The 57,671-nt window shown below is 45.7% G+C and carries 47 protein-coding genes, 6 rRNA genes and 1 riboswitch (1 of these 54 running past the window's edge); of the genes, 49 read left to right on the forward strand and 4 right to left on the reverse strand.

The window, feature by feature from the left end:
* The 6 genes from dnaA (at position 1) to gyrB (ending at position 6,329) form a co-directional block, all read left to right on the forward strand.
* Positions 1-1,347, forward strand: a complete 1,347-nt coding sequence (gene dnaA / locus NYE72_RS00005) for a chromosomal replication initiator protein DnaA (RefSeq protein ID WP_036677741.1) — start codon at positions 1-3, stop codon at positions 1,345-1,347.
* Positions 1,348-1,544: 197 nt separating this feature from the next.
* Positions 1,545-2,687, forward strand: coding sequence for a DNA polymerase III subunit beta (gene dnaN / locus NYE72_RS00010; RefSeq protein ID WP_036677739.1), 1,143 nt, complete (start codon positions 1,545-1,547; stop codon positions 2,685-2,687).
* A 48-nt stretch (positions 2,688-2,735) separates the two neighbouring features.
* A complete protein-coding gene (gene yaaA / locus NYE72_RS00015) occupies positions 2,736-2,963 on the forward strand; it encodes a S4 domain-containing protein YaaA (protein WP_036677736.1) in 228 nt (75 codons plus the stop codon).
* Between the two features lie 23 nt (positions 2,964-2,986).
* Positions 2,987-4,105, forward strand: a complete 1,119-nt coding sequence (gene recF / locus NYE72_RS00020) for a DNA replication/repair protein RecF (RefSeq protein WP_036677733.1) — start codon at positions 2,987-2,989, stop codon at positions 4,103-4,105.
* 17 nt (positions 4,106-4,122) lie between these two features.
* Positions 4,123-4,371, forward strand: coding sequence for an extracellular matrix/biofilm biosynthesis regulator RemA family protein (locus NYE72_RS00025; protein WP_036677731.1), 249 nt, complete (start codon positions 4,123-4,125; stop codon positions 4,369-4,371).
* A 47-nt stretch (positions 4,372-4,418) separates the two neighbouring features.
* Positions 4,419-6,329: a DNA topoisomerase (ATP-hydrolyzing) subunit B gene (gene gyrB, locus NYE72_RS00030; RefSeq protein ID WP_036677726.1), complete on the forward strand. Its 1,911-nt coding sequence runs from the start codon at positions 4,419-4,421 to the stop codon at positions 6,327-6,329.
* 80 nt (positions 6,330-6,409) lie between these two features.
* On the opposite strand, the gene NYE72_RS00035 is transcribed toward gyrB, so the two are convergent.
* The gene (locus tag NYE72_RS00035; RefSeq protein ID WP_076282221.1) at positions 6,410-7,285 is read right to left on the reverse strand and encodes a YheC/YheD family protein; all 876 of its coding nucleotides are present in this window, start codon (positions 7,283-7,285) and stop codon (positions 6,410-6,412) included.
* A 356-nt stretch (positions 7,286-7,641) separates the two neighbouring features.
* Between NYE72_RS00035 and gyrA the strand changes: the two genes are divergently transcribed.
* From gyrA to NYE72_RS00115, 16 genes are all read left to right on the forward strand, one after another.
* On the forward strand, positions 7,642-10,206 hold the full coding sequence (gyrA, locus tag NYE72_RS00040; protein ID WP_036677722.1) for a DNA gyrase subunit A: 2,565 nt from the start codon (positions 7,642-7,644) through the stop codon (positions 10,204-10,206).
* 256 nt (positions 10,207-10,462) lie between these two features.
* Positions 10,463-11,560, forward strand: coding sequence for an HD-GYP domain-containing protein (locus tag NYE72_RS00045; RefSeq protein ID WP_038567989.1), 1,098 nt, complete (start codon positions 10,463-10,465; stop codon positions 11,558-11,560).
* Positions 11,561-11,940: 380 nt separating this feature from the next.
* A 16S ribosomal RNA gene (locus tag NYE72_RS00050) occupies positions 11,941-13,498 on the forward strand.
* Positions 13,499-13,730: 232 nt separating this feature from the next.
* Positions 13,731-16,657 (forward strand): 23S ribosomal RNA (locus NYE72_RS00055).
* Between the two features lie 129 nt (positions 16,658-16,786).
* A 5S ribosomal RNA gene (gene rrf, locus NYE72_RS00060) occupies positions 16,787-16,903 on the forward strand.
* The 16S, 23S and 5S rRNA genes sit together here, the layout of an rRNA operon.
* A 154-nt stretch (positions 16,904-17,057) precedes the next feature.
* The gene (locus NYE72_RS00065) at positions 17,058-18,674 is read left to right on the forward strand and encodes an ABC transporter substrate-binding protein (RefSeq protein WP_076101044.1); all 1,617 of its coding nucleotides are present in this window, start codon (positions 17,058-17,060) and stop codon (positions 18,672-18,674) included.
* The gene (locus NYE72_RS00070) at positions 18,671-19,660 is read left to right on the forward strand and encodes an ABC transporter permease (RefSeq protein ID WP_063829812.1); all 990 of its coding nucleotides are present in this window, start codon (positions 18,671-18,673) and stop codon (positions 19,658-19,660) included. Before NYE72_RS00065 ends, NYE72_RS00070 begins: the two co-directional genes overlap by 4 nt.
* A complete protein-coding gene (locus NYE72_RS00075) occupies positions 19,657-20,523 on the forward strand; it encodes an ABC transporter permease (protein ID WP_094903843.1) in 867 nt (288 codons plus the stop codon). The genes NYE72_RS00070 and NYE72_RS00075 overlap by 4 nt, the downstream gene beginning before the upstream one ends.
* Positions 20,523-21,287 carry an ABC transporter ATP-binding protein gene (locus NYE72_RS00080; protein ID WP_076101046.1) on the forward strand — a complete coding sequence of 255 codons (765 nt, stop codon included), beginning with the start codon at positions 20,523-20,525 and terminating at the stop codon, positions 21,285-21,287. Before NYE72_RS00075 ends, NYE72_RS00080 begins: the two co-directional genes overlap by 1 nt.
* Positions 21,278-22,027 carry an ATP-binding cassette domain-containing protein gene (locus NYE72_RS00085; RefSeq protein ID WP_076101048.1) on the forward strand — a complete coding sequence of 250 codons (750 nt, stop codon included), beginning with the start codon at positions 21,278-21,280 and terminating at the stop codon, positions 22,025-22,027. Before NYE72_RS00080 ends, NYE72_RS00085 begins: the two co-directional genes overlap by 10 nt.
* 21 nt (positions 22,028-22,048) lie before the next feature.
* Positions 22,049-23,107, forward strand: a complete 1,059-nt coding sequence (locus tag NYE72_RS00090; protein WP_076101049.1) for an aminotransferase class V-fold PLP-dependent enzyme — start codon at positions 22,049-22,051, stop codon at positions 23,105-23,107.
* Positions 23,108-23,109: 2 nt separating this feature from the next.
* Entirely contained in the window at positions 23,110-24,261 is a 1,152-nt protein-coding gene (locus NYE72_RS00095; RefSeq protein WP_076101051.1) for an amidohydrolase family protein, read from the forward strand.
* 425 nt (positions 24,262-24,686) lie between these two features.
* Positions 24,687-26,244: ribosomal RNA gene (locus tag NYE72_RS00100) — 16S ribosomal RNA — on the forward strand.
* Positions 26,245-26,476: 232 nt separating this feature from the next.
* Positions 26,477-29,403: ribosomal RNA gene (locus NYE72_RS00105) — 23S ribosomal RNA — on the forward strand.
* Between the two features lie 129 nt (positions 29,404-29,532).
* Positions 29,533-29,649 (forward strand): 5S ribosomal RNA (gene rrf, locus NYE72_RS00110).
* A 258-nt stretch (positions 29,650-29,907) separates the two neighbouring features.
* Positions 29,908-30,321, forward strand: a complete 414-nt coding sequence (locus NYE72_RS00115) for a hypothetical protein (protein ID WP_076099906.1) — start codon at positions 29,908-29,910, stop codon at positions 30,319-30,321.
* A gap of 60 nt (positions 30,322-30,381) precedes the next feature.
* On the opposite strand, the gene NYE72_RS00120 is transcribed toward NYE72_RS00115, so the two are convergent.
* Positions 30,382-30,906, reverse strand: a complete 525-nt coding sequence (locus tag NYE72_RS00120) for a hypothetical protein (RefSeq protein ID WP_036678854.1) — start codon at positions 30,904-30,906, stop codon at positions 30,382-30,384.
* Between the two features lie 209 nt (positions 30,907-31,115).
* Here NYE72_RS00120 and NYE72_RS00125 point away from each other — a divergent pair, with 209 nt between their 5' ends.
* The 10 genes from NYE72_RS00125 to rsmI all read left to right on the forward strand — a co-directional run bounded on the left by NYE72_RS00125 (position 31,116) and on the right by rsmI (position 38,764).
* A complete protein-coding gene (locus NYE72_RS00125) occupies positions 31,116-31,301 on the forward strand; it encodes a sigma factor G inhibitor Gin (RefSeq protein WP_036678851.1) in 186 nt (61 codons plus the stop codon).
* Positions 31,302-31,513: 212 nt separating this feature from the next.
* On the forward strand, positions 31,514-33,052 hold the full coding sequence (locus NYE72_RS00130) for an aminotransferase class I/II-fold pyridoxal phosphate-dependent enzyme (RefSeq protein ID WP_339211054.1): 1,539 nt from the start codon (positions 31,514-31,516) through the stop codon (positions 33,050-33,052).
* Entirely contained in the window at positions 33,053-33,694 is a 642-nt protein-coding gene (gene tmk / locus NYE72_RS00135) for a dTMP kinase (protein ID WP_076099910.1), read from the forward strand.
* Positions 33,695-33,820: 126 nt separating this feature from the next.
* Positions 33,821-34,150, forward strand: coding sequence for a cyclic-di-AMP receptor (locus NYE72_RS00140; protein WP_036678844.1), 330 nt, complete (start codon positions 33,821-33,823; stop codon positions 34,148-34,150).
* A 51-nt stretch (positions 34,151-34,201) separates the two neighbouring features.
* Positions 34,202-34,645, forward strand: a complete 444-nt coding sequence (locus NYE72_RS00145; protein WP_036678842.1) for a YaaR family protein — start codon at positions 34,202-34,204, stop codon at positions 34,643-34,645.
* A gap of 17 nt (positions 34,646-34,662) precedes the next feature.
* Positions 34,663-35,637 carry a DNA polymerase III subunit delta' gene (gene holB / locus NYE72_RS00150; RefSeq protein ID WP_076099912.1) on the forward strand — a complete coding sequence of 325 codons (975 nt, stop codon included), beginning with the start codon at positions 34,663-34,665 and terminating at the stop codon, positions 35,635-35,637.
* A gap of 139 nt (positions 35,638-35,776) precedes the next feature.
* Positions 35,777-36,577, forward strand: a complete 801-nt coding sequence (locus NYE72_RS00155) for a stage 0 sporulation family protein (RefSeq protein WP_036678838.1) — start codon at positions 35,777-35,779, stop codon at positions 36,575-36,577.
* Positions 36,578-36,607: 30 nt separating this feature from the next.
* The gene (gene yabA, locus NYE72_RS00160; RefSeq protein ID WP_036678835.1) at positions 36,608-36,973 is read left to right on the forward strand and encodes a DNA replication initiation control protein YabA; all 366 of its coding nucleotides are present in this window, start codon (positions 36,608-36,610) and stop codon (positions 36,971-36,973) included.
* Positions 36,974-37,082: 109 nt separating this feature from the next.
* The gene (locus tag NYE72_RS00165) at positions 37,083-37,856 is read left to right on the forward strand and encodes a tRNA1(Val) (adenine(37)-N6)-methyltransferase (RefSeq protein ID WP_339211056.1); all 774 of its coding nucleotides are present in this window, start codon (positions 37,083-37,085) and stop codon (positions 37,854-37,856) included.
* The gene (rsmI, locus tag NYE72_RS00170) at positions 37,853-38,764 is read left to right on the forward strand and encodes a 16S rRNA (cytidine(1402)-2'-O)-methyltransferase (protein WP_038568004.1); all 912 of its coding nucleotides are present in this window, start codon (positions 37,853-37,855) and stop codon (positions 38,762-38,764) included. Before NYE72_RS00165 ends, rsmI begins: the two co-directional genes overlap by 4 nt.
* A gap of 405 nt (positions 38,765-39,169) precedes the next feature.
* Here rsmI and NYE72_RS00175 read toward each other — a convergent pair whose 3' ends face one another.
* On the reverse strand, positions 39,170-39,424 hold the full coding sequence (locus tag NYE72_RS00175) for an AbrB/MazE/SpoVT family DNA-binding domain-containing protein (protein WP_036678829.1): 255 nt from the start codon (positions 39,422-39,424) through the stop codon (positions 39,170-39,172).
* Between the two features lie 295 nt (positions 39,425-39,719).
* Here NYE72_RS00175 and NYE72_RS00180 point away from each other — a divergent pair, with 295 nt between their 5' ends.
* The 13 genes from NYE72_RS00180 to NYE72_RS00240 all read left to right on the forward strand — a co-directional run bounded on the left by NYE72_RS00180 (position 39,720) and on the right by NYE72_RS00240 (position 52,362).
* Positions 39,720-41,003 carry an HD domain-containing protein gene (locus tag NYE72_RS00180; protein ID WP_038568006.1) on the forward strand — a complete coding sequence of 428 codons (1,284 nt, stop codon included), beginning with the start codon at positions 39,720-39,722 and terminating at the stop codon, positions 41,001-41,003.
* Between the two features lie 51 nt (positions 41,004-41,054).
* A complete protein-coding gene (locus tag NYE72_RS00185) occupies positions 41,055-41,825 on the forward strand; it encodes a TatD family hydrolase (protein WP_036678823.1) in 771 nt (256 codons plus the stop codon).
* 198 nt (positions 41,826-42,023) lie between these two features.
* Positions 42,024-42,253, forward strand: a riboswitch (cyclic di-AMP (ydaO/yuaA leader).
* Positions 42,254-42,538: 285 nt separating this feature from the next.
* Positions 42,539-43,705 (forward strand): 3D domain-containing protein, encoded by a 1,167-nt coding sequence (locus NYE72_RS00190; protein ID WP_036678820.1) that lies wholly within the window; start codon positions 42,539-42,541, stop codon positions 43,703-43,705.
* 175 nt (positions 43,706-43,880) lie between these two features.
* Positions 43,881-44,432: a ribonuclease M5 gene (gene rnmV / locus NYE72_RS00195; protein WP_036678817.1), complete on the forward strand. Its 552-nt coding sequence runs from the start codon at positions 43,881-43,883 to the stop codon at positions 44,430-44,432.
* Positions 44,429-45,313 (forward strand): 16S rRNA (adenine(1518)-N(6)/adenine(1519)-N(6))-dimethyltransferase RsmA, encoded by an 885-nt coding sequence (gene rsmA, locus NYE72_RS00200; RefSeq protein WP_036678815.1) that lies wholly within the window; start codon positions 44,429-44,431, stop codon positions 45,311-45,313. The genes rnmV and rsmA overlap by 4 nt, the downstream gene beginning before the upstream one ends.
* 165 nt (positions 45,314-45,478) lie before the next feature.
* Positions 45,479-46,381, forward strand: coding sequence for a sporulation peptidase YabG (gene yabG, locus NYE72_RS00205; RefSeq protein ID WP_036678813.1), 903 nt, complete (start codon positions 45,479-45,481; stop codon positions 46,379-46,381).
* A 276-nt stretch (positions 46,382-46,657) separates the two neighbouring features.
* Positions 46,658-46,933, forward strand: coding sequence for a Veg family protein (locus tag NYE72_RS00210; RefSeq protein ID WP_019914493.1), 276 nt, complete (start codon positions 46,658-46,660; stop codon positions 46,931-46,933).
* 143 nt (positions 46,934-47,076) lie between these two features.
* Positions 47,077-47,253 carry a small, acid-soluble spore protein, alpha/beta type gene (locus NYE72_RS00215; protein WP_036678812.1) on the forward strand — a complete coding sequence of 59 codons (177 nt, stop codon included), beginning with the start codon at positions 47,077-47,079 and terminating at the stop codon, positions 47,251-47,253.
* A 140-nt stretch (positions 47,254-47,393) separates the two neighbouring features.
* Complete coding sequence (ispE, locus tag NYE72_RS00220) at positions 47,394-48,248, forward strand: 4-(cytidine 5'-diphospho)-2-C-methyl-D-erythritol kinase (RefSeq protein ID WP_036678809.1); 855 nt, start codon at positions 47,394-47,396, stop codon at positions 48,246-48,248.
* Between the two features lie 75 nt (positions 48,249-48,323).
* Entirely contained in the window at positions 48,324-49,151 is an 828-nt protein-coding gene (gene purR / locus NYE72_RS00225; protein ID WP_036678807.1) for a pur operon repressor, read from the forward strand.
* Between the two features lie 209 nt (positions 49,152-49,360).
* Positions 49,361-49,648: a septation regulator SpoVG gene (gene spoVG, locus NYE72_RS00230; protein WP_020425826.1), complete on the forward strand. Its 288-nt coding sequence runs from the start codon at positions 49,361-49,363 to the stop codon at positions 49,646-49,648.
* A 272-nt stretch (positions 49,649-49,920) separates the two neighbouring features.
* Positions 49,921-51,321, forward strand: a complete 1,401-nt coding sequence (glmU, locus tag NYE72_RS00235) for a bifunctional UDP-N-acetylglucosamine diphosphorylase/glucosamine-1-phosphate N-acetyltransferase GlmU (protein ID WP_036678799.1) — start codon at positions 49,921-49,923, stop codon at positions 51,319-51,321.
* An 87-nt stretch (positions 51,322-51,408) separates the two neighbouring features.
* Positions 51,409-52,362, forward strand: coding sequence for a ribose-phosphate diphosphokinase (locus NYE72_RS00240; RefSeq protein WP_036678796.1), 954 nt, complete (start codon positions 51,409-51,411; stop codon positions 52,360-52,362).
* Positions 52,363-52,450: 88 nt separating this feature from the next.
* Here NYE72_RS00240 and NYE72_RS00245 read toward each other — a convergent pair whose 3' ends face one another.
* Complete coding sequence (locus NYE72_RS00245; RefSeq protein ID WP_036678792.1) at positions 52,451-52,651, reverse strand: hypothetical protein; 201 nt, start codon at positions 52,649-52,651, stop codon at positions 52,451-52,453.
* A gap of 125 nt (positions 52,652-52,776) precedes the next feature.
* Between NYE72_RS00245 and pth the strand changes: the two genes are divergently transcribed.
* The 4 genes from pth to NYE72_RS00265 form a co-directional block, all read left to right on the forward strand.
* A complete protein-coding gene (pth, locus tag NYE72_RS00250) occupies positions 52,777-53,337 on the forward strand; it encodes an aminoacyl-tRNA hydrolase (protein ID WP_036678864.1) in 561 nt (186 codons plus the stop codon).
* A gap of 84 nt (positions 53,338-53,421) precedes the next feature.
* Positions 53,422-53,652, forward strand: coding sequence for an anti-sigma-F factor Fin family protein (locus NYE72_RS00255; RefSeq protein WP_036678789.1), 231 nt, complete (start codon positions 53,422-53,424; stop codon positions 53,650-53,652).
* A 131-nt stretch (positions 53,653-53,783) separates the two neighbouring features.
* Entirely contained in the window at positions 53,784-57,308 is a 3,525-nt protein-coding gene (gene mfd / locus NYE72_RS00260) for a transcription-repair coupling factor (RefSeq protein ID WP_038568019.1), read from the forward strand.
* Positions 57,295-57,671 carry the start of a peptidylprolyl isomerase gene (locus NYE72_RS00265; protein ID WP_339211057.1) on the forward strand. 664 nt of this gene lie beyond the right edge of the window, so the window shows 377 of its 1,041 coding nt (coding positions 1-377); its start codon is at positions 57,295-57,297; its stop codon lies off the right edge, out of view. The genes mfd and NYE72_RS00265 overlap by 14 nt, the downstream gene beginning before the upstream one ends.

A 57,671-nucleotide genomic window follows, 5' to 3' on the forward strand; every position in this document is an offset into this window, starting at 1 on the left:
GTGGACAGCCATACTTCCGAATTATGGCAACAAATTTTATCGATTATTCAAACCAAATTAAGCAAGCCGAGCTTTGATACCTGGTTTAAGGCTACTAAAGCGATAACCTTCAACTCCCAGGTTCTCATTATCTCGGCACCTACAACGTTTGCTGTAGAATGGCTGGAAAGTCGTTACACCAAACTGGTAGGAGCAACCGTCTACGAAGTCACAGGGAAACAAGTGGATGTAAAATTCGTGATTGAAGAAAGCAAGCCGCCTGAGCTTGTGGTTCAGCAATCCGCTCCGACTCCCGTAGTATCAAGAGAAGAAGCACAAACGCATCTGCTTAATCCAAAGTACACTTTTGACACCTTTGTAATCGGCTCTGGGAACCGCTTTGCGCATGCAGCCTCACTGGCAGTGGCCGAAGCACCAGCCAAAGCATACAATCCCTTGTTTTTATACGGTGGAGTAGGTCTGGGCAAAACCCATTTGATGCACGCAATTGGGCACTATGTCCTGGAACATAACCCAAATAACAAGGTAATTTACATCTCGTCTGAGAAATTCACGAATGAATTTATCAATTCGATCCGTGATAACCGCGGTGAAAGCTTCCGTAACAAGTATCGTAATGTTGACATTTTGCTTATCGACGACATTCAATTCCTCGCTGGAAAAGAGTCTACACAGGAGGAGTTTTTCCATACTTTCAATGCGCTCCACGAAGAACGCAAGCAAATTATCATCTCCAGCGACCGACCACCAAAGGAAATTCCCACACTGGAAGAACGGCTGCGTTCCCGGTTCGAATGGGGCTTGATTACGGATATTCAACCACCAGATCTGGAGACCCGGATTGCGATTTTACGCAAAAAGGCTAAGGCAGAGAACCTTGATATCCCTAATGAGGCCATGATGTATATTGCCAACCAGATTGACACCAATATTCGTGAGCTTGAGGGTGCATTAATCCGGGTAGTTGCTTATTCTTCGCTTACCAACCAGGATGTAACCACTCATTTGGCAGCTGAAGCGCTCAAGGATATTATTCCTTCCAGTCGTCCCAAGATGATCACCATCGCTGATATTCAGCAAAAAGTCGGAGAATACTACAATTTGCGCCTTGAAGACTTCAAAGCACGCAAAAGAACCAAGGCCGTAGCGTTTCCACGTCAAATCGCAATGTATCTATCCCGTGAACTAACGGATTATTCACTGCCTAAGATTGGTGAGGCTTTCGGAGGACGTGACCATACGACCGTCATTCATGCGCACGATAAAATTACACAGGCATTAAAGGTCGATCAGGAGTTGTACAAAGTGGTAAATAATCTTGCGGAGAAAATTAAAAATCCTTCCTAAGAGGAACAAAGAGCCTATACACAATCTATACACATGTGGGTAGGCTTAATTTTATGCTGTTTGGTGGGGTTATCCACATATTCGTCGCCCCTACTACTAATACTATTAAATAACTATAATAATTCATCATGTAAAGACGCGTAATTAACAGACTCAAATCCATCGAAATTCCCAATTTTTCAGCTAGGAGTGAAATCATGAAAATAAGCATTCTTAAAAATGAGCTCAACGAATCCATTCAACACGTATCCAAAGCTATATCCAGCAGAACAACAATCCCTATTTTGACCGGTATTAAACTGGAAGTTAGCCATCAAGGCGTCACATTAACTGCAAGTGATACCGATATTTCTATTCAATCGTTTATTCCAGCAGAGAATGACAGCCACACCATCGTGAAGATAGATCAGCCAGGAAGTGTTGTTCTTCCCGCTAAATTTTTCGTCGAGATTATTAAGAAGCTGCCCTCCAAAGAAATCCACATGGAAGTAAAAGAAGGATTCCAAACGTACATTTCTTCCGGATCCACTGAGATTCAGATGGTAGGTTTAGACCCTGAAGAATTCCCAGTGTTGCCGAGCATTGAAGAGAATGACACGATCTCTCTACCAGGTGATTTGCTGAAAAATATGATTAAACAAACAGCCTTTTCTATTTCTACCCAAGAGACAACTCCGATATTAACGGGTATACTATGGAATCTGAGCGACAATGAGTTTAAGTTTACAGCGACTGACCGTCACCGCTTGGCAACAAGAGCTGCTAAACTTGAAGGCACGGAAAATGTCAATTTCGGAAATATTGTTATTGCCGGTAAAACCCTTAATGAGCTCAGCAAAATTATCCCTGACCAAAATATGCTGGTTGATATTGTCGTTGCGGATAATCAAGTTCTCTTCAAAATCGACAAAGTACTGTTTTATTCACGGATCCTTGATGGGATTTATCCTGATACTTCTAGAATTATTCCAACAACCTACAAAACAGAACTAACTTTAGATACAAAAAAATTAAGCGAATCGATTGATCGTGCTTATTTGCTGTCCCGGGAAGAGAAAACAAATATTGTTCGTATGCAGACGCTTGATCAAGGCGGTATTGAAATTTCTTCAAGCTCATCAGAGCTGGGTAAAGTTCGCGAGGAACTTGAAGTCATTGATTTCAAAGGTGAACCTCTCAAAATATCTTTCAACTCGAAATATATGCTTGATGTATTAAAGGTCATAGAGAGTGAGCAGCTCGTTATTGCATTTACAGGGATGATGAGTCCGATCATTTTGAAACCACTTGACCAAACCAATAGCTTGTATATCATTTTGCCTTACCGTACAACAAATTAATGCCAACATTCATGAACATGTGGATAAGTGGCTGAAAGGATAAAAACCATGAAAAAAATACTTATCCACAGTGGATACATTAAGCTGGACCAATTTCTGAAACTCGCAGATTGTGTATCCACAGGTGGAATGGCCAAAGCTTTATTGCAGGAAGGTCACGTATTGGTCAACGGAGAAGTAGAGGAACGGCGCGGCAGAAAACTTTATCCGGGTGACAAAATTGAAGTGCAGGATAACGGGACCTTTGAGGTTGAAGGCGGAGGAGTAAAAGAGTAGTACGCTAGGGGAGGAACCATTTCGTGTTTGTTAAAAATATCGGTCTGCAGCATTATCGGAATTACGGGCTGCTGCGTCTGGAGAGCCTGGGCGATGTGAATCTGATTCTGGGTCAGAACGCCCAAGGCAAAACAAACCTCATGGAGGCATTGTTCGTCCTGGCGATGACCAAAAGCCACCGTACCTCTAAGGACCGCGAACTTATCTCCTTCGATGCCCCCGGAGATGCAGCTCAGATCGTTGCCGAGGTAGAACGAAAGTATGGCGATCTCAAGCTGGAGCTCACCCTATCTGCCAAAGGTAAAAAAGCCAAGATCAATGGCTTGGAGCAGCGGCGCCTTAGTGAGTTTGTTGGATCTCTGAATGTGGTCATGTTTGCACCGGAAGATTTAGAGATTGTAAAAGGGACCCCTGGTATCAGACGGCGTTTTCTTGATATGGAGATCGGCCAAGTCCAGCCTAGTTATCTATTTCACCTACAGCAGTATCAAAAAATTCTCTTGCAAAGAGGCAATCTCTTAAAGCAATTATGGGGAAAAGAGGCTGCAGGGAAAGAGCTTCTGGAAATCTGGGATGCTCAACTTGTAGAGCATGGTGTTAAAATCGTCAAAAAAAGGAAACAATTCATAAAGAAGCTGCAAATATGGGCTGAAAGCATTCACCGGGGGATTACGAACGGCGGAGAAGAACTGAAATTGCTCTATGTCCCCTCTTTCGGCGATCGGGATGAGGAAGATGAAGCTGTCTTATTAGACAATTTTATGTTAAAGTTATCACAAACGAGAGAACAAGAAATCAGGCGCGGCATGACGCTGACGGGTCCCCATCGGGATGACCTGTCCTTTTTTATCAACGGAAGGGAAGCTCAGGTCTACGGTTCTCAAGGACAGCAGCGTACCACGGCTTTATCGCTTAAGCTGGCGGAAATCGAGCTGATCCATGAGGAAATCGGAGAATATCCTGTGCTGCTTCTTGATGATGTTTTATCCGAGCTTGATCCTTACCGCCAGACCCAGCTTATTGAAACCTTTCAAAGCAAGGTACAGACATTCATTACCGCTACCGGAATTGAGGGTCTAAATGCCGATAAATTAAAGGGCGCCAGCCTATTTCATGTTCATGATGGAAAAGTTGAGTTATAAAAGAGCGGAGGACGATCATGTATATTCATTTGGGCGGGGAGAAGATCATTAGGTCTTCGGAGTTAATTGCTATATTTGATATTTCGATTGAGAAATCTTCCAAGGTATCTAAGCAATTCGTTATTCACTCTGAGCAGGATAAGAAGCTTGAGCGGATTGGCGAAGAGGAAGCAAAATCTATTGTCGTAACTAAAAATATCGTGTATTACTCCCCCATTTCCTCCTCCACTCTTAAAAAAAGAGCCAAAATTTTGCTCGAAATATAACTTGCATTTGGTAACAAAGAGATAATCAGAAAGAAGTAGGTGAAGGCATGTCAATGAATCAACCGACATATGATGAGAGCCAGATTCAGGTACTGGAAGGGCTGGAAGCGGTTCGGAAACGTCCGGGCATGTATATTGGTTCGACTAGTTCTAAAGGTCTCCATCACTTGGTATGGGAGGTCGTCGATAATAGTATCGATGAGGCACTCGCAGGTTATTGTGACCGGATTCAAGTGATTATACATGAGGATAACGCGATCACTGTTATCGATAATGGACGTGGCATACCTGTAGGTGAGAATGTAAAGCTTAAGAAGTCGACGCTTGAAGTCGTAATGACCGTGCTGCATGCAGGCGGTAAATTCGGCGGTGGCGGATATAAAGTTTCCGGTGGTTTGCATGGTGTGGGTATCTCTGTAGTAAATGCCTTGTCTGAAAAGGTCCTTGTTAAGGTCAAACGTGACGGTCATATCTACCAACAGGAATATAGACGCGGTGCACCGCAGTATGATATCAAAATTGTTGGCGATTCAGATGAGACAGGAACGACTACAACCTTTCATCCGGATCCTGAAATATTTACGGAAACCACAGTTTTTGAATATTCGACACTGCTTACTCGTATTCGGGAGCTAGCTTTTCTTAACAAAGGAATCGAGCTTTCGCTTCATGATGAGCGGACGGATGTCACCAACGTGTTCAAATACGAGGGTGGTATCGTTGAATATGTGAAATATTTGAATGAGAAAAAAGAAGCACTACATGAGGATCCGATCTACGTGGAAGGCTCACGCGATATGATCCAAGTTGAAGTGGCTCTCCAATATAACGATTCGTATACTGAGAACATCTACTCTTTTGCGAATAATATTAATACGCATGAGGGCGGAACGCATGAATCCGGCTTTAAAAGTGCGCTGACCCGTATCATCAACGATTATGCTCGTAAAGCGGGAGTACTGAAGGATAGCAATTCGAATCTGACTGGTGATGACGTGCGTGAAGGATTGACAGCCATTATTTCTGTCAAAATTCCAGATCCACAATTCGAAGGTCAAACGAAAACTAAGCTCGGAAATAGTGAAGTACGGGGTATCGTAGAATCACTGTTCGGAGAGAAATTACAAGAGTTCCTGGAAGAAAACCCAGCAGTATCACGTCGCGTTCTTGAGAAGTCACTTTCCGCTTCACGCGCACGAGAAGCTGCCCGTAAGGCACGTGAGTTAACCCGTCGGAAGAGTGCGCTTGAAGTCAGTGCTCTGCCTGGTAAACTCGCCGACTGTTCATCCAAGGATGCCTCGATCAGCGAACTATACATCGTCGAAGGTGACTCAGCGGGTGGATCGGCTAAGCAAGGCCGGGATCGCCATTTCCAAGCGATTCTACCGTTGCGTGGTAAGATCCTAAACGTTGAAAAAGCTCGGCTTGACCGTATTTTATCTAACGCCGAGATTCGCGCCATCATTACGGCTTTGGGCACAGGGATCAGCGATGACTTTGACTTATCGAAGGCTCGCTACCATAAAGTCGTTATTATGACCGATGCCGACGTCGATGGAGCCCATATTAGAACGCTATTATTAACGTTCTTCTATCGTTACATGCGGAAGCTAGTAGACGCGGGTTATATCTATATTGCACAGCCTCCTCTCTTTAAGATTGAGCGCAATAAGGTTATCCGCTACGCAGGCAGCGAGAAGGAACGCGATGATATTATCGCTTCTTTTGGAGAAAATGCTAAGGTTAACGTCCAACGTTACAAAGGTTTGGGAGAGATGAATGCAACCCAACTTTGGGACACAACGATGGACCCTGAGACCCGTATGATGCTCCAGGTTACGATTGAAGATGCGATGCTGGCAGATAGTATTTTTGATACACTTATGGGTGACAATGTTGAACCAAGACGTGACTTTATCCATGAGCATGCCAAGAACGTTAGATACCTTGATGTGTAAGAACAATATTTAATACAACCTCCGGCTTCTATTCCTAACGGAATGAGAACGCTGGAGGTTCTTTGATTTCAAGCTTCTTTTTAGGCTCTTGTAGATTGTTTATTGCGGGTCGAATAAGGGGATTTTCTTGCTTTTACACGTCCATAGGCTACGGCATAGCGATGTATTTTACGATAGATTGATTTATCAGGAAATAATTTGAATACAGCAATGGACGGAAGAGTGTTGACTTCCAGCAGCCACATATCCAGATGTTGATCCATGGCAATATCCAGACCAATCTCTTTGATTCCTGGATAGGCAGATTGAAGCTGTGTCGCGATTTGTATACCCAAAGCTTTTAAGTGATTGATCGTAACTAGGACTTCAGAGGGCGGCATATAATTTTTTAGTAGAGTACTTACGGAAAGGATACTGCCTCCACTGTGATAATTGGTGACGATTTTTTGAGGGGCAGCTACTCTTCCAAGCATTCCTGTTGTTTCCCATACTCCTGATGGAGTCTTTTGGGTAAGAACCCGAAGATCAAAAGGGCGGTCTTGATGACGCAGAAGGTCAATCCCTTTTTGAATCAAATAGGTTCGATTCTGAATTCGTTTCTGTAAGTTCTCATACAGCTCTTCTGGTGAGAAAAACACTTCCGCAGTCTTCCCATATCTTAAAATATACAAGATCTGTTCTTCGGGCTCTTCTTTATTGACGTTATCGAGGTCGGTACCGTGTTCAGCTTTCTGTTTGCTAGTGCTAAGAGTTACAGTACGCTGCTCAGCTCTCATTACACCGATACCATAACTTCCTCGATCAGGCTTAATATAGACCATTGTATATAACGCAAGCATTTCCTTAAGAGCATTGACATCGAATTTACGGGTATCAGGCACATATTGCAATAGAGAGTGATTTTGAAGGATGACTTTCGTTTTAGCCCATTTGCTTGGGACGCGTTGAATCTTCATTATCTTCCTCCTTATGAGTTTTGTGCAGGAATAGGTCCTTTGGGTTCCTTGTTGTAAAAAATGCAGTGGCAGCATAATCTTTGACAGCTGAAAATCAGGACAAGCTACCTAAACAATGGTATAATATAAGGATATGGGGTTATGCCTTATCGAACGATATTAGGATAATAAAACCGTGTTTCTTGTCTTTACAGTCTATGTAGTAAAGATATTTGCGGAAAGGGCAAATACCCTGATAAGCGCAAAAAGAAATCAATATTAGAAGATAAAAGGCTATCATGTTTAATTGTGCTACTTTTGTGAAAGTAATATAATTAAGGGTAGCGGTTTTTTAACTGAAGGAGGTCCAGCAACTCATGGCTGAACAAAATAACCCACAAGTCAAAGATCGGGACATTGGCGTGGAAATGCGTGAATCCTTTATGGATTACGCAATGAGCATCATTGTTAGCCGGGCTTTGCCAGATGTGCGGGACGGACTCAAGCCGGTTCACCGACGCATTTTGTTTGCGATGTCGGAGCTTGGAATGTCTGCGGATAAGCCTCATAAGAAATCTGCAAGAATCGTCGGTGAGGTTATCGGTAAGTACCACCCTCACGGTGACTCAGCTGTCTATGAAACAATGGTACGGATGGCTCAGGATTTCTCGATGCGCTATATGCTTGTAGACGGTCACGGGAACTTTGGTTCGATTGATGGTGATATGGCCGCGGCGATGCGGTACACAGAAGCCCGTCTTTCCAAGATTGCAGGCGAAATGCTTCGTGATTTGAACAAAGAGACAGTTGACTTCGCACCCAACTATGATGGTGAAGAGAATGAGCCGGTTGTACTGCCAGCCCGTTATCCGAATCTGCTCGTAAATGGGGTATCTGGTATTGCTGTAGGTATGGCTACTAATATTCCACCGCATAACCTTGGTGAAGTTATCGATGGTGTGCAGGCGATGATTAAGAATCCTGATATCACGCCAATGGAATTGATGGAGTTTATCCAAGGTCCGGATTTCCCTACGGCTGGATATATTTTGGGTCGTGAGGGCATTCGTCAGGCTTATCGTACGGGGCGTGGTTCAGTAACCATGCGTGCGAAGGCAACGATCGAAGAGAACAACGGCAAGGCTCGCATCATTGTGCATGAGCTTCCATATCAGGTTAACAAAGCAAGATTGGTTGAGAAAATCGCAGAATTAGTACGTGAGAAACGGATCGAAGGTATAACGGATCTTCGAGATGAGTCTGACCGTAACGGTATGCGTGTAGTTGTTGAGATGAGACGCGATGTTAATCCAAATGTAGTATTAAACAATCTATATAAACATACTTCTATGCAATCCACATTTGGGATCAACATGCTTGCCATCGTAAATAACGAGCCGAAAATTCTTAATCTGCGTGATGTGCTTTATCATTATTTGCAGCACCAGATTGAAGTTATTCGTCGTCGTACTATATTTGATCTTAAAAAAGCTGAAGCACGCGCTCATATCTTAGAAGGTTTGCGCATTGCGCTTGATCATCTGGATGAAGTGATTGCGTTAATCCGTGCTTCGCGGACAACTGATATAGCCCGCGAAGGATTAATGAGCACCTTTAGCCTCAGTTTAGAGCAGGCTCAGGCTATCCTCGATATGCGGATGCAACGTCTGACCGGTCTGGAACGGGAAAAGATCGAGAATGAATATAACGAATTGATCGTTAAAATTGCAGAGTACCGTGAAATTCTGGCTAACGAGCATCTTGTACTGGAAATCATCAGCAACGAGCTGCAGGATATCCGTGATAGATATTCTGATGAACGCCGGACAGAGATTACGGTTGGTGAAGAAAGTATCCTGGATGAAGACCTTATTCCACGTGAAGAGGTTGTTATCACTATTACACATACAGGATATATCAAACGTCTACCTGTCAGCACCTACCGCAGTCAGAAGCGTGGTGGTCGCGGAGTCATGGGGATGGACACCAAGGACCAGGATTTTGTGGAGCATCTCTTCGTGAGTAACTCTCATAACTATCTGATGTTCTTTACCGATAAGGGTAAAGTTTACCGGATTAAAGCTTATGAGATCCCAGAATTGGGCCGTACAGCCCGGGGGACGCCAATCATCAACCTGATTCAAATCGAACAAGGTGAGAAGATTAGTGCGGTAATCCAAGTGGAAGATGGCGATAGCGACAAATATTTGTTCTTTGCTACCCGCGAGGGTATCGTGAAGAAGACGCCTCTTGGGGATTATAACAACATCCGTAAAGGCGGTCTTATTGCTATTAATCTTCGTGAAGAAGATTCCCTGATCGAGGTTAAGCTGACTGATGGACAGCAAAATCTCATTATCGGTACAGCTCGCGGAATGTCGATTACGTTCTCAGAGAATGATGTGCGTTCTATGGGACGTAGCGCGACTGGCGTTAAGGGGATTACGCTTGACGGTAATGACCATGTCATTGGTATGGACTGTGTCGATAAGGAACTTGAGGTTCTGATTGTTACTACCAAGGGTTATGGTAAACGGACACCAGCCGGTGATTATCGTTCCCAGACTCGTGGCGGTAAAGGGATCAAGACCATTAATCTCACCGATAAGAATGGTCCTGTAGTGGGTCTTAAGGTCGTTAAGAAGGATGAAGACTTAATGATCATTACGACTAGCGGCACCCTGATTCGTACCAGCATGGATGGAATTTCTACTATGGGCCGTTATGCTCAAGGGGTTAAGCTGATTAACATCCGTGAGGATGACGCAGTAGCTACCCTGTGTAGAGCTGACAAGAACGAAGAGGATGAATCTGAGGAAGTGGAAGGTCTGGAAGGCTTGGAAGGGCAAGAAGGCCTGGATGGGCAAGATACAGTCGAGGAATCTGGCGATATTGATCAGCCTGAGATCCTGACTGAGGACGAAGACACTGACTTAGAATAGGTTGAATTCAAAAAAGAGCAAGGGCTTCTATTCCAGAAGTTCTTGCTCTTTTTGCTGCTTTTTGAATGACCGATGCTTCAAAAAATAAAATAAATATTTTGAAAGAATAGTTTTCACTGCACTAGTGTCTTCCATTTATCCGTACTATAATTAGCCAATAGAATCCTATAAAGTACTAATTTCTCAGAAATTATCTGTCTTATCAATGTGAGGTAATGCTGGGTGTACGGCTTATAGAAATAAAGGGGCTGAGTATATGCCAAATATATTGGTTGGAGAAGTTAAAGCAGGCTCAAAGATAATAAAGGATGTAATTACACCTTTAGGGGGGACTTTATTCACTAAGGGAAAAATATTGCTCCCTCGTGATCTAGATATTTTACAGGCTTTTTTGATTGGGCAAGTGGAAATCGAAGGTGACCAAGGTGAGGCGAGTTCGGATGGAGCCAAAACAACAGCTAAGCAAGCTTCCCCTAAAGCTGGAGCTATTATCAACGAATCGATGTTGGCCAAGACTAATTCTCCTCTACATGATGAATACGATAAACTGCTCACTCTTATTAAGAACAGCTATCGATCGGTAACGGCAGCCTCACTACCTATTTTTGAGCTGCGCAGTCAGTTAGAGACACTAATAGGTTATTTAAAGGATTATCATGTCTTGAAGTTTACACCGCGTACTTTAAAATATGAGGATTACAACTATCATAATGCTGTGTTGTCCGCGTTGACCTCCTATAAAATCGCTCAGTGGTGTGGGTACCCACAAAAGGATTGGATGCAGATTGCTTTTGCGGGATTATTACATGATATCGGCAATGCAAAAGTAGACAGCTCACTTTTACAGAAACCGGAGTCGCTTAACAATAGTGAAATAGAAGAGGTTCGCCGACACACTACATATGGTTATCAATTATTACGCAATGTTACAGCGATTAATGAAGGGGTAAGACTTGCCGCCTTGCAGCATCATGAGAAGGTTGATGGCTCTGGTTATCCATTGAAGCTTGATGGCAGTCAGATTCATTTCTACGCTAAAGTAGTCGCAGTAGCAGATATATTCCATGCTATGACCTTAGAAAGAGCCTACAGAAGAGCACAGTCTCCTTATTTGGTACTAGAGCAGATTCTGACAGAAAGCTTCGGTAAGCTTGACCCAGTGATTGTGCAGACGTTTATACAGAAGAGCACTGATCTCTTTAATGGCACTAGAATCAAATTAAGTGATGGCCGTCATGGGGAGATTATCTTCACTGATCGCGCAAACCCTACACGTCCGATGGTTAAAATTGAAGATACGATAGTTAACTTGATGTTGGAACGTGAATTGTATATTCAAGAGATCATTGCTTAGGGTGTAGTTACAAGGGAATAAGGCTGTGCTAGCCATTATATATCGCAGTATTGAGGCTTATGGCAGCACAGTCTCTCATTTATCTATTATATTTCAAAAAAACTCTTGCAATGCTTCTCTATACATGATATATTCTAAGTCCGGCCAAGAAATACACATGCCGAGCTCGAAAAAGAAATTAAAAAAAGAGCTTGACATTAAATAGCCGAACATGATATAGTATAAGAGTTGCTGCTGAGACATTAAACGGCGCCAACGAGAACTTGATCTTTGAAAACTGAACAACGAGTGAGTAGGAAATCGCGCAAGTGATATCCAAAATTAGAGAATTAATTTTCTCGTCAGATGTTTCAAAATGAGCATATCGCTCTTTTCAATACTAATTGGAGAGTTTGATCCTGGCTCAGGACGAACGCTGGCGGCGTGCCTAATACATGCAAGTCGAGCGGAGTTATTTTGAAAGCTTGCTTTCAAAATAACTTAGCGGCGGACGGGTGAGTAACACGTAGGCAACCTGCCCTTCAGACTGGGATAACTACCGGAAACGGTAGCTAATACCGGATAATTTCTTTTTTCTCCTGAGAGAAGAATGAAAGACGGAGCAATCTGTCACTGAGGGATGGGCCTGCGGCGCATTAGCTAGTTGGTGGGGTAACGGCCCACCAAGGCGACGATGCGTAGCCGACCTGAGAGGGTGAACGGCCACACTGGGACTGAGACACGGCCCAGACTCCTACGGGAGGCAGCAGTAGGGAATCTTCCGCAATGGGCGAAAGCCTGACGGAGCAACGCCGCGTGAGTGATGAAGGTTTTCGGATCGTAAAGCTCTGTTGCCAGGGAAGAACGTCCGGTAGAGTAACTGCTATCGGAGTGACGGTACCTGAGAAGAAAGCCCCGGCTAACTACGTGCCAGCAGCCGCGGTAATACGTAGGGGGCAAGCGTTGTCCGGAATTATTGGGCGTAAAGCGCGCGCAGGCGGCTATTTAAGTCTGGTGTTTAAACCTTGGGCTCAACCTGAGGTCGCACTGGAAACTGGGTGGCTTGAGTACAGAAGAGGAAAGTGGAATTCCACGTGTAGCGGTGAAATGCGTAGATATGTGGAGGAACACCAGTGGCGAAGGCGACTTTCTGGGCTGTAACTGACGCTGAGGCGCGAAAGCGTGGGGAGCAAACAGGATTAGATACCCTGGTAGTCCACGCCGTAAACGATGAGTGCTAGGTGTTAGGGGTTTCGATACCCTTGGTGCCGAAGTTAACACAGTAAGCACTCCGCCTGGGGAGTACGGTCGCAAGACTGAAACTCAAAGGAATTGACGGGGACCCGCACAAGCAGTGGAGTATGTGGTTTAATTCGAAGCAACGCGAAGAACCTTACCAGGTCTTGACATCCCTCTGAATCTGCTAGAGATAGCAGCGGCCTTCGGGACAGAGGAGACAGGTGGTGCATGGTTGTCGTCAGCTCGTGTCGTGAGATGTTGGGTTAAGTCCCGCAACGAGCGCAACCCTTAACTTTAGTTGCCAGCAGGTAATGCTGGGCACTCTAGAGTGACTGCCGGTGACAAACCGGAGGAAGGTGGGGATGACGTCAAATCATCATGCCCCTTATGACCTGGGCTACACACGTACTACAATGGCCGGTACAACGGGAAGCGAAGCCGCGAGGTGGAGCCAATCCCATCAAAGCCGGTCTCAGTTCGGATTGCAGGCTGCAACTCGCCTGCATGAAGTCGGAATTGCTAGTAATCGCGGATCAGCATGCCGCGGTGAATACGTTCCCGGGTCTTGTACACACCGCCCGTCACACCACGAGAGTTTACAACACCCGAAGTCGGTGGGGTAACCCGCAAGGGAGCCAGCCGCCGAAGGTGGGGTAGATGATTGGGGTGAAGTCGTAACAAGGTAGCCGTATCGGAAGGTGCGGCTGGATCACCTCCTTTCTATGGAGAATCGTCTTCTGCAATGAAGACATTCAAATCGGAAGCTCAGCTTCCAAAACTCAGGTTTAGGCCTGTTACTCACTCGTTGCTCAGTTTTGAGAGTTTAAGCTCTCAAGTAAGACTTGATCCTTGAAAACTGGATACCGAAACGAATTTGCGTTTTAGAACATCTTTTAGCAACTTGTGCAAACAAGTAAATGTTATTAGTGAGATTTTTCTTCGGAAGAATCAAGGTTAAGCTAATAAGAGCACACGGAGGATGCCTAGGCGCCAGGAGCCGACGAAGGACGTGGCGAACAACGAAACTGCCTCGGGGAGCTGTAAGCAAGCTTTGATCCGGGGGTGTCCGAATGGGGAAACCCAGCTGTGGTAATTCGCAGTTACTCATTTCTGAATACATAGGAAATGTAGAGGCAGACCAGGGGAACTGAAACATCTAAGTACCCTGAGGAAGAGAAAACAATAGTGATTCCGTCAGTAGCGGCGAGCGAACGCGGAACAGCCTAAACCAAGGGGCTTGCCTCTTGGGGTTGTGGGACGTCTCACATGGAGTTACAAAGGAATATGGTAGGTGAAGAGGTCTGGAAAGGCCCGCGATAGAGGTAAAAGCCCTGTAACCTAAACTGTGTTCTCTCCGAGACGGATCCCGAGTAGTGCGGGGCACGTGAAACCCCGTATGAATCCAGCAGGACCATCTGCTAAGGCTAAATACTACCTGGCGACCGATAGTGAAACAGTACCGTGAGGGAAAGGTGAAAAGCACCCCGGAAGGGGAGTGAAATAGAACCTGAAACCGTGTGCTTACAAAAAGTCAGAGCCCGATCTATGGGTGATGGCGTGCCTTTTGTAGAATGAACCGGCGAGTTACGTTTAACATGCAAGGTTAAGCCGAGAAGGTGGAGCCGCAGCGAAAGCGAGTCTGAATAGGGCGAATTAGTATGTGGACGTAGACCCGAAACCGTGTGATCTACCCCTGTCCAGGGTGAAGGTGCGGTAACACGCACTGGAGGCCCGAACCCACGTACGTTGAAAAGTGCGGGGATGAGGTGGGGGTAGCGGAGAAATTCCAATCGAACTCGGAGATAGCTGGTTCTCCCCGAAATAGCTTTAGGGCTAGCCTCGGTATAAGAGTAGTGGAGGTAGAGCACTGATTGGGTGCGGGGTCCGCAAGGATTACCAAGCTCAGTCAAACTCCGAATGCCATATACTTATTGCCGGGAGTCAGACAGTGAGTGCTAAGATCCATTGTCAAAAGGGAAACAGCCCAGACCATCAGCTAAGGTCCCCAAGTGTGTGTTAAGTGGGAAAGGATGTGGAGTTGCACAGACAACCAGGATGTTGGCTTAGAAGCAGCCACCATTGAAAGAGTGCGTAATAGCTCACTGGTCGAGTGACTCTGCGCCGAAAATGTAACGGGGCTAAACACACCACCGAAGCTATGGCTAGATACGTATGTATCTGGGGTAGGGGAGCGTTGTGTAGGGGTTGAAGGTGTACTGAAAAGAGCGCTGGACACTACACAAGTGAGAATGCCGGTATGAGTAACGAAAAGATCAGTGAGAATCTGATCCGCCGAAAGCCCAAGGTTTCCTGAGGAAGGCTCGTCCGCTCAGGGTAAGTCGGGACCTAAGGCGAGGCCGAAAGGCGTAGTCGAAGGACAACAGTTTGAAATTACTGTACCACCGTAATCCGCTATGAGCGATGGGGTGACGCAGGAGGGTAGTGACGCGGACTGATGGATGTCCGTCTAAGCAGTGAGGCTGATGTGTAGGCAAATCCGCACATCGTTAAGGCTAGGCTGTGATGGGGAGCGAAAATTATAGTAGCGAAGGTCATGATCTCACACTGCCAAGAAAAGCCTCTAGCCAGGAGAAGGTGCCCGTACCGCAAACCGACACAGGTAGGCGAGAAGAGAATTCTAAGGCGCGCGGAAGAACTCTCGTTAAGGAACTCGGCAAAATGACCCCGTAACTTCGGGAGAAGGGGTGCCCCGGTAGTGTGAATAGCACGAGGGGGCCGCAGTGAAAAGGCCCAAGCGACTGTTTAGCAAAAACACAGGTCTGTGCGAAGCCGCAAGGCGAAGTATACGGGCTGACGCCTGCCCGGTGCTGGAAGGTTAAGGGGAGTGGTTAGGGGTAACCCGAAGCTATGAACCGAAGCCCCAGTAAACGGCGGCCGTAACTATAACGGTCCTAAGGTAGCGAAATTCCTTGTCAGGTAAATTCTGACCCGCACGAATGGCGTAACGACTTGGGCGCTGTCTCAACGAGAGATCCGGTGAAATTTTAATACCTGTGAAGATGCAGGTTACCCGCGACAAGACGGAAAGACCCCATGGAGCTTTACTGCAGCTTGATATTGAATTTGGGTACGATCTGTACAGGATAGGTGGGAGCCGTAGAAATCGGAGCGCAAGCTTCGGTGGAGGCGCCGTTGGGATACCACCCTGATCGTATCTAGGTTCTAACCTAGTGCCCTTATCGGGTACGGGGACCGTGTCAGGCGGGCAGTTTGACTGGGGCGGTCGCCTCCTAAAGAGTAACGGAGGCGTTCCAAGGTTCCCTCAGAATGGTTGGAAATCATTCGCAGAGTGCAAAGGCATAAGGGAGCTTGACTGCGAGACCTACAAGTCGAGCAGGGACGAAAGTCGGACTTAGTGATCCGGTGGTACCGCATGGAAGGGCCATCGCTCAACGGATAAAAGCTACCCTGGGGATAACAGGCTTATCTCCCCCAAGAGTCCACATCGACGGGGAGGTTTGGCACCTCGATGTCGGCTCATCGCATCCTGGGGCTGAAGTAGGTCCCAAGGGTTGGGCTGTTCGCCCATTAAAGCGGTACGCGAGCTGGGTTCAGAACGTCGTGAGACAGTTCGGTCCCTATCTGTCGTGGGCGCAGGAAATTTGAGAGGAGCTGTCCTTAGTACGAGAGGACCGGGATGGACGTACCGCTGGTGCACCAGTTGTTCCGCCAGGAGCATGGCTGGGTAGCTACGTACGGACGGGATAAGCGCTGAAAGCATCTAAGCGTGAAGCCCCCCTCAAGATGAGATTTCCCAATTAGTAAGACCCCTTGAAGACGACGAGGTAGATAGGTTGGAGGTGGAAGTGCAGCAATGCATGGAGCTGACCAATACTAATCGGTCGAGGGCTTATCCTATACTTAGAATGCAGATTCGTTTCGGATTCAGTTTTCAGGCGATTAAGCCTGTAATACGCTTAGAAATTCATTCTCACTGCTGGTGATGAACCGAATTTCACGCGGCAGCGTCTGTTTCACAGACGCATGTTTGGTGGCGATAGCGGAGGGGTTCCACGCGTACCCATCCCGAACACGACCGTTAAGCCCTCCAGCGCCGATGGTACTTGGACCGAAGGGTCCTGGGAGAGTAGGACGTTGCCAAGCACGCAAGACCACTGTTGAGTAATCAACAGTGGTCTTTTTGTTATGTATATTTACTTTAGGATTGTTGCAAATTAAATTATGTTTGACAGACTACAGTGTTTAACCCATAATACAATTCATACTAAACATATAAGAATTATAGGGGGAGCAAATTATGTCATACTTTAGTGTATCTATTAAGAAACCGATTCTGTTGGGGGCAATAGCAGTTTTGCTATTGATGTTAATTGCAGGGTGCTCGGGGTCTAATAATAAGGCTGATTCAAATAAAGAGGCACAGGAAAGTGCGAGTCCGGCAACTCAAAGTCCTCAAACTGCAGAGCCTGCAACGGGAGGGACTTTCGTCTATGGACGACCTGCTTCTGTAACTTCGCTGGATTTGCATAATCAGATTACGTCCAACAATGCTTTTGCAATCGACAAAGTCTTTGAATCATTAGTCGCTTTTGACAGCGAAGGTGAAATTGTAGATTGGCTTGCTAAGTCACATACTATCAGTGAAGATGGTCTGACGTATACATTCGAGCTTCGTGATGGTTTGAAGTTTTCAAATGGTACGGATGTGACTGCAGAAGATGCTGTTTTCTCTCTTGAGCGGCACTTGAAGGTAGGCGGCCCGCTGGCAATATCTGCAAAGGTCGACACAATCAAAGCGCAAGATAACAAAACGCTTGTTATTACACTTAAAGAGCCTTATACACCATTTATCTCGGAGCTATCTAATTTCTCAAATGGTATCCTTCCTAACAATTTCGGTGGAGTATCCGAAGAAGAATTCTTCAAGAAACCAATCGGTACGGGACCTTTTGTTGTTGAAACATGGGACACTGCAGGTGATCTGACCTTCACTAAGAATACATTCTACTGGCAAGAAGGTAAACCCTATATTGATAAGCTTGTTTATAAGCTGATTGAAGATGACAGCCAAGCGATTAACCAGCTGAAGGCTGGAGAAGTTAATGCTATTGAATCTTTGGCTCTGCAAAATGCCAATGAGATTAAAGATGGGGCTGACACTAAAGTAGTTACTAACGGTAGTTGGGTGACAGAGCAATTGTTCTTTAATACGTTGGATGAACATTTTTCTGATGTGCATGTCCGTCGCGCTCTGGCGCTGGCGCTTGATCGTGAGGGCTTGACCAAGGCGCTAACCTTTGGTTATGCACAAACAGCAAACTCATTGCTGCCAACAACGATTCCTTATAACGCAAATGATACAATCAAAGCACTGAACTTTAATATCGAAGCAGCCAAGGAGGAGCTTGCAAAATCTGCCTTCCCTAATGGCTTCACTACCAAATTACTTGTAGCATCCGGTAATAGCACAAGAGCTCAAGAGGCACAAATTATTCAGGCAGCGGGTCAAACGATCGGGATTAAGATTGAGATTGAATCGATTGAACTTGCCACTTTCCGTGAACGTTTCTTCGCATATGATTTTGCGGCAATGCTGAACAGCGGTCAGGCGGATTCCCCTGAAGCGAACTCAATTATTGCTTTCCAAACTGATCCGGAAGGCTTCAGCAAATCATATTGGACGCATTATACAAATAATGAAGTTACGAAGCTTCTATATGAGGGACAAAAAACTGCGGATGGCGATGAACGTGCACAAATCTATACTAAGCTGCTGCAGACCCTTGCTGATGAAGTTCCGTATATTCCGCTTTACTATCCAGATGTTTTAAAAGGTATTCGTTCTTCAGTTGACGGTCTCGTTGTTCTACCGAACGGCAGTGCCCGTTTCGAAGATGTCCGCATCAGCCAATGATGAATCTTAAGCAGGCGTTAAATCAACCGAAAGGAAGCAAGGGTTCTTATAACTGGCTTGTGATATCTCTTATAAAAGCATTGGCAGTGATCTTCTGTGTAATGATAGCAGTCTTTTTCATCATTCGAATCGTGCCGGGAGATCCAGCAAAAATGATTTTGGGAGAATACAGCACCCCTGAGGCGCTCAAGAGTATGCATCATACTCTTGGGCTGGACCTCCCTTTATGGGAGCAATTCATCCGATTTGTGAAGACGCTGTTTACTCGAGGAGATACTGGAAACTCCATTATTATGGGTACATCAACAAGAGAGTTGATTACACAACGGGCCCCTGTTACTTTGCTGCTCATCGTGATGGCTTGTGTGTTGGCGATTTTTGTATCTCTTCTGCTCGCTACGGTAGCCGCTACGCATAAGGATAAACTGCTGGACCATTTGATACGTATTTTTCCTACAATTACTCTAGGTATGCCAATCTTTTGGGTTGGCTTACTTTTAATTTTGCTCTTTAGTGTCCGGCTTGGCTGGTTCCCTGTTGGGGGAGTAAGTGAAGGGTGGGTCGGAACCTTGCATAGTCTTGCACTTCCAGCAATCACTGTTGCTTTTTCACAGGTTCCTACGCTTGTTCGTTCATTAAGAGCGCAGATGCTTGAAGTGTTAGAATCGGATTTTGTAGTCACCCTTAAGGCTGCGGGCATACCAAACAGGGTTATTTTATTTAAACATGTGCTGCGCAACTCTGCTCTTCCTACGCTAATGCTGCTGGGTGTGAATATTTCTTATTTAATCGGAGGCACCTTGGTCGTTGAGCAGGTATTTGGAATTAAGGGAATTGGCAGCTTATTGTTCACTTCAATTTCGAAACGGGACTTTCCGGTTATTCAAGGAATAGCACTTTACTGTGCGCTATCTGTTGTGATCATCAGTCTCTTGATTGAAATCATTTCCTGGTGGCTTGATCCCAGAACGAAAGGAAAACAATGAAAACTATAAGACTAGACTCGCGATTGTATGAAGACGGTAAGATAACAAGCGGCTTAAAGCGAATATGGAATACCCCTTCACTTCTAGTGGGAATTATTATGTTTGCAGCTCTTATTCTCTTGACTGTGTTTATACCTTATATAAGTCCTTATGACCCTTCTGAGCAAAATTTGAGTGCCTTTTTACAGCCTCCGTCAGGCGAACATTGGTTGGGAACTGATCAATTAGGGCGTGATCTGTTTACCAGACTGATTTATGCAGCGAGGACTGATTTGAAAATCATGGTCTTGGCAGAAATCATTCCCTTTTGCACAGGTGTATTTCTAGGAATGCTGGCAGGATATTACGGCAAATGGATCGATACAGTTATTACGCTGTTGTCAGATACATTCATCGCCTTTCCTTTTTATCTGATCGTTATTATCGTTGCTTTTGCTAGTGGAGCAGGAGAACGGGGCATTTATATTACTTTTATCTTTGTAGGATGGATTGTCTTTGCCCGTGTCGTCAGAGGTCTTAGTGCTTCTTTTCGCAATCAGGAATGGGTGGCATCCGCTCAAACCTTAGGGCTACCTGGAGTGAAAATTATTTTACGTCATCTCCTGCCTAATGTACTTCCGCAAGCCGTGGTCGTCCTTATGACAGATATGATTGGATTGCTTGTTGCCATTGTTACGCTCGGGTATCTTGGTATCGGCATTACACCGCCAACTCCTGACTGGGGGACAATGATTTCAGATGGACAGCCCTTCATCACTACAGCTTGGTGGCTCTCGGCCGTGCCGGGATTTGCAGTGGTGTATACGGGGATAGCTTTGTCGCTCCTAGGTGATGGTTTGGCAGACATATGGAGGAAAAAATAATGTCTATACAACCCATTTTAGAAATAGAGGCGCTATCGCTGGCAGCTAAGTCAAATGACAGATTGGTCAATAATGTTAGTTTTTCGCTGGGTAAAGGGGAGAGTCTGGGATTAGTAGGTGAATCGGGATCAGGAAAATCGCTTACGCTGCGTGCAATTTTAGGCTTGCTTCCAAATGGTGTTGAACAGACTGGTGGCACCATTAAAAGTGCCGTAAGCAGTGCAATGGTATTTCAAGATCCAAGAGGTGCGCTTGATCCGCTCTGTACGGTTGTCAAACAACTGGCTGAAGTTGTGTATTACAGACAGAGAGTAAGCCGTAAGACCTCGCGGGTAATTGCACTGGAACTGCTCGAAAGGCTTGGTCTCCCCGATTCATTGAAGAAAAAGGACCGGTATCCGAGTCAGCTGTCAGGCGGTCAGTGTCAACGGGTAGTCATCGCTCTGGCACTGGCGTGCAAGCCAGGCATACTTCTCTGTGATGAACCGACAACGGCGCTGGACGTCACGGTTCAACGGCAAATTATTGAGACGATCACGAGCCTCCAGCATGAGCTCAGTTTTGCCATGGTATTTGTTACGCATAACCTAGCGATTGCAGCAAACTTGTGTTCACGGCTATGTGTAATGAAACAGGGACAGATTGTTGAGCAGGGCAATACCCTTGATATTTTGCAAAATCCGAAAGACCCTTACACACAGATGCTGATTGATTCGGTGCTTCCTTTGCCAGAGCTTGAAGGGAGTAGAGACTCATGGAATTAGCCTTGCAAATAAAAGATTTAACTGTTCATTATGGCGGCTTTACTGCACTGGATCGTATCAATCTGAATCTTGAGCAGCACACCACCCTTGGGCTTGTTGGAGAATCCGGATCAGGGAAATCTACGCTGGCGCGAGTAATTGCTGGACTGATTGCCCCAAATGAGGGGCAGATTCTGTTGGGTACCCAAGAATTAAAAAAGAAAAGAAGCCGTGAGCAGCACAAAACAATCCAGATGATATTCCAAAATCCAGATGCTTCGCTAAATCCTAAACATTCGATTAGGCAAATTCTTTCCGAGCCCTTATTGTTTCATAAAATAGTGGGGCGTACAGGTGTTGAACAAAGATGCAAAGAGCTTTTGAATCAAGTTCATTTAGAACAGAAGGTCTTAGACAAATTCCCACATGAATTTTCCGGCGGCCAGCGTCAACGGATAGCGATCGCTCGTGCATTAAGTGTTGAGCCAAACATCCTGATCGCGGATGAACCTACAAGTGCGTTGGATGTATCTGTGCAGCTTAGTGTGCTCGAACTGTTTAATACGCTGAAGGCTGAGCTTAATCTCACCATGCTTTTTATTTCTCATGATCTAGGTGTAATCAATGCAATTAGTGATACGGTAGCAGTTATGCGGCAAGGAAAGCTCGTGGAGCAGAGTCCGCGGGACCAATTCTTCATCCGTCCTAAACATGAATACAGTTATGAGCTGTTGTCAGCGGTTCCGAAAATGCCAAAATAAAGTACATCAGGAGGTTTTCTTATGAACCGAGAACATAAAGGATACGTGCCACTTTCACTGGCTGAGTACAATAAGCTAACACATTTAATTTCCAAAGTTTTGTTTACTGAGCACCCTCCAGTTATCATCCCGGCTGAGGCAATCCTTGGAATCGAGGCGGTAGCCACCGGAATAGCTGCACCTGGTCGAACCATTGTAAATATAGTAACAGGTCCCTATGGAAGTTTATTTGGAAAATGGCTTGAGCGGGGTGGAGCAACGGTTGTTGAAGTGAAGGTTCCTTTTGATGAAGTGGTCACTAGCGACCAAGTTGCTTCCGCGATTAAGGAGTTTAAACCCTGTGCCCTTTCTTTTGTTCAAGCTGAAGTGGTTACTGGAGGCTCTAATCCTGCTAAAGAAATATTTAAAATTGCAAAAGAGTTCAATCTTATTACTGTGTCGGACTCCGTATCTGCGGTTGGGGGAGAGGCCCTGCTGGTGGATGAATGGTCCGTTGATTTTGCAGTTATAGGTGCGCAAAAAGCCTTAGCTGGACCCAACGGTGTTAGTGCCGTAAGTATTTCTCCACGTGGCTGGGAATTTCTTGAGTCGAATGAAAATGCTCCACGCAATTCTATTTTATCCTTGCTGGATCTGAAACCATCACTGGGAGACGCCGCGCCACTGCGGGTTGCCCCAAACATTCCTACGCTGGAGGCTAGAGCCTTGATTCAAGCTTTGACACGAATTGAAGAAGAAGGATTGGATCAAGTAATCAAACGCCATGAGCGAGCCGCAGCAGCTGCTGTAGCTGGTATTAAATCCTTGGGGCTTGAGCCTTGGCAAAAGGACAGCAGACATTATTCTACGCTGACTACAACGGTGCGGATTTCTGGAAAGCAAGAGTTGCGGATTGAGCAGCCTATAGGCATTGTGGCTCCCGGAGACGGAGAATTATTTGGCCATCTTCTACGGATCAACCATTTTGGAACGAATGCTGAGCGGCAAAGTGTGGAGAAGGCTATATCCACGCTTGCCGAACTGTTGAAACAAGACCCTGTTCAGGCATTAGCAGCTGTTCGGCTGGCATGGGGGGAATGAAGATGATCCTTAAGCATCCAGAGCTGCAAACGTTCAATGATATTTTTATAGCAGGTATCGAAGGCAGACGTTTTGATGTCGTGATAAAGGATGGTCGTTTTTCATCCATTACTGAAGCGGAGCCCCATCAAGTGGAGTCAAATCTTGCAGGAACAGATCTGTGGCTAAGTCCGGGTATTATTGATCTTCATACGCATTTAGCTTGGACAGATTTTGACCACTCTGATCAATTGAAGCGCGATGCCAACCAAATCGAAATTATGCAGGCACAAGCTTTTGAAGCTACTCTTAGGACGGGTGTAACGACTGCCCGTGATGCAGGTGGGATTCTGCCGAGCACTGTGCAGCATCTTGTTCAGCAATATCAACATCCATTAAGAGTGCAGACCAGTAGCGATATGATTGGAGCAGCAGATGCCCGTGGTCTCAAGCATTTAGAACAACGAATGGCGGAAATCTTTGCTACAGGAGCGGGTTGGATAAAAATCATGGCCACAGGCGGGCTTGGAGCACCTACCGAGAAAGTCGTTGACCCGATCTTTTCCGAAGAAGAGCTCGCGTTCATTGTTCGTAATGCACATGCCCATGATAAGAAGGTACTGGTTCATACCTGGGGTGGAGTGACGATAGACTGGTCCATCCAGGCCGGCGTGGAATCAATAGAGCATGGGATGTTTTTAACTGAGGATCAGGCAGGAAGACTTGCTAACTCGGGGGTAGCGTTTGTGCCCACCACATCAATTTATCGTATTGCTGCAGACCCAAAAGGCGTTCTAGCGTTAAACCCGATCATTTGCGACCGAGCTGCCCGCGCTGCCGAATGTCATTCCAAGGCCATTCATTATGCAAAAAGAGAAGGCGTTCGTATTGGATTCGGTACAGATTATGCCACACCTGCACTACATGGCTATAACCTTCAAGAACTGGATACATTGATTGATTATGGCTTAACTCGGAGAGAAGCGTGGCAGGCTGCGACTAAAAGTGCTGCTGATATTCTGGGGAGCGGTAACGAGCTGGGGCAAATTGCAGAAGGTTTTATTGCAGATGCTGTTGTTTTCAAAGTGGATCCATACGAAGCGCACGATGCAGATGCCCTTCGAAACAATATCGTTGCCGTAATTACTGGAGCGAAGGAAGCGGAATTAATCTAGAATCCTCTAAGCTTCTTCTAAAAACAACTGTCATCTTCTGCAGTTGTTTTTTTACTTTCTAGATAATTAGATGATAAGTGGAGGTAGTTAGTATAATACGATAATACATAGATGATGTTTTATGCTTTTGATTTTATATAAAAAAAACTCTTGCAATGAATCTCTATACATGATATATTCTAAGTCCGGCCAAGAAATACACATGCCGAGCTCGAAAAAGAAGTTAAAAAAAGAGCTTGACATTAAATAGCCGAACATGATATAGTATAAGAGTTGCTGCTGAGACATTAAACGGCGCCAACGAGAACTTGATCTTTGAAAACTGAACAACGAGTGAGTGGGAAATCACGCAAGTGAAATCCAAAATTAGAGAATTAATTTTCTCGTCAGATGTTTCAAAATGAGCATATCGCTCTTTTCAATACTAATTGGAGAGTTTGATCCTGGCTCAGGACGAACGCTGGCGGCGTGCCTAATACATGCAAGTCGAGCGGAGTTATTTTGAAAGCTTGCTTTCAAAATAACTTAGCGGCGGACGGGTGAGTAACACGTAGGCAACCTGCCCTTCAGACTGGGATAACTACCGGAAACGGTAGCTAATACCGGATAATTTCTTTTTTCTCCTGAGAGAAGAATGAAAGACGGAGCAATCTGTCACTGAGGGATGGGCCTGCGGCGCATTAGCTAGTTGGTGGGGTAACGGCCCACCAAGGCGACGATGCGTAGCCGACCTGAGAGGGTGAACGGCCACACTGGGACTGAGACACGGCCCAGACTCCTACGGGAGGCAGCAGTAGGGAATCTTCCGCAATGGGCGAAAGCCTGACGGAGCAACGCCGCGTGAGTGATGAAGGTTTTCGGATCGTAAAGCTCTGTTGCCAGGGAAGAACGTCCGGTAGAGTAACTGCTATCGGAGTGACGGTACCTGAGAAGAAAGCCCCGGCTAACTACGTGCCAGCAGCCGCGGTAATACGTAGGGGGCAAGCGTTGTCCGGAATTATTGGGCGTAAAGCGCGCGCAGGCGGCTATTTAAGTCTGGTGTTTAAACCTTGGGCTCAACCTGAGGTCGCACTGGAAACTGGGTGGCTTGAGTACAGAAGAGGAAAGTGGAATTCCACGTGTAGCGGTGAAATGCGTAGATATGTGGAGGAACACCAGTGGCGAAGGCGACTTTCTGGGCTGTAACTGACGCTGAGGCGCGAAAGCGTGGGGAGCAAACAGGATTAGATACCCTGGTAGTCCACGCCGTAAACGATGAGTGCTAGGTGTTAGGGGTTTCGATACCCTTGGTGCCGAAGTTAACACAGTAAGCACTCCGCCTGGGGAGTACGGTCGCAAGACTGAAACTCAAAGGAATTGACGGGGACCCGCACAAGCAGTGGAGTATGTGGTTTAATTCGAAGCAACGCGAAGAACCTTACCAGGTCTTGACATCCCTCTGAATCTGCTAGAGATAGCAGCGGCCTTCGGGACAGAGGAGACAGGTGGTGCATGGTTGTCGTCAGCTCGTGTCGTGAGATGTTGGGTTAAGTCCCGCAACGAGCGCAACCCTTAACTTTAGTTGCCAGCAGGTAATGCTGGGCACTCTAGAGTGACTGCCGGTGACAAACCGGAGGAAGGTGGGGATGACGTCAAATCATCATGCCCCTTATGACCTGGGCTACACACGTACTACAATGGCCGGTACAACGGGAAGCGAAGCCGCGAGGTGGAGCCAATCCCATCAAAGCCGGTCTCAGTTCGGATTGCAGGCTGCAACTCGCCTGCATGAAGTCGGAATTGCTAGTAATCGCGGATCAGCATGCCGCGGTGAATACGTTCCCGGGTCTTGTACACACCGCCCGTCACACCACGAGAGTTTACAACACCCGAAGTCGGTGGGGTAACCCGCAAGGGAGCCAGCCGCCGAAGGTGGGGTAGATGATTGGGGTGAAGTCGTAACAAGGTAGCCGTATCGGAAGGTGCGGCTGGATCACCTCCTTTCTATGGAGAATCGTCTTCTGCAATGAAGACATTCAAATCGGAAGCTCAGCTTCCAAAACTCAGGTTTAGGCCTGTTACTCACTCGTTGCTCAGTTTTGAGAGTTTAAGCTCTCAAGTAAGACTTGATCCTTGAAAACTGGATACCGAAACGAATTTGCGTTTTAGAACATCTTTTAGCAACTTGTGCAAACAAGTAAATGTTATTAGTGAGATTTTTCTTCGGAAGAATCAAGGTTAAGCTAATAAGAGCACACGGAGGATGCCTAGGCGCCAGGAGCCGACGAAGGACGTGGCGAACAACGAAACTGCCTCGGGGAGCTGTAAGCAAGCTTTGATCCGGGGGTGTCCGAATGGGGAAACCCAGCTGTGGTAATTCGCAGTTACTCATTTCTGAATACATAGGAAATGTAGAGGCAGACCAGGGGAACTGAAACATCTAAGTACCCTGAGGAAGAGAAAACAATAGTGATTCCGTCAGTAGCGGCGAGCGAACGCGGAACAGCCTAAACCAAGGGGCTTGCCTCTTGGGGTTGTGGGACGTCTCACATGGAGTTACAAAGGAATATGGTAGGTGAAGAGGTCTGGAAAGGCCCGCGATAGAGGTAAAAGCCCTGTAACCTAAACTGTGTTCTCTCCGAGACGGATCCCGAGTAGTGCGGGGCACGTGAAACCCCGTATGAATCCAGCAGGACCATCTGCTAAGGCTAAATACTACCTGGCGACCGATAGTGAAACAGTACCGTGAGGGAAAGGTGAAAAGCACCCCGGAAGGGGAGTGAAATAGAACCTGAAACCGTGTGCTTACAAAAAGTCAGAGCCCGATCTATGGGTGATGGCGTGCCTTTTGTAGAATGAACCGGCGAGTTACGTTTAACATGCAAGGTTAAGCCGAGAAGGTGGAGCCGCAGCGAAAGCGAGTCTGAATAGGGCGAATTAGTATGTGGACGTAGACCCGAAACCGTGTGATCTACCCCTGTCCAGGGTGAAGGTGCGGTAACACGCACTGGAGGCCCGAACCCACGTACGTTGAAAAGTGCGGGGATGAGGTGGGGGTAGCGGAGAAATTCCAATCGAACTCGGAGATAGCTGGTTCTCCCCGAAATAGCTTTAGGGCTAGCCTCGGTATAAGAGTAGTGGAGGTAGAGCACTGATTGGGTGCGGGGTCCGCAAGGATTACCAAGCTCAGTCAAACTCCGAATGCCATATACTTATTGCCGGGAGTCAGACAGTGAGTGCTAAGATCCATTGTCAAAAGGGAAACAGCCCAGACCATCAGCTAAGGTCCCCAAGTGTGTGTTAAGTGGGAAAGGATGTGGAGTTGCACAGACAACCAGGATGTTGGCTTAGAAGCAGCCACCATTGAAAGAGTGCGTAATAGCTCACTGGTCGAGTGACTCTGCGCCGAAAATGTAACGGGGCTAAACACACCACCGAAGCTATGGCTAGATACGTATGTATCTGGGGTAGGGGAGCGTTGTGTAGGGGTTGAAGGTGTACTGAAAAGAGCGCTGGACACTACACAAGTGAGAATGCCGGTATGAGTAACGAAAAGATCAGTGAGAATCTGATCCGCCGAAAGCCCAAGGTTTCCTGAGGAAGGCTCGTCCGCTCAGGGTAAGTCGGGACCTAAGGCGAGGCCGAAAGGCGTAGTCGAAGGACAACAGTTTGAAATTACTGTACCACCGTAATCCGCTATGAGCGATGGGGTGACGCAGGAGGGTAGTGACGCGGACTGATGGATGTCCGTCTAAGCAGTGAGGCTGATGTGTAGGCAAATCCGCACATCGTTAAGGCTAGGCTGTGATGGGGAGCGAAAATTATAGTAGCGAAGGTCATGATCTCACACTGCCAAGAAAAGCCTCTAGCCAGGAGAAGGTGCCCGTACCGCAAACCGACACAGGTAGGCGAGAAGAGAATTCTAAGGCGCGCGGAAGAACTCTCGTTAAGGAACTCGGCAAAATGACCCCGTAACTTCGGGAGAAGGGGTGCCCCGGTAGTGTGAATAGCACGAGGGGGCCGCAGTGAAAAGGCCCAAGCGACTGTTTAGCAAAAACACAGGTCTGTGCGAAGCCGCAAGGCGAAGTATACGGGCTGACGCCTGCCCGGTGCTGGAAGGTTAAGGGGAGTGGTTAGGGGTAACCCGAAGCTATGAACCGAAGCCCCAGTAAACGGCGGCCGTAACTATAACGGTCCTAAGGTAGCGAAATTCCTTGTCAGGTAAATTCTGACCCGCACGAATGGCGTAACGACTTGGGCGCTGTCTCAACGAGAGATCCGGTGAAATTTTAATACCTGTGAAGATGCAGGTTACCCGCGACAAGACGGAAAGACCCCATGGAGCTTTACTGCAGCTTGATATTGAATTTGGGTACGATCTGTACAGGATAGGTGGGAGCCGTAGAAATCGGAGCGCAAGCTTCGGTGGAGGCGCCGTTGGGATACCACCCTGATCGTATCTAGGTTCTAACCTAGTGCCCTTATCGGGTACGGGGACCGTGTCAGGCGGGCAGTTTGACTGGGGCGGTCGCCTCCTAAAGAGTAACGGAGGCGTTCCAAGGTTCCCTCAGAATGGTTGGAAATCATTCGCAGAGTGCAAAGGCATAAGGGAGCTTGACTGCGAGACCTACAAGTCGAGCAGGGACGAAAGTCGGACTTAGTGATCCGGTGGTACCGCATGGAAGGGCCATCGCTCAACGGATAAAAGCTACCCTGGGGATAACAGGCTTATCTCCCCCAAGAGTCCACATCGACGGGGAGGTTTGGCACCTCGATGTCGGCTCATCGCATCCTGGGGCTGAAGTAGGTCCCAAGGGTTGGGCTGTTCGCCCATTAAAGCGGTACGCGAGCTGGGTTCAGAACGTCGTGAGACAGTTCGGTCCCTATCTGTCGTGGGCGCAGGAAATTTGAGAGGAGCTGTCCTTAGTACGAGAGGACCGGGATGGACGTACCGCTGGTGCACCAGTTGTTCCGCCAGGAGCATGGCTGGGTAGCTACGTACGGACGGGATAAGCGCTGAAAGCATCTAAGCGTGAAGCCCCCCTCAAGATGAGATTTCCCAATTAGTAAGACCCCTTGAAGACGACGAGGTAGATAGGTTGGAGGTGGAAGTGCAGCAATGCATGGAGCTGACCAATACTAATCGGTCGAGGGCTTATCCTATACTTAGAATGCAGATTTGTTTCGGATTCAGTTTTCAGGCGATTAAGCCTGTAACACGCTTAGAAATTCATTGTCACTTCTGGTGATGAACTGAATTTCACGCGGCAGCGTCTGTTTCACAGACGCATGTTTGGTGGCGATAGCGGAGGGGTTCCACGCGTACCCATCCCGAACACGACCGTTAAGCCCTCCAGCGCCGATGGTACTTGGACCGAAGGGTCCTGGGAGAGTAGGACGTTGCCAAGCACATTAAGCCATTGTTGATTTATCAGCAGTGGCTTTTTTGTTTTTTTTGGACAAGAGTGATATTTGAAGGGGAGTACAACATCTGAAGGGGCTGTAATTGAGTGACATTTTTGTTACCGACGCTGAGGTCGATACAAGTATAATAGATAAGTGCAAATAATAAGCAACATCTCTAATACGAAGGAACTACTCATAAATTCTAACTTTGAATTTTCTTGTGTCTTTAGATGCATTGTGGAGGTAAGGAGGATTTAAGGCATGAAACAAACAAGAATTATTAAGATATTAATTTTTTCGTGTATAGTAGCTTTAATACTGGCAGGCTGCGGTACGAAAGCGCCCAGCTGGGATGCTTTTGAGGGTGCGCTAAACGAGAAAAATTTCCCTGTACCCCAAGAGGCGTACTCACCAGACCAGACTACGACAAACGTTGCTATGGATTATGTGCGTTATTCTTTACCTGGATTAAAGGAGAAGAACGGTATCCCAGAGGAGTATATGGATACTATTAAGGCCTGGGGATGGGTTGAACAGGAAGAGGAGAGTACCGATTCATCTGGTGTTTTTCAGAAGGATGGAGTAACGGTTCATTTAACAGTGCATGATGATTATTTTATAGTTATGATCCCTAAAGAAAAGAAGGCCTTAATTAAAGGTCTTAAGACAAAATAAATAATCGCCGTCCTTTATGGATGGCGATTTATTTATATGCGAATACAGGTTAACCGTACTCTATTGAGAGTAATAGGAGGCATCGGTTGGATTAAACTTCAGCATGCCTTCCTTGTTGCGTTGATTTATTTTGAACAGTGTATAGAGACGGGGTAGTAAAAGCCACAAGTGGCAAATAATCAGGGATACTGTAAATGCCGGTGGTGACCAAAAAATAAAGAGAGCTGCAATACAAAGACCAATATAAAAATTATGTAACTGTACTTTACGGAAAATGCGGTAACTAATGTGTTGATCTGGCATGAAGCCAAGCCACGGGATTTTAAATGAGATGGACCATCTTTTTGAAATAGGATGCCCGGAGATTAGAAGTACTGAGCGTGAAATAACATATTGAACCCAGAACATAACCGGAGCAGCTATAATTAAGTAGAGAATACTCCACCAAGAAAGAAAGACTGTCTCGAGCACAAGGACCAAAAAAGGGAGCAAAATATAAACACGCAGCAGAGGTGCCGTTAGATTAATTTTTTTGATTAATTTATATTGATAGAATGTAGCAGCGCCTTTGGTGTTGGATTCCATATAAAATAGACTAACCTCCTCACAGATTCATATGTTCTTAATATCGGCGAATGAAAGCATTTTATTAAACTATGGGCGAATATTCACCGATATGGGGGCAGCGGAATATATATAATACACGAAACGAAGGATATGAAAAAACTATGAAAAGGTTTAAAATGATAGAAGGTGTATCATACTGTTCTTAAAAGAGTCAAGGTGGGATGGTTATGGAACAGCAAACCGGGCAAGCTTGTATCATTTGTGGACAGGAAAAAGAAGAAGGTATTGTGATTGTCTCGCATTTTATTTGTGAGGATTGTGAGGCAGAAATGATCCGTACCGAGGCAGAAGATGCTAAGTACCGTTTTTTTATTGGCCAGATGAAGAAGATCGGATTGCAAAAGAACGCTTAAGTAAGTAGAGTAACTCTGTTAATTCATGCGGATAAGAGAGCGGTCTGGATGAAAGATATAAGGACTGCATTAGAGATATTCATATACGGCTTCCTCGTTGTTTAAGCGGGGGGAGCCGTTTTGCTGTTCAGTCAGATGCTTTTATGAGGAAACATAGGAGTTTTTGAATATTTACGTTAAAATAGAAGGAACCCTATGGGAAGGAATTTAATATGAATAAATTACAACGATGTAGGGCGCCTGTATACGAAATGCTGGAGCAATATAGAATTGTGGGTAATATATCTTATCATGTGCCGGGACATAAAAATGGAGCGGCATATGACGGCGTAGAAGGCGCTGGGTATCTAGATGAGGTTATGAAGTACGATGCTACGGAGATTACCGGCACGGATGATCTTCATCATCCTGAGGGAGTCATTAAGGAAGCACAGGAGTTGGCTGCTGATTGCTTTGGCGCAGAGGAGAGCTTTTTTCTAGTTGGCGGAAGTACGGCGGGCAACCTAGCGCTGATTCTAACGGCTTGCCCCGAGCCTGGAATGATTCTGATCCTTCAACGAAATGTGCATAAATCAGTGATTCATGGTCTTATGTTAGCTGGAGTGCGGGCTGTTTTCGTCGAGCCGCTGATTGATCCACTCAGCGGCTTGGCAGTAGCGCCGGCGGCAGAAGCTGTTGAGGCTGCACTTGCAGCCTATCCTGAAGCCGCCGCTGTATTTGTCACCATGCCCAATTACTACGGCATGGGCAGTGACCTCGCGCCCCTCGCGCGTATCTGCCACGACAGCGGAGTACCGCTGCTTGTCGATGAAGCGCATGGGGCGCATTACGGGCAGCACCCGGCACTGCCTGCCGGGGCGCTTGCTTGTGGCGCGGACGGCGTAGTGCAGTCCACGCACAAGATGCTCACTGCGATGACCATGGGCGCTATGCTGCATGTTCAAGGGCAGCGGCTCGACCGCGCCCTGCTCTCGCAGCGGCTCGCCATGGTGCAGAGCTCCAGCCCATCATATCCTATGATGGCGTCGCTTGATCTTGCCCGGCGGCTGCTGCACAGCCGGGGCAGCGATGCTTTCACGGCGGGGCTGGCCGCCGTGGATGTCCTGCGGCGCGGCCTTGCCGAGCTGCCGCGCTATGGATTGGTGCAGCCGGCAGAGCAGCTGCACGACGGTACGCCGCTGCATAAGGCGGCGTACGAGATGCAGGACCCCTTCAAAGTCGTCATTTATGACGCCACCGGGGTCCTAGGCGGTTTCGAGCTGCAGCGCAGGCTCGAAGCTAAGGGCTGTGTGCCGGAGATGAGTGACGACCGGCACGTAGTGCTGCTGTTCAGCCTCGGTTCGAAGGCTGAAGATGCAGCAAGGTTATTGCAGGCGCTGCGGGAAATAGATTCGGAGGATACATCCGAATCACTGCACACCGCGGGCATTTCAGAATCTCGAAATATTTCCACGTGGAACAATTTGAATGTTTTACAAATCTCAGCACCCGTTCCCTTCTCTTTGAAGCCGGTGACAGCCAATGAGGTAGAAAGTATTAATCTTGAACACAGCCTGGGGAGAGTAGCTGCAGAGATGGTAATTCCCTATCCACCAGGCATTCCATTATTATATCCGGGTGAGGTCATCACAGATCAGATACAGCAAAGACTGACTGGTTTAGCTTATGGAGGCGCGAAGTTCCAGGCTTGTGCTGATCCGGTCTTGCAGCGTATTAAGGTATACAACAATCAGAAGGGCGGAGAAGTATAAGTGGGCAAAGAAGGTTTCTTCATAACATTAGAAGGGGGCGAAGGCTCCGGAAAAACAACGGTACTGGGCAGAGTAGCAGCATATTTGCAGAATCGGTCCATGCCCTATCGAATTACACGTGAACCTGGAGGCATAGAAATCGCCGAAAAAATTCGCTCTATTATTCTGGATCCTGCCCATACTGCAATGGATGCACGTACAGAGGCATTGCTGTACGCTGCATCAAGAAGCCAACATCTCGCTGAAGTAGTAGAGCCGGCTCTTAGAGAAGGGCTTACAGTCCTCTGTGACCGCTTTGTAGACAGTAGTCTCGTTTATCAAGGACATGCAAGAGGATTAGGTATGGAAGAGGTGTGGAGTATTAACCGCTTTGCTATTGGAAATCGCATGCCCGATCTAACCTTTTATCTGGATGTAGAACCTGAGATTGGATTATCACGGATTGCGGCCAATCAAGATCGCGAAGTCAATCGTCTGGATATGGAGAGTCTTGCCTTTCATCAGAAGGTTCGTGAAGGATATCATTTATTAATTAAGGCGAATCCGGAGAGAATAGTAGTTCTTGATGCAAACCGCCCTATTCATCTGGTAGAACAAGATATCGTGAGAACTCTTGAAGAGAGAGTATTAAAGGGTTTTTAGGGTGTTTTGTCTAATATAATAAGAGAAGTGGCATATAACTAAGCGTTTGCTTATGAAGTGAGGTTACTACTAAGAACACATTAAGTAGTAATACTCCATAAAACTTTTTTGGGAGGGAATGCGAAGATGAAGTTGATCATTGCAATTATCCAGGATAAAGACAGTAACCGGTTATCCAGTGAGCTAGTAAAAGCCAATTTCCGTGCTACCAAACTCGCAAGTACAGGTGGATTTCTGCGGGCGGGAAATACGACATTTATGATTGGGGTAGAAGACAGTCAGATCGAAGCTGTACTAAACGTTATCCGTAACAGCTGTAAAGTGCGTGAACAACTAGTCACTCCAGTAACTCCGATGAGTGGCACGACGGATTCCTATTTACCGCTCCCTGTTGAAGTACAGGTCGGTGGCGCTACTGTATTCGTGCTTCCTGTAGATCGTTTCGAACATTATTAAGTATAATATAAATGAGCAAGTCATTTACAAAAAAGGGGCGGTAGATAACCTTTGAAGATCAATCCGGGATATAGGCCCTTAAAGAGTGAGCTTCCAAATGCAGAAGGGGCTAATAAGCCTGTTCAGCAGAAATCGTTCTCTGACGTTTTTCAGCAGCAAGGTGAACAGAAAACCAAAGATGAACTAAACCGCCAGATCAAAGAAATACAGTCACAAGGCGACCGTTTATCTAAGTCTATGACCATTCGTGAACTCACCATTTACCGGATGATGATCAAAAGGTTTCTGGAAGAAACCGCTCGTAGAGGCGTTATACTGAAAGAGACACGTGGATGGGATAGACGTGGGCGGGGCAAGCGTTACAAGCTGCTTGAGGAAATTGATGCGGCTTTGCTATCTATGGCAGACGATCTGCTGAATAGTGAGCAGGGCCGAATAGATCTGTTGGGACGTGTTGGAGAAATTCGCGGGTTGTTAATCAACCTTTCTTTTTAAAGTTTTGGGAGGAAATTATGCCTTTTCATGATATAGTAGGCCAGGAGCATGCTAAACGGCTACTCCAAAATGCCTTGCGCAAGGACGCTGTGAGCCATGCTTATTTATTTACAGGACCAGCAGGCAGTGGACAAATGAAGACGGCGCTGATGTTTGCCCAAGCAATTTTTTGCACTGAAAGCAAGGATGACGCCTGTGGCGAATGTCTAGAGTGCCGAAAGGTTGAGCATGGAAACCATCCTGATTTGTCATTGCTGCAGCCCGACGGTGCAAGCATAAAAATAGATCAGATCCGTGAGCTGCAGCGTGTCTTTTCCTATCGATCTGAGGGTGTGAATCCAAAGGTTTATATTATAGATGGGGCAGACAAAATGACGGTACAAGCTGCCAATAGTTTGTTGAAGTTTCTGGAAGAACCGCCAGCTCCGGCAGTAGGAATCCTAATATCTGATAATAGTCGTTCTTTATTGCCGACGATTCAGTCACGGACTCAGCGGATTCCATTTAGTCCGTTAAATCCGGATATTATGCTTCAAGCGCTAGCAAGTGAGGGTGTGCCGATCCCCTTAGCTCGATGTGCAGTATCACTCAGTTCGGGACTTGATGGTTGCAGGGAACTTTTGGAACAGAATTGGTTTGCAGAAATGAGAAATCTAGTGTTACAATTAGCTAAGGAGTCCTTAAGCAAGGGCAGCTCCACGGTAGCAACTGCCGGGCAGAAGCTGTTCAAGACTGGGCTCGCTGAACATTTGGATATCCTTTTCAGCATGTTCCATCTATGGTTTAAAGATATGCTCTACTTCCTGTACCGCAAGCATGAAAGTATCGTTTTTATAGATCAGTTAGACTTTATTTCCAGGCATGCCCGTGGGCGCAGTGCGGAACAATGGGTGGCTTATATGGGATATGCAGCAGAAAGTACTAAGAAGCTGCGTTCCAATGCCAATGCCCAGTTGTGTCTGGAGCAGTTCTTAATCCGACTGGAAAGTTAAAGGATTAGCAATGATATATCCTCCGGATGTCGCTTTACCTGGAAGTATCGTTTTAACAGACGAGGAAGGACAAGCATGGATCATCAGGGAGCGGACATGCCCATAGGTTCCTTTTACCGGCAAACAAGGGGGTTAATTTTTGTACAGCGTAGTAGGTGTCCGTTTTAAAAAAGCGGGTAAAATATATTATTTTGATCCACTTGATTTTCCGATTGAACGAGATCAATGTGTTATTGTTGAGACAGCACGTGGGGTGGAATACGGTAAGGTTGTCGTAGGCAAAAAAGAGGTGGAGGAGTCCGATGTTGTACTACCCCTCAAAAAAGTGATGCGTATTGCCGGAGAAACCGACGCACGCGTAGTTGAGGAGAACAAAAGCGCCGCTAAGGAGGCTTTTACCACCTGTTTAAATAAAATACGCGACCACGGTCTCAAAATGAAGCTCGTAGATGTAGAGTTTACTTTTGACCGTAATAAGATTATATTTTACTTTACGGCCGAAGGACGCGTTGATTTTAGAGAATTGGTTAAGGATCTGGCAAGTATTTTTCGGACCCGCATTGAGCTTCGGCAAATTGGGGTACGTGATGAAGCAAAGATGCTAGGTGGACTTGGACCTTGTGGACGAGTGCTTTGTTGCTCCTCTTGGTTAGGGGATTTTGAACCCGTATCCATAAAAATGGCCAAGGATCAGAACCTTTCACTTAATCCGACCAAGATTTCCGGACTTTGTGGACGTCTGATGTGTTGTTTGAAATTTGAGCATGACAATTATGAGAGTGTAAAGGAAGAAATGCCAGCGGTCGGCAAGATTGTCGTGACCTCATTGGGGGATGGCAAAGTAGTAGGAATCAATGCCGGAAACCGTACGGTTCATGTACAGTTGTTTGAAGTGGGCAAAGTTAAGGAACTTCCAATGGATGATGTTGTCGTCAAGTAAACCATATAAGGTTACTTTCGGGGTGGAAACTTGGAGAAGAAAAATATATTTGCACACATGCAGGATATGGAAGCGCAGATGGAAACGATGCGCGCCAATCTTGGAGAATGGAAACAGACGGTAAAAGAACTGATGGAAGCTAACCAGAGGTTAACTCTGGAGAATGAACAGCTTCGCAAAATTTTAAAGCGGGATGCACCTTTGGATCCTACCGTAGATTCTGCGGAGGCGGAAGCTCTTTTAGCTACCGGAGAGGGAACAGAAGAGGTTGTCGGGGAAGGTTATGACAACTTGGCTCGACTTTACCACGAAGGCTTTCACATCTGTAATGTTTATTTTGGACATTTACGCACGGAAGGTGACTGTCTGTTCTGTCTTTCTTTTCTTAATAAATGAGGATATCCAGCCGTAGGAGATTAATCCTACGGTTTTTTTTGAATTTTGGCCAATAGGCATATGCATTTGAAGCAAGTTTTTTTCAACAAAACCTTTAGGAGATTATTACATGACGAATTCTTTTAATGATATATCTTTCCCCTTGTTACCGACGGAGCGGGTGGATGATTTACTAACGCATGACCTGCGCATTATTCAAAGTGATGAAGTATTTAGCTTTTCTATGGATGCTGTATTGCTTGCTCGTTTCGCCAGTGTTCCGCCACGTGGAAGAGTTCTAGATCTTTGTACGGGAAATGGTGTAATACCGATTTTAATGACTACCCGGACAAAAGCCTCTATAGAAGGTATTGAAATACAACCTCGTTTAGCTGATATGGCTCGTCGTAGTGTGGCTCTCAATGGCCTTCAGGATCAGGTTGTAATTCATGAAGGTGATTTACGCGAGTTATATACTACCGCAGGACATGGTGTGTATGATGCAATAACGGTGAACCCTCCTTATATGCCGCTTAATGGCAGTGATCTGAAGCTGAACAACCATCAGGCTATGGCTCGTCATGAGATAGGCTGTACTCTGGAGGAGGTTATTCAGGCTTGTGTGCGATTGGTTCGGACGGGCGGAAAGGTAAGTATGGTTCATAAACCACAACGGTTGGTTGATATTATCAGTCTTATGAGACAATATAGACTCGAGCCAAAGATTATTCGGTTTGTACATCCACGTGCCCATCTAGAGGCTAATATGGTATTAATCGAAGCTGCACGTGATGGAAAGCCTGAGGTTCGTTTACAACCACCGCTCATCGTATATAATGAGGACAATCAATACTGTCCAGAGATTATGGACATCTACTATGGTGCTAAAGAGGGTAAATCATGACGATATCATGCCAAAGCAGTTTTCAAAACAAGACCAATACCAGTACTCAGGAGACAACAGGGTCGCTTTTTCTGGTGGCTACACCTATCGGTAATCTGGAGGATATGACCTATCGTGCAGTCCGCACTTTACAGGAATGTGATATTATTGCCGCGGAAGATACGAGACAGACCCGGAAATTACTCAGCCACTTTGAGATTTCACCTTCGATGTTGTTTAGTTATCATGAGCATAATAAGGCCGCCAGTGGACCTGAGCTTGTACGCTATATAATAGAAGGAAAAAATTTGGCACTCGTCAGCGATGCCGGTTTACCAGCGATTTCTGACCCTGGAGCGGATCTTGTAGCCCTTGCTATAAGTCATGGAATTCCGGTGATTCCTATCCCTGGAGCTAACGCAGCGTTGTCAGCTTTGATCGCTTCTGGTCTATCTACAAATACGTTCACTTTTATCGGCTTTCTTCCCCGAGAGCGTAAGGACATCCGAGCAGTATTAAGTCCACTTCGTTCGGCTCAAGGAACTTTGTTGTTCTACGAATCTCCCCATCGCGTAGTTAAGACACTTGCTCATCTTCAAGAAGCATTCGGCAATCGCCAGATTGTGTTGGCACGTGAATTAACGAAAAGATATGAGGAGTTTCTACGCGGTTCGATTGAGGAATGTACACTTTGGCTTGCTGAACATCCTCCGCTAGGCGAATATGTTATTGTCGTAGAAGGGGAGAGCAAGGAAGATGCTGAAATCGCAGAATCGGCGTGGTGGCGTCAGTTAAGCATTGAAGAACATGTAGCTCATTACGAAGCACAGGATGTGCCACGTAAAGAGGCTATGAAAAAAGCGGCATCAGACCGGGGTGTAGCCAAACGGGATATTTATAATGCGTTGCTTGATAGAGCAGAAGAGTAAGTGTTGTAGACGAACTCTTAGAATAACTAAGGGTTCTTGGAAACGGCCCGAGCTTGAATGATTTATCTGTGGGTTAAATGTACTTTGTACAGTTATTTTTGAATTTTTTTATGTATTTGTTCGTTTAGTTGTACTTCATACAGTTATAAAGGTGGAAATGATTGATTTCACGGAGATATAGGGAATATAAGTGTACAAAATACAATTAATTCGTTTAATGGTAAAAATCATTTAAAATAACTGTAAGAAATACAACTAAGTATTACTGGTTCCGTCTTGAAGTACATTGCCCTTAGGGAGGGCAAACCCAGACATAAAAAATACCTCCCGCGGTCACGGGAGGTCAAGGAGATATGAAAAGGTTAGAATTAACAATTTGATTAGTTCTATTATATACTATTTAATTTAGTTTGTCACAGGGGTAGGGATGGAAGAAATGCATTCATGACAAACTATTTTTCCTTTAAAGTAAGTTACGTTCTCAGCGTTGCCACAGAAAATGCAGGCAGGCTCATACTTTTTAAGCATAATCCGTTCGCCATCAACGTAAATTTCCAGTGCGTCCTTTTCGCCAATGCCAAGTGTACGGCGTAATTCAATAGGAATAACAACCCGTCCAAGTTCGTCTACTTTTCTTACAATTCCTGTTGATTTCATCATAACAATCGTTACTCCTCTCAATGTTCCAAAAACGTCATTATTCGACATTGTTCACTGTTTTATGATACTTATAATACCAACGATTCCCAAATCAGTCAACCTTTTTTCATAGGCTGAATAAGAAAATTTCCATAAGAACTTTGAATGTCCCTATAAAAATTAAGAATTACCCTGAAAGCATTTTGTCGATTTACCAAGACCAAAAATGATACTTTTCGACAAAGTACGACATAATTACTTATTATATACTGATATTAGTTAAAATCATATTAAATTATTAGAAGGAGTTGATCTCATGAAGCAGCCGCTCACGGAAGAAAAGGTTTTCAAGGATCCCGTTCATAATTATATTCATGTACAGGATACGATTATTTGGCGACTAATTAATACAAAAGAATTTCAGCGTTTACGCCGGATTCGCCAGTTAGGTACCTCATATCTCACTTTTCATGGTGCAGAGCATAGTCGATTTTCTCATTCTTTAGGAGTATATGAAATTACACGAAGAATCATTTCGCAATTTGAGCGCAGCGGGTATAAGGATTGGATTCCGGAAGAAAGTTTGCTTACTTTGTGTGCGGCTTTGCTGCATGATTTAGGGCATGGCCCATTTTCCCATTCTATAGAAGAAGCTTTTGAAATGAACCATGAGGATTGGACCTGCCGGATTATTTTGGAGGACACGGAGATTACCGAAATATTGCGTGATGTGGAGGAAGATTTTCCTCGTAAAGTAGCTTCAGTTATCTCTAAGACTTATGAGCATGAAATTGTTGTCAATTTGGTTTCCAGTCCGCTGGATGCTGATCGTATGGATTATTTGCTGCGTGATGCGTACTATACAGGTGTAAACTATGGAACCATCGACATTGATCGGATTTTGAGAATGCTTCGTCCTTATAATGGGCGGATTGTAGTAAAAGAATCAGGTATGCATGCCATTGAAGATTATTTAATGTCACGTTATCAAATGTACTGGCAGGTATATTTTCATCCGGTGACGCGCAGCTCTGAAATTATTTTGCGTCAAATCTTCCGTAGAGCTAAAGAATTGTTCCAAGAGGGGTACAAATTTCGCTTTATGATCGCTCCGCTGGAAGATCTCTTTCGAGGAGAAGTAACAGTGAAGCAATATTTAATGCTTGATGAGGCACTGGTACAGACTGCTTTTATGCAATGGACACTTGAAGAAGATGAGTTATTAAGCGACTTGTGTACCCGTTTTATTCATCGTAAACTGTATAAATATGTAGAGATCGAGAATTTGGATACAGATATGATTACGGAAATCCGCAGCAGTTTTGCGGGAGTGGGACTTAACCCAGAATATGACCTAGAGATTGATTATCCGACAGATTTGCCTTATGATGTGTTCCGTCCAGGAGCAGCCTTCGACAATAATCAAATTTTACTGCTTGATCGGAATGAGCAATTGCGGGAAATTTCAGAGGTATCGGATATTGTGCGCTCAATAAGCGGAATTCATCGTGGCAGATATCATCTATATTTCCCACAGGATAAGCTGAAAAAAGCCCTTACACGCTTGCCCTCTTCTGTAGCAGAGATTTTTGCAAAATAATACAAATATTTATGGAACTATTGATAAAAACAACAAGGAGTGAGCTTTAAAATGTATCTGTTCGACACACATACACATCTAGATGCGCCTCAATTCGACGAGGATCGCGAGGAAGTTATTGCTCGTGCAGTAGAGGCCGGAGTTAGCAAGATGATCAATATTGGATTTAATCGGGAAACGATCCCTTCAACGATGAAGCTGGCTGAATCTTATGATTATATTTATGCAGCGGTGGGCTGGCATCCACAGGATGCGATTGATATGAAAGAGGGGGACCTCGATTGGATCGCCTCTCTTTGCAGCCATGAAAAAGTGGTGGCCATCGGAGAGATTGGATTGGATTATTATTGGGATACCTCTCCCAAGGATGTGCAGCAGGAGGTCTTCCGCAAACAAATCGGACTAGCCCGTGAACTAAAAATGCCAATCTGTATACATGACCGTGATGCTCATGAAGATGTTGTACGGATTTTACGGGAGGAAAAAGCAAATGAAATTGGTGGCGTGATGCATTCGTTCTCAGGCAGCTGGGAAACAGCAAAAATGTGTCTAGACCTTGGATTTCATTTGTCATTTGGAGGACCGATAACGTTCAAAAATGCCAGAGTGCCTAAAGAGGTGCTTGCACAGACGCCATTGGACCGATTATTGATCGAAACAGACGCTCCATATTTGACTCCACACCCCTTCCGTGGCAAGCGAAATGAGAGTGCTCATGTGAAGTTAGTAGCAGAGGCTGCGGCTGAAATTAAAGGGTTAACATGGGAAGAATTGGCTAAAATTACGTATGCGAACGCACTGGAACGATTTGGGATTGTCTGAAAACAGGAGTAAAACGGGTGAAAAATAGAGAATAGCCGATATATTAAACTTTTTTAATATAAAAACGGCTGATTATTACAATATTTTAACCATATATTTGCTTAAACGTGGTTGAATCGTCCTTTACAACATGCATCAAAACAGGATATCATCTTTTCAGTGATGTGAGCTGTTGTTATTGTGACAGCCATTGATTCATGGATCGTCTCGCTGAGTCTCCGTATGGAGAACGGGGGAACCAATATTGAACTGCCGCATGCCTGTATCTTGAATACGACTAGGAATTGCCGCAGAACAATATTTGATTTCTTCACGTGGTCTTTGGGGTGAATTTAAGGGCAACCGCCGTGAGCGGGTGACCTGAAATAGGGCGTCTCTCTTTCGTCCGAACCCGACAGCTAACCCCGTAAGCGCAAGTAAGAGAGGCAACCTCGTGCACAAACATTCCCGCGTATTCTGACATCGGAGAAGCCACGAAAGAGTCCTCAAGAGAACTCTTTTTAGGCTTCTTTATTTTTGAATAAACTGAATGTTGCCCGCATACTGTTATATAACAGGTGTGGGAGTAGCTGTGCCGAGCAGGCGATCCATGAGCAGGAGACGCTAAGTTAATACGTGCGTATCCTGTGACAATCTCAAATAGTTTCGTCAAAGAAATTCAGTCCTCATGATATACAAATTGACGACGAGGCTATGTAAGGAGGATGGAGAGAATGGGCTTATTCCAACCAGAGGTATCCCATGATTCGCAGTCATCCAGCAGGTCTTTCGCATTACGGTGGGAGCAAGTAAATACTCGCGTACTTTTACTTGCAGGTGTGATTTCAATCGCAATCGCGCTGTTAATTCTGCTGTACGTACACGGTCAAAGTAACAAACAATTTGTTTTAGTAATAGACGGGCAAACACAGACACTTGAAACGCGAGAAGCACTTCTTGGTGATGTGTTGGAGAAAGAGCAAATTTCGCTGCAGCCGCATGATGAATTATCTTTAGGTCTGAGTGATGAAATAAAAGACGGTGACCGTGTCGTTATCAATCGTGCGCAGAAATTTAGCCTTACTGCGGACGGAGCAACAAAAACGTTATATACGACCGAAGACACTATCGGTCAGGCGATTGACAAACTGGGTATCAACCTAGAAGGCTATGATAAGATTTTTCCTTCGTTAGACACCACCATCTCTGCTGACATGGAGATTAAGATCGTTCGTATCAACAAGCAAACGGTACAGCGAACAACTAACTTACCTTTCCGTGTTATTAAGACAGCAGATCCCTCCCTTACTGTGGGAACAGTTAGAGTGGCACAGGCAGGCAAACCAGGCGTCATGGTTCAGCATATTGAAAAGATCTATCAAGACGGAGAACTGGCCTCTATGCGCATGATCGGCAAGGAAGTACAAACGGTAACAAAAGATAAGATCATTGCCGTTGGTACTAAAGCACTTCCTAAGCCTACTGTAGTTGCTAAAGCTACAACAACTTCCAAATCAAGCACTACCTCCAAAACGACTAAAGTTAGCGCTAAGACTAAGAACGTCACAAGCAAGGCTGGCGTAGACTTTGAGTACAAGAAGATGATTAAGAACGTCTCCATGACAGCTTATTCGTCAGAAGAGCCAGGAATAGGTACTAAAACTGCCTCCGGAACACGCGTAACGGAAGGTCGTACAATTGCAGTAGATCCGAATGTAATTCCTATTGGCTGGTGGGTTTATATCGATGGGCTTGGATTCCGCCGTGCAGAGGATACTGGCGGTGCCATTAAAGGCAATAAAGTGGATGTCTATTATGATTCCCTGAGCCATGCTCGTAATTTCGGCCGTAAATCACGTACCGTATATGTGATTGGACCTGTGAAACCAGAGCTTAACTAGAACTGAAGCTTTTGCAAAAAATCCTTTGATAAGCTATAGTGATGATAACCGTAAGGAACGCTGGATGATCATTTCGTTGATCGCAGAGCAACCGCTCATCACTTATACATTCTTTAACCAAAAGAAGAGGAGCGAATCCTCTTCTTTTTGCTTTTTTTGGAAGGAGTCAAGAAATATGATTAAGGAATTAATCGTCGTTGAAGGCAAAAGCGATACCGTAGCCATTAAGCGTGCTGTGGAAGCAGATACGATTGAGACAGGCGGCTCTGCTGTAAACCGGACTGTAATTGCGAAGATTGCGCTAGCTATGGAACGCAGAGGGGTTATTATTCTTACGGACCCGGACCATGCCGGGGAGCGAATTCGTAAAATCGTTTCAGCGAAGGTGCCGGGCTGCAAGCATGCTTTTATTCCGGAGAAGGACGCAACTCGAAAAGGGGATATCGGTGTAGAGAATGCATCGCCAGAGGCGATTCGTCATGCGCTGCGTAATGTACATACCTCTTTTGAAGGAGCACCTGCTTTGATTGGTATTGATGACCTTATGGCCGCTGGAATGCTTGTACACCCTCGGGCTGCTGAAAGACGTATGGCGCTTGGTAATTTGCTTGGAATCGGATATTGTAACGGCAAACAGCTGTACAAGCGGCTGGCGATGTTTGGGATTACGCGGGAGGAATTTGCCGGGGCTCTCGCCCAAATTGATCAGGGAGGCATTACTTCATGAGTGGTAGAGAGGAAATTTCGACTCCAAAACGGACCAAAGAGATTATTCAACGTTATGGATTCAAGTTTAAGAAAAGCCTGGGACAGAATTTTTTGATTGATCAAAATATTTTGGACAAGATTGTAGACGCTGCTGGACTAGATAGCGATTCTGGGGCGCTGGAGATCGGGCCGGGAATTGGAGCGCTGACGGAGCGTCTGGCACTAACAGCCGGTGCTGTAACTGCCGTAGAGATAGACCGTAGACTGATTCCAATATTAAAAGACGTACTTTCCCCTTATCCCCATGTTAAGGTTCGTAACGATGATGTCCTCAATGTGAACTTGCAGGAAATGTTCAAGGAAGATTTCACCACTGTGAACAAGGTCAGTGTGGTTGCTAACCTGCCTTATTATGTGACTACTCCGATTCTGATGAAGCTGCTTGAAGAGAAGCTTCCCCTTGATAACATCGTTGTAATGATTCAGAAGGAGGTTGCGGAGCGTATGGCTGCATCTCCAGGTGGAAAGGAATACGGAAGTCTTAGCATTGCCGTGCAGTACTACAGCGAGCCTGAGCTCGTCTGTATCGTGCCGCGTACGGTATTCATCCCTCAACCTAATGTGGAGTCTGCTGTTATCCGTCTGAAGGTTAGAGAGCATCCTCCGGTAAAGGTGGAGAGTGAGAAGCATTTCTTTGAAGTGGTTCACGCTTCTTTCACACAGCGCCGCAAGACGATTGCTAACAATCTGAAGGCTCGTTACTTCCCTGAACAAGGACGTGAGCAGCTGGAGGCTTTACTCGCAGAAGCGGGTATTGAACCGACCCGTCGCGGAGAAACACTCAGTCTTGAAGAATACGCCCGCTTAAGCGGTGTTTTGCTAGCCGCTGGAATTGAATAAGCAATAAGAAACGGTTGTTGTCTTAAAGGACGACAACCGTTTCTCGTAGAAATATAAGGATGTTATTCTGGTGGAGCATTATACATTCTTATATTTTAAAAATATGGCGAGTTATGAACCAACTGAGGCCTTTGCCCATACGATGGGGTAGAGGTGGTGGTTGTAATGAATTTAGGAGACTTGGTCGTTCGCAAATCTTATGGCGGTGATTTAACATTTCGTGTAGATAATATCGTGCAGGATAGAGCCGTCATTAAAGGCACAGATTTCCGCCTGTTGGCGGATTCTCCTCTGGATGACCTGGTTCAAGTGCCTCCTACCCGAATAACGGAACGGGGACAGCAAGCACAGATCAAAGCGAAGGAATCACTGACACAGCTGCGGAAGGACCGTCAGGAGCAAAGTCAGCGGAGCGGGGGAACCCTAACAGAGGGGACATGGGCTCCACCCTCCAAGGAAGCTCCTTATTTTGAAGTGCCGGGTAAAGTACTGCATCTGGATGGCGATCCGGCATATTTGAATAAGAGCCTTAGCTTATACGAGCAACTGCGGATTCCCGCTGAAGGGCATCATGTTCATGAATCTGCAATGGCTGATACGTTATACCGGCTGTTGCCCCGTGTACGCCCAGACATTGTAGTGATCACTGGTCATGATGGGGTACTGAAGCAACAGCATACTTACGATCTATATAGTCTGAATAGCTACAAAAATTCGCAAAACTTTATAGCTGCTATTAGGGTAGCTAGGGAGTATGAGCGGAATTTTGATGCGTTGACTATTGTTGCCGGTGCTTGCCAATCTCATTTCGAGGCATTACTTGGAGCTGGGGCTAATTTTGCCAGTTCACCTGGTCGAATTTTGATCCATGCTCTGGATCCCGTTTATGTAGCAGCAAAATCATCCTTTACTTCCATCAGGGATACTGTAAATCTTAGTGATGTTCTGAATAATACCATCAGCGGTAATCAGGGTATTGGTGGTGTTGAGACCCGTGGCAGCTTCCGTATCGGAATGCCGCGGCTGCAGAATCTGTCGGCGCTAAAAGTGACACCATCAGCCATTTAAGCGGCAGAGATAGGTCTATGGTTTCAGGAATATAGGTAATTTGAATGGGCTGAATAGAATATCCGAAAGAAAGGGTGAGCGCTGAGCTTAACCCTTTCTTTTTTTCTTTGTGATGCCTATATTACAGATAACAAGGATATTAGTCCGGCGCTGATTTCTCGCAAAAAAATTCCGTTGACAACGAAATATGCATCAACTATAATTAATTATTTATTTGCTTTGACATTGTCCTGAAAAAGTTGTATAATGGACAAGAAAAGAGGTGGTCGTCAGGTAATGGCTAATAACGCGCTGTTGGAAATCAAACGCAGTCTTGAAGCTCACGTCGGTCATAAGATCACATTGCGTGCAAACGGAGGTCGTCGTAAAACCGTTGAACGCACAGGTGTCCTGGAAGAAACGTACCCTTCTGTATTTATTGTCAAACTGGATCAGGAGCAGCAAACTTTTAAGCGAGTCTCCTATAGCTATGCCGATATACTTACTGAATCTGTGGAAATCACAGTTTGTGAAGACGATGGGCAGATGCGGATTATGTATATTAAAGCTTAATGTTTCACGAACAGTCTCCTTTGGAGGCTGTTTTTTGTTTGCGTTTTTTGGGACAAATATTTGGTGCATGATCCGTGTTCTAAGCAAGCATACTAATTGGGCAACGGGTTAATCATTTATTTTCATAAGGGAGGAATTCCGTAATGAGCCGCAGAAAACGAGGCATGATGTCGGAGGAACTGAAGACAGAGTTAGCCAAGGAGCTGGGTTTTTATGAAACCGTAGAACGTGAGGGCTGGGGTGGAATTACAACTCAAGACGCTGGCAACATGGTGAAAAAAGCGATACAGCTTGCTGAACAGGCCGCGCGGAAATCTTAAATTTTAGGCTATAAAGTGAATATTACTGAAAAAGGGTGCGTCTAAAAGGCGACACCCTTTTATTATTGGACTTCATTAGAAGTTTCTCATATAATATGTTAAGTTGTTTTTACGGGAAAAGCTGAAGGTGGGTGAACGCCTTGAAAATGTATGAAAAGGCACCAGCTAAAATTAATTTGATGCTGGATGTGCTGCACAAACGTGCTGACGGTTTTCATGAGGTGGAAATGATTATGACCATGGTAGATCTAGCAGACCGCTTAGAGCTGTCTGAGCTGCCAAGGGATACTATTATAATATCAAGTCAGGCTGGTTATATTCCCCTGGACGAGAAAAATTTAGCTTTCCAGGCGGCAAGGCTTATTAAAGACCGTTATAACGTGAAGAGTGGTGTACATATCCATCTGGATAAAAGAATTCCGGTTGCGGCTGGCCTAGCTGGCGGCAGCAGTGATGCCGCAGCTACGCTACGCGGTCTAAACCGTCTGTGGCGTCTCGGTATTCCTGCGCAGGAGCTACAGGAGCTTGGCGCTGAGCTGGGTTCAGATGTGCCTTTCTGCGTCACAGGCGGCACAGCCTTAGCTACAGGACGAGGTGAAAAGCTGACGCCAATCAACAACCCGCCACAATGTTGGGTTGTGTTGGCGAAACCACCGATCAATGTATCGACTGCAGAAGTGTATGGACGCGTTCGGAGCAATAATATAGCTGTGCATCCTTCTGCTCGAAAGATGCAGCAAGCGATTGAAGCAGGAGACTTTGGGGGCGTATGCAACCATCTAGGCAACGTGCTTGAAGATGTTACCCTAAGGCTGCATCCAGAGGTTCAGCAGCTCAAGGAAGCGATGATAAAGCTCGGAGCAGATGGGGTGTTGATGTCAGGCAGCGGACCTACCGTATTCGGTTTAGTGTCCAAGCAGTCTAAAGTAGCAAGGATTTACAACGGACTGCGAGGGTTCTGCAAGGAAGTCTACGCAGTGAGATCACTGAATTAGTCTGCTTCTCTTGTATAAACCCGTACAAAAGTGATATATTTTTCTAAAATATTCGGTTTTGGCGAGGAGCATTCCGTGAAGAAATTAAAAAGAAGCCAACGTTTGGTAGACATGACTCAGTTTTTACTTGAGCGGCCGCATGAACTACTGCCGCTGTCTATATTTGCCGATCGCTATGGAGCGGCTAAGTCCTCCATCAGTGAAGATTTGGCAATCATAAAAGAAGTATTTGAAGGTGAAGGCATCGGAGAGCTGCAGACTTTAGCTGGTGCAGCGGGTGGAGTTCGTTATATCCCAGTTATGCCTAAAGATATGGCGCTAACCTTTGTGCAGCGCTTATGTGTGCAGCTAGAGCAGACTGACCGGATATTGCCTGGCGGTTATTTGTATATGTCGGATCTACTTGGGTTGCCGTCTTTGATGGAACAGGCGGGTAAGATCATCGCAACGGCCTTTTACGGATCGGAAATCGATGTGGTGATGACCGTTGAAACGAAAGGCATTCCACTAGCCTATGCAACAGCAGCACAGCTAGGCTTGCCGGTAGTGCTTGTGCGACGTGACCATCAGGTTACAGAGGGATCAGCAGTAAGTATTAACTACGTATCAGGATCTCATAAAAGCATACACACAATGTCTCTCTCCAGACGGGCACTCAAGGAGAAATCGCGAGTACTTATCGTAGATGACTTCATGAAGGCGGGAGGGACTGTACGTGGTATGGTCGATCTGCTCGGTGAATTTAATGCCGAGGTTGCTGGGGTAGGCGTTTTAGTGGAATCAGGCGCTGTAGAGACGGAAGAGCGTCTGTTGCACGATTACGTGTCTTTGGTAAAACTAAGTGAAGTAGACTCCAAAGAGCGGAGAATTTCGGCGCATCCGGGCAACTACTTTTCCTCTTGATTAGCCATTCTCTTACATTTTCAAAAAGCGTGGAAATTGTCGAAAACGTAAGGAATATTAAGTAAACTACTCGATGTATGTCGAAAACAACATATCCCAAAAAATATATTTCTTTTTTAGGTATTTTATGGAATGAAAAAGAAGGAATTCGCTTTGCTGTGTGGAATTATACACCAAGTCTCTGATGGAAAAAGGTGGTGAACACACACATGCAAATTACGGATGTCAGACTCCGCCGCGTTAACTCTGAGGGGAGAATGAAAGCAATCGCATCCATTACCATCGATAACGAGTTTGTTGTTCATGACATTCGCGTCATCGATGGCAATAATGGGATGTTTGTTGCAATGCCCAGCAAGCGTACACCGGACGGCGAATTCCGCGATATCGCGCACCCGATCTCTTCGGGAACACGCGAGAAGATTCAATCCGCGGTTCTGGCCGAGTACGATCGCGCCGCTACGGAAGAAGAAGAAGTTATTGAAGAGGGAGCTTAGGCTTCCTCGGAAGACTGCTACCTTTTGGGTGGCGTAGGATCCGCCGTTTTTGATAAGATCACACCGACATACACTTCATGAATTAGCAGCCTGATCTTGCAAGAAAAGCTATTGCTGGTGAAGGATTTGACGACATCTTCGAAAGGCAGCGATAAATGCTTTTCTAACTTGGGGTTTATAGAAAAGAGAACCATGACTTCATGGTTCTCTTTTCTTTTTGCCCGGAATGAGATATATTCAGTAGTGAGTTCAAGAGTAGGAGGTTGGCATTCTTGAAAAGAATGGCTGTAGTACTTGCCGCAGGTCAAGGCAAGCGAATGAAATCTAAATTATATAAGGTGCTGCACCCCGTTTGCGGTAAGCCGATGGTAGGGCACGTGCTTGATACAGTAAAAGCGACCGGATGCCAGCGCACCGTTGTTGTTGTTGGGCATGGCGCAGAGAAAGTTAAGGCCTATGTAGGTGATGGAGCGGAATACGTTCTGCAGGAAACTCAGCTCGGCACTGGCCATGCTGTCAAACAAGCAAAGGATTTACTTGCTGGCGAAGAAGGAACAACTATAGTTATTTGTGGAGACACACCACTCGTAACCACGGAGACCCTGGAAGGACTCATGGCGCTTCATGAACAGCGTAATGCGGCTGCAACCGTATTGACAGCAGTTATGGAAAAGCCTACAGGCTACGGAAGAATTATTCGTGGTGAAGATGGCGGCGTTCTGAAGATTGTAGAGCAGAAGGATTGCACTACTGAAGAAGATGCGGTTCAGGAAATCAATACAGGCACTTATTGTTTTGATAATGCTAAATTATTTGCTGCACTCGAGAAGGTAACGAACAGTAATAACCAGCAGGAGTATTATTTGACTGATGTGATTGGGATTCTTCGTTCACAAGGGGATACCGTACTAGGATATCAGACCCATGACGCAGCTGAGTCTATCGGCGTTAATGATCGTTTAGCTTTGTCCGAAGCGGAAGCCTTTATGCGTCAACGTATTAATCGTAAACACATGCTGGGCGGTGTGACCATCATTGATCCAGCCTCCACTTATATCGGAGCAGATGTAGTTATCGGATCAGATACTACGCTTTATCCAGGAACCATCCTGAAAGGGAAGACTGTAATCGGGGACAATTGTGTGATCGGACCGGCTAGTGAAATCGAAGACTGTCAGATTATGGATGATGCAACGATTAAGCAGTCCGTATTGAATCAAGCTCAAGTCGGCGCACGGACAACCGTTGGGCCTTTTGCCTATTTGCGTCCAGGCTCTGTGCTTGGAGAAGAAGTTAAGGTTGGAGATTTCGTCGAGATCAAGAATGCTACTATTGGTGACGGTTCAAAAGTGTCACATCTTAGTTATGTCGGCGACGCATCTGTAGGTAAGAATGTAAACGTCGGGTGCGGTGCGATTACCGTTAACTACGACGGGTATAATAAATTCAAGACAACAATCGCAGACGATGCCTTTATTGGCAGTAATGTTAACCTTATTGCTCCAGTTACTGTGGGCAAAGGGGCTTTTGTTGTAGCAGGTTCGACAATTACACGTTCCGTTTCCGAGAACGATCTGGCTGTAGCTAGAGTAAGACAAGAGAACAAACCGGGATATGCAGAGAAGATCCGTTCCCGTGCTAAAGCGAAGAAAGACCACTCGAGTCCATCGTAAAGCGTTGCTAAGAAGCGCCGGACGGACTTATATTTCCGCGCCGGCGCCTTTGGAAAGCTAAATTCCGTCACGGAGGGTTTATATTTTATGACTTATTGTGATTCCAAGTTAAAGATTTTCACCTGTAACTCCAATCCTAAGCTAGCTAGTCAAATTGCTGATTACATCGGGATTCCGATGGGTGAATCACACACCACAAGTTTCAGCGATGGAGAAATTCAGGTCAAGCTGTCAGAAAGCGTTCGGGGATGTCATGTTTATATTGTTCAATCCACTTGTGGCCCTGTAAATGATAACCTGATGGAGCTTTTGGTTATGGTAGATGCGCTTAAACGTGCCTCTGCAAAAAGCATCAACGTGGTTATCCCTTACTACGGATATGCCCGTCAAGATCGTAAAGCCCGTTCCCGTGACCCCATTACCGCTAAGCTGGTAGCCAATCTAATTGAAAAGGCTGGCGCTCACCGTGTAATTACGATGGATCTTCATGCCATGCAGATTCAAGGATTCTTCGATATTCCAGTGGATCATTTGCTTGGTGTACCGATTCTGGCTCAGTATTTCCGTTCCAAACAAATCGAGAACCCAGTTGTCGTATCGCCGGATCATGGCGGTGTAGTACGTGCAAGAAAGCTTGCTGATTTCCTAAACGCTCCGCTGGCTATTATAGACAAGCGTCGTCCAGAACCTAACGTCAGCGAAGTTATGAACATCATCGGTAATATCGAAGGCAAAACAGCCATCCTGATTGATGATATCATCGATACCGCTGGAACTATCGTACTTGGTGCTAATGCTTTGATGGAAGGCGGCGTGAAGGAAGTATACGCATGCTGTACACACCCAGTATTGTCTGGTCCTGCACACGAGCGTCTGGAGAATTCTCCAATCAAAGAAATTATCGTGACGGATACCATTCCAATTCGCAGCGCGAATCCAACCTCTAAGCTCAAGGTGTTGTCCGTGGCTCCACTTATGGGTGAGGCAATTATCCGCGTTCATGAAGAGTTGTCGATTAGTAAATTGTTCGAGATTGAATAAATATAACGAATGAATAGTACAAAAGGGTTACACCTCCGTTCTCGGAGATGTAACCCTTATCGGCGTGCTACAGGTAGAACTACTGGATTCAATATCCGGGGCGGGAGACAAAGGTGAATAAACTGCGGTTATAGAGTGTCCCTTGTAGCTCCACGAAAGCTTCGTCTACCGCTGTTAATACACCGATATCAATATGCACGTCGCCCTTATATATTTCCACGGGTACAGCATATTGGATGTGGTACTGAAAATGGCGTTGATGTGTCAATAATTCGCCTTTGTGCGGCATGGGTTATCACCTGTCTTCGGAGTATAATTTCGCTCTGGTTGCACAGAGATATGTAGATTAGATCTATTGTACCAAAAATGGACTCCTCTTGCCGGAGAGCCCGAATGGAAAGGAAAGGTTCGATAATGAAATGGATTGTCGGATTGGGAAATCCCGGAACACAGTACGCGAAAACAAGGCATAATGTTGGCTTTATGGCTTTGGATGAGCTTGCCGCCCAGAACGGAATTGCCTTCAACCAGAGCAAATGTAAATCCGTCATCGGTGAAGGGGTCATTGGTGGCGTCAAAACCGTATTGATTAAGCCCATGACCTTTATGAACTTGTCCGGTGAGGCCGTTCGCGCTTATATGGATTATTACAAAGTTCAACTTGAAGATATGATCGTCGTTTATGATGATTTGGATACAGAAATCGGAAAAATCCGTTTGCGTTATCAAGGAAGCGCTGGTGGACATAATGGAATTAAATCCATCATCCAGCATGTAGGAACACAGAATTTCAATCGGGTACGAATGGGTATTTCTCGTCCTGAGCCAGGTTTTGCTATTGTCGATTATGTACTTTCTACTTTTCCTAAGAAGGAAAGCGATCCGCTTAAGCAAATGATCCTTAATACTTGTGATGCACTGGAATACAGCTTACAGCATTCATTCGAGCAGACGATGGCTAAGTTCAATGGTTAATCTGTAAACCCTGTTGTTTTTAAGGCTAAAGATGAAGCTGCCCGGACATACTGAAGGTATATAGTACCTTCAGGAGGCATATAGATGGCAATAAACTATGTTTGTAGGCACTGTAAGACATCTCTAGGCAGTATTAATAGAAGTGATGTTACAGAAATGCAGTTGGGCCTTCATTCCTTGACCCCTGCGGAGCGCAGAGATATAATAGCGTATAATTCAGAAGGTGAAATCACGGTAAAGGTTACTTGCGACTATTGCAAGGAGGCTTTAGAGAACAATCCGGAGCTTAGCCTGCTGACAAGTCCGCTTCAGTAAGGTGGAAGCGCCTGTCTCTATCGTCATCCGCAAGCCTTGGCGTTACAGCTGAGGCTTCTTTTCGATTCCAATCATAATAGGTGACGGTGGCTACGCCACCGTTAGCCTGTTTAGTAAGAGAGGTGCGCCTGTTGTTACAAGGTCTTATAGAAGCTTTTTCCAAGGATCCCGATTTCCAGTCTATCACCCATGGTGTTGCTGCAGGTATGAAAGAGCAGCTCATTTCGGGGCTTACAGGTTCTGCTAGACAGATTATGCTTGCAGCATTACATGAAGAGACAACTCGTCCCTTACTTGTAGTGACTCATAATATGTTTTCGGCCCAGAAGATGGCCGATGATTTGCAGGAAGCGCTTTCTCCTGACCGGGTTCTGCTCTATCCCGCCAATGAACTAGTGGCTGCAGAAGCGGCTGTATCAAGCCCAGAGACACTGGCTCAGCGTATAGATGTGCTGACCAAATGTGCTCAGGGCTTCCGTGGTATTGTTGTAGTTCCTTACTCAGGAGTGCGTAGATTGCTGCCAGCCCCAGAGGTTATGGCAGAGGCACAAGTCACCGTTTCCCAAGATGGAACGCTTGCTCTGGATGAATTTTTGATGTCCATGATTGAAATGGGCTATGAAAGAGTAGAGCGGGTTGAAAATCGTGGTGAACTGAGCGTACGGGGTGGAATAATTGATTTTTATCCAATGACATCTCCTTTGGCTTATCGGGTTGAGTTATTTGACGATGAGGTTGATTCCATAAGAACTTTTGATCCAGTGGATCAGCGTTCTATTGATAAGGTACGTAGTGTGAAGATTACACCGGCTAAAGAGATTATAGCTAGTAGATTGCGCCAGGAATCTGCTTCTGCTGAAGCCTCAGCTATGATGGAGCGACAGTTGGAGAAGATGGCGGATCGCCAGGCGAAGCTCAGGCTGCGGGAAGAAATTGGCCGTGAGCTGGAAATGCTGCGGGAAGGTACTTATTTCCCGGAGATCTATAAATATATCAGTCTTTTATATCCTGAACGCTCTCATTTATTTGATTACATGGCCCAGGATACCATTCTTATTCTAGATGAGCCGACAAGACTGCTCGAAACGGCGAGACAGCTTGAACGGGATGAATCGGAATGGAACCTGCATTTGCTGCAAAACGGCAAATCTTTACCGGATCTAGATCTCTCTGTCGATACGGATGTTGTTATGTATCAGCGCCCGTTCCAAAGTCTGTTTATGTCAATCTTTTTACGTCAGGTTCCGCATATTCAGCCTCAGAACATTCTTGGATTTATCAGTCGTGGAATGCAGGATTTCCATGGCCAGATGAATGTGCTGAAATCGGAGATGGAGCGTTGGCAGAAGTCCGGTGTTAAGGTAATGATGCTTGCGAGCAGTGAGGAACGGATTGAACGAGTGCGCAGAGTTCTTTATGATTACGGCATTAACGAGCCGATGATTGTACAAGGAAATCTGGGTTCTGGTTTTGAGCTGCCCTCTATTCATCTAGCAGTTATAACTGAGGGGGAAATGTTCTCTCAGAAGCAGCGGAAGGCACGGAAGATTTCCAAAGGAATAGATAATGCTGAACGGATCAAGAGTTACACAGAGCTGAAAATCGGTGATTATGTCGTCCACCAGAACCATGGTATCGGAAAATATATGGGAATCGGCACGCTTGAGGTCAGCGGTATTCACCGTGATTACATGCATATTCTGTATGCTGGCGGCGATAAGCTCTCAGTTCCGATTGAGCAGATTGACCTGATTCAGAAATATGTCGGTTCCGAAGATAAAGAGCCGAAAGTATATAAGCTAGGCGGCAATGAATGGACACGAGTCACCAATAAGGTTCGTTCCTCCGTTCAGAATATTGCTGATGATTTGATAAAACTATATGCTGAGCGCCAAAGTGCCGCAGGATATGGTTTTGAAAAGGATACACAGGAACAGCATGAATTTGAAGAAATGTTCCCTTACGAAGAGACCCGAGATCAGCTTCGGGCTATCGAAGAGATTAAGAAGGATATGGAACAAAACCGGCCAATGGACCGATTGCTTTGCGGTGATGTTGGATATGGTAAGACTGAAGTGGCTATTCGGGCGGCTTTTAAATCAGCGATTGAAGGTAAACAGGTGGCGGTGCTAGTCCCGACAACGATTTTGGCTCAACAGCATTATGAGACCTTCCGGGAACGTTTCGCTAATTACCCGCTTAATATTCAGGTCTTAAGTCGTTTCCGCAGCCGTAAAGAGCAGAACGAGACGATTAAAGGCGTTAGGGCAGGAACTGTCGACGTAGTTATCGGTACACATCGTCTGTTATCTCAGGACCTTGTATTCAAGGATCTGGGGCTATTAATTGTGGATGAAGAACAGCGTTTCGGCGTAACTCATAAAGAAAAGCTGAAAAAGCTGAAAACGAATGTAGACGTTCTTACGCTGACTGCAACTCCAATTCCTCGTACGCTACATATGTCGATGCTCGGAGTGCGGGATCTGTCTGTCATTGAGACCCCGCCAGAGAACAGATTCCCTGTACAGACGTATGTAGTGGAGCATAGCCAGACCCTTACGCGGGAAGCTGTAGAGCGGGAATTAGCCCGCGGTGGTCAAGTCTATTATCTCTATAATCGTGTGCAGGGCATTCAAGAAATGGCTGCTCAAATCTCTATGCTTGTTCCTGAGGCTAGAGTTGGCATCGGACATGGTCAAATGTCGGAATCTGAGCTGGAGAAGACCATTCTCGATTTCCTTGACGGAGAATACGATGTGCTCGTCAGCACAAGTATTATTGAGACGGGCGTAGATATTCCGAACGTTAATACACTTATTGTGCATGATGCGGATAAAATGGGCTTGTCTCAGCTCTATCAGCTGCGTGGACGTGTAGGCCGGTCCAATCGGATCGCTTACGCTTATTTCACGTATCAACGGGACAAGGTTCTGACAGAGGTTGCAGAGAAACGTCTGCAGTCTATTAAGGAATTTACGGAGCTGGGCTCTGGTTTCAAAATAGCGATGCGAGATCTGTCTATTCGCGGTGCGGGTAACTTGCTGGGTGCAGAGCAGCATGGCTTTATCGCATCCGTGGGGTTTGATCTGTACTCACAAATGCTGGCGGAGGAAATTCGTAAGCGTAAGGTTACTGTGCTTGGGGAGGAAGATACATCCCTGAAAGAAGGCAATACAGTCATTGATTTGTCGATTGACGCGTATCTGCCGTCAGAGTATATTTACGACAGTATCCAAAAAATTGAAATTTATAAAAAAGTGGCGGCAGTAACCTCCTTCGATGATGCTTCCGAGCTTGAAGATGAGCTCTTGGATCGGTTCGGTGAGTTACCTGAAGCCGTGGTGAATCTACTATCGGTCGCTCGTTTGAAAGTGTATGGAAAAATGTATGGCATTGATTCCATGATTAGACGCGGAGATGATGTTACCTTGAATTTCTATGAGGGAAGTCTCGGCGCTTTAGACACAGCGAAACTCGCCAAAGTTGGAAATAGCTTCGAAAGACGTGTACAATTTGATAGGGATGCGAAAGCCAGTATCCGGGTCAAATCGAAAGATTTAAGTGATAAACAGCTGCTTGACTTGCTTGAACAGTTTCTTAAGGAAGCTAAACAGTCTTTTAAATCGAAGGGAGAACTACACAATGTCGTTAAATAAAACAAAATCATGGAAAGTGCTGCTCGTTTCATTGGCAGCGGCAGTTTCCTTTTCTATGCTAGCAGCATGTGGAAATAGTGCTGATGATAATCAAGCTGTAGCCACTTATAAAGGTGGAACGATTACACAAAAGGAATTCGCAATGGATCAAAAAATCATGAAATTCCTATCTCCACAACAAGCGCAATATTTAGAGATTGATGCGTTTAAGGAGTCCATTCTGAAGCAAGAAGTGGGCTTTGAATATTTGGCTTCCCAAGCAACGGATGAAGCGAAAAAGCAAGCGGAGAAAGAAGCCGATACTCAAATTGCAAGCATTAAGGAACAATTGGGCGATACCTATAAGAAGACACTGAAAGATGC

Source organism: Paenibacillus sp. FSL L8-0333 (genome assembly GCF_037965665.1).
GTDB classification, from domain to species: Bacteria; Bacillota; Bacilli; order Paenibacillales; family Paenibacillaceae; genus Paenibacillus_AQ; species Paenibacillus_AQ odorifer.

What these genes read in the sequence shown, in the direction of transcription:
- NYE72_RS00125 (WP_036678851.1), top strand. Translation starts at nt 31,116, where the DNA reads ATGGAACAGCAAACCGGGCAAGCTTGTATCATTTGTGGACAGGAAAAA.
- rsmA (WP_036678815.1), top strand. Translation starts at nt 44,429, where the DNA reads ATGAGTGGTAGAGAGGAAATTTCGACTCCAAAACGGACCAAAGAGATT.
- pth (WP_036678864.1), top strand. Translation starts at nt 52,777, where the DNA reads ATGAAATGGATTGTCGGATTGGGAAATCCCGGAACACAGTACGCGAAA.
- NYE72_RS00190 (WP_036678820.1), top strand. Translation starts at nt 42,539, where the DNA reads ATGGGCTTATTCCAACCAGAGGTATCCCATGATTCGCAGTCATCCAGC.
- NYE72_RS00080 (WP_076101046.1), top strand. Translation starts at nt 20,523, where the DNA reads ATGTCTATACAACCCATTTTAGAAATAGAGGCGCTATCGCTGGCAGCT.
- NYE72_RS00090 (WP_076101049.1), top strand. Translation starts at nt 22,049, where the DNA reads ATGAACCGAGAACATAAAGGATACGTGCCACTTTCACTGGCTGAGTAC.
- NYE72_RS00065 (WP_076101044.1), top strand. Translation starts at nt 17,058, where the DNA reads ATGTCATACTTTAGTGTATCTATTAAGAAACCGATTCTGTTGGGGGCA.
- dnaN (WP_036677739.1), top strand. Translation starts at nt 1,545, where the DNA reads ATGAAAATAAGCATTCTTAAAAATGAGCTCAACGAATCCATTCAACAC.
- rsmI (WP_038568004.1), top strand. Translation starts at nt 37,853, where the DNA reads ATGACGATATCATGCCAAAGCAGTTTTCAAAACAAGACCAATACCAGT.
- spoVG (WP_020425826.1), top strand. Translation starts at nt 49,361, where the DNA reads ATGCAAATTACGGATGTCAGACTCCGCCGCGTTAACTCTGAGGGGAGA.
- NYE72_RS00245 (WP_036678792.1), bottom strand. Translation starts at nt 52,651, where the DNA reads ATGCCGCACAAAGGCGAATTATTGACACATCAACGCCATTTTCAGTAC.
- NYE72_RS00185 (WP_036678823.1), top strand. Translation starts at nt 41,055, where the DNA reads ATGTATCTGTTCGACACACATACACATCTAGATGCGCCTCAATTCGAC.
- NYE72_RS00075 (WP_094903843.1), top strand. Translation starts at nt 19,657, where the DNA reads ATGAAAACTATAAGACTAGACTCGCGATTGTATGAAGACGGTAAGATA.
- holB (WP_076099912.1), top strand. Translation starts at nt 34,663, where the DNA reads ATGCCTTTTCATGATATAGTAGGCCAGGAGCATGCTAAACGGCTACTC.
- NYE72_RS00045 (WP_038567989.1), top strand. Translation starts at nt 10,463, where the DNA reads ATGCCAAATATATTGGTTGGAGAAGTTAAAGCAGGCTCAAAGATAATA.
- NYE72_RS00025 (WP_036677731.1), top strand. Translation starts at nt 4,123, where the DNA reads ATGTATATTCATTTGGGCGGGGAGAAGATCATTAGGTCTTCGGAGTTA.
- NYE72_RS00085 (WP_076101048.1), top strand. Translation starts at nt 21,278, where the DNA reads ATGGAATTAGCCTTGCAAATAAAAGATTTAACTGTTCATTATGGCGGC.
- NYE72_RS00255 (WP_036678789.1), top strand. Translation starts at nt 53,422, where the DNA reads ATGGCAATAAACTATGTTTGTAGGCACTGTAAGACATCTCTAGGCAGT.
- gyrB (WP_036677726.1), top strand. Translation starts at nt 4,419, where the DNA reads ATGTCAATGAATCAACCGACATATGATGAGAGCCAGATTCAGGTACTG.
- NYE72_RS00240 (WP_036678796.1), top strand. Translation starts at nt 51,409, where the DNA reads ATGACTTATTGTGATTCCAAGTTAAAGATTTTCACCTGTAACTCCAAT.
- NYE72_RS00175 (WP_036678829.1), bottom strand. Translation starts at nt 39,424, where the DNA reads ATGATGAAATCAACAGGAATTGTAAGAAAAGTAGACGAACTTGGACGG.
- NYE72_RS00120 (WP_036678854.1), bottom strand. Translation starts at nt 30,906, where the DNA reads ATGGAATCCAACACCAAAGGCGCTGCTACATTCTATCAATATAAATTA.
- NYE72_RS00115 (WP_076099906.1), top strand. Translation starts at nt 29,908, where the DNA reads ATGAAACAAACAAGAATTATTAAGATATTAATTTTTTCGTGTATAGTA.
- gyrA (WP_036677722.1), top strand. Translation starts at nt 7,642, where the DNA reads ATGGCTGAACAAAATAACCCACAAGTCAAAGATCGGGACATTGGCGTG.
- NYE72_RS00070 (WP_063829812.1), top strand. Translation starts at nt 18,671, where the DNA reads ATGATGAATCTTAAGCAGGCGTTAAATCAACCGAAAGGAAGCAAGGGT.
- NYE72_RS00210 (WP_019914493.1), top strand. Translation starts at nt 46,658, where the DNA reads ATGGCTAATAACGCGCTGTTGGAAATCAAACGCAGTCTTGAAGCTCAC.
- NYE72_RS00215 (WP_036678812.1), top strand. Translation starts at nt 47,077, where the DNA reads ATGAGCCGCAGAAAACGAGGCATGATGTCGGAGGAACTGAAGACAGAG.
- rnmV (WP_036678817.1), top strand. Translation starts at nt 43,881, where the DNA reads ATGATTAAGGAATTAATCGTCGTTGAAGGCAAAAGCGATACCGTAGCC.
- NYE72_RS00180 (WP_038568006.1), top strand. Translation starts at nt 39,720, where the DNA reads ATGAAGCAGCCGCTCACGGAAGAAAAGGTTTTCAAGGATCCCGTTCAT.
- NYE72_RS00095 (WP_076101051.1), top strand. Translation starts at nt 23,110, where the DNA reads ATGATCCTTAAGCATCCAGAGCTGCAAACGTTCAATGATATTTTTATA.
- NYE72_RS00165 (WP_339211056.1), top strand. Translation starts at nt 37,083, where the DNA reads ATGACGAATTCTTTTAATGATATATCTTTCCCCTTGTTACCGACGGAG.
- NYE72_RS00140 (WP_036678844.1), top strand. Translation starts at nt 33,821, where the DNA reads ATGAAGTTGATCATTGCAATTATCCAGGATAAAGACAGTAACCGGTTA.
- yaaA (WP_036677736.1), top strand. Translation starts at nt 2,736, where the DNA reads ATGAAAAAAATACTTATCCACAGTGGATACATTAAGCTGGACCAATTT.
- NYE72_RS00035 (WP_076282221.1), bottom strand. Translation starts at nt 7,285, where the DNA reads ATGAAGATTCAACGCGTCCCAAGCAAATGGGCTAAAACGAAAGTCATC.
- NYE72_RS00130 (WP_339211054.1), top strand. Translation starts at nt 31,514, where the DNA reads ATGAATAAATTACAACGATGTAGGGCGCCTGTATACGAAATGCTGGAG.
- yabG (WP_036678813.1), top strand. Translation starts at nt 45,479, where the DNA reads ATGAATTTAGGAGACTTGGTCGTTCGCAAATCTTATGGCGGTGATTTA.